Here is a 56,787-nt window from a genome sequence, read left to right as displayed (position 1 = left end):
TCCGAGCCTGGTGGCCGTCGGGTGACTTTCGGCAGTGGGAGGCGCGCATGGGTGTTAGACCGGCAGAACCTTCGGATTCTCGATCCGATGCGGGAGCAACAAGTGGTGCTGGCCGGAACCGGCTGTCTCCCCGCGCTCTCGACGCCCCTGGTGCGGTCGGGCAGGATCTCGACCCGCTGCATCAAGCGACGTTGGCGCGTGCACTCGTTTCCCTGTGAGGTCCGGTGGCACGGTGATTGGCTGGCTGTTTCGGCCCGGGACGTCCACATAGCGCTAACTAGACTGGCGAAATGATCTCGAAGGTCGCGACCCTCCTGCTCGACGACGTGTCGATGTTCGAGTTCGGTGTGGTCTGCGAAGTGTTCGGGATCGATCGGACCGTGCACGGTGTGCCCGCTTTCGATTTCCGCATCTGCGGGGTGCAGCCAGGGGAGCCGGTCGCATCGATCACTCCGGGTATCCGGCTGGCCGCGGGATACGGTCTCGACTCCGTCCGCGGCGCCGATCTCGTGGTGGCCCCGCCGCCCGGGGCGCACTCGGAGTTTCCGAACGAGGTGCTGGCCGCCGTGCGTGATGCAGCGGACGCCGGCGCCACGGTGCTGAGCCTGTGCTCCGGCGTGTTCCTTCTCGGGGAGGCCGGACTGCTGGACGGGCGCCGGTGTACCACGCACTGGGAGTACGTCGGAGAATTGGCCGCGCGTTTCCCGGAAGCGACGGTGGACCCCGATGTGCTGTTCGTCGACGAGGGCCCACTCGTGACCAGCGCCGGTACCGCGGCCGGAATCGACGCCTGCCTCCACGTCGTGCGCCGCGAACTCGGATCCGCGGTGGCGAACACGATCGCCCGGCGAATGGTCGTCCCACCCCAACGTGACGGGGGACAGCGACAGTTCATCGAGCAACCGGTGGTCGCCTGCACGTCGGACAACCTCAGCGAGACGATGACCTGGATGAGCGAAAATCTCGCGCTGCCGCATACCGTCGACGAACTGGCGGCGCGGTCGTCCATGTCGACGCGTACCTTCGCCCGCAAGTTCGCGGCCGAGACGGGAACCACCCCGGTGAAATGGCTGACGACGCAACGGGTGTTGTACGCACGACAACTCCTCGAGGGAACAAACCTGGGACTCGAAGCGATCTCTCGGCGCTGCGGCTTCGGGTCGGGTGCGCTCCTGCGCCACCACTTCAACCGGGTCGTCGGGGTCGCTCCCGCCGACTACCGCAGACGATTCGGTAATTCGGCGGCCGAGCGTGACGCGGCCCGTCGGGTCGTCACGCGATGAAGGTGCCGATCGCCGGATTCGCCTGACAGATCGGGCTGCTCCCGAAGTTGATCGAGCCGAATGCCGTCGCGATCACGTTACCCACGCCGGTGTTCACAGTGGCCGACAGGAACGGGTATACGCCACCGAGATTGACGATCCCTGACCGCCCGTTGTCGGTGTTCACCCAGGCGACCGTGATCTGCGCGGCGGCGGGAATCGGAGGGGCGGCCGGGCGCGACTCGAAACGGATGTCGCCGTCGGCGATAGGTGGTGACGCCTCCGGTCCGGACTGCCCCGTGAGCGCCGTCAACGACATCAAGCTGCCCTGATTCGGACACCCGATGGTGAGGGCGGAACCACCGAACGGATGAGGTGGGTCGGCCGCAGCGCTACCGGTGGACAGTAAGGCGGCGCAGGCGGCGACCGGGAAGGTGAGGGCGGCGATGCGGTGGACGAAACGTAGAGCGGTCATGACGACTCCTCGGAACGGGTCCTCGCGGATGGACATTCGCTTGGGGATACCCCTGGTACAACGCGTAAAACACATTCGCCGAAGTCAGCGGACTCTGGACGGGCGTCCGACTAGGCTGCGCAGATGCTGGACTCGCCGACATCCGTCCTCCCCCGCACCCGGGAGCGGGCAGCCGACTACGGCAGGTCGCTGCATCCAGTGGGGCTGACTTTCGCCTTGCTGTTCTTCGTGTGGTCGATGACGCCGTCCCTGCTTCCCCGGCCGTGGTACTTGCAGGCGGTGGCGACCGGAATCAGCCTGGCCACGGGTTACGGCATCGGATGTCTGGCCGCATGGGTGGTGCGCAGATGCGGCGTGCGACCCGGCTTCTCGCCGAAAGCCCGCCGTATCGGTTGGTGGATTCTGCTGGCCGCCGCCGTCGTCATCGTGCCGACGTTTCTCGTCCTGGGTTCCTGGTGGCAGCAGATCGTGCGTGATCTGGTCGGGGCCGAACGGGCGAACCGCTCGTACTACCTGTTGATCCTGCTGATCTCCCTCACGCTCGCCGCTGTCCTGCTTGCCATGGGGCGTGTGACCCGCAGCGGGACAAAAAGATTGGCCGTCATCGGCCGGACATATGTGCCTGCACCCGTCGCGAACCTGGCGAGTGTGGTGGTTCTGGTGGCCCTCACCGTGGTCGTCCTCAACGGTGCGCTCCACACCGGCCTTCTCGCCCTCGCCAGGACGCGGTCGACATGTGGGCCGCGATCCTGCAGCCGCCCGACTGGAGCCGCGCCGACCTCGACCGGATGCGCGCGGTGTTGGCCGACGAGTGACGCGTCAGTTCGCAGTGGGTGCCGACGTGATGTCGGGCGAGGCGAGCTTGGCCGGGTTCTGCTCTTCGAGGTCCTCGAGGCGCGGCGGAGCGGAGGCGATCGGGGGGTGTTCACGGCGGCTGATCTTGAACAGCACTGCGCCGCCTGCGATGACGGAACCGATGAGGACGCCGATCGCGAGGCGACGTCCCCGTCGCGACTTCGTCCCCGTCGCAGTCGCGTCTCCGGGGGTCAGCGATCCCACGACACCCTGGGCCGCCTTCTTCACCGGCGTGGTGCGTGCGCGGGCGTAACCCTTCTTCGCCAACGACGCGCCCTGACGGCCGAGGAACAGGCCGGCCGTCCCGGTTCCGGTGACCGCGTTGAGTGCGGCCGAACGTGCCACACGCAGGGCCTGATCGACAGCCTCTGATTTCGTCGAGTACTCCGTCGCTCGTGTCATGCCCCCACTTTGTCACAAGAACCGGGCCCGCGAACGGATCGGAAGGCGCCGGATCCCACCGCGGACGAACCGGCGGCAACCGCACAATGGCACGATGGTGGTGTGACTTCACCACATCAGACCGCAACCGCAACGCTGCACACCAACCGCGGCGACATCAAGATCGCGCTCTTCGGGAACCACGCTCCGAAGACCGTCGAGAACTTCGTCGGCCTCGCCCAGGGGTCCAAGGAGTACAGCACCGCTAACGCCGGCGGCACCGACTCCGGCCCGTTCTACGATGGCGCCGTCTTCCACCGCGTCATCGACGGCTTCATGATCCAGGGTGGCGACCCCACGGGCACCGGCGCCGGTGGCCCAGGTTACAAGTTCGGTGACGAGTTCCACCCGGAACTGCAGTTCGACCGCGCATACATCCTGGCCATGGCGAACGCAGGCCCGGGCACCAACGGTTCGCAGTTCTTCATCACCACCGGCCCGACGCCGCACCTCAACCGTCGCCACACCATCTTCGGTGAGGTCGTCGACGAGGAGTCGAAGAAGGTCGTCGACGCGATCTCGTCCACCGCCACCGACCGGTCCGACCGCCCGCTCGAGCCGGTCGTGATCAACAGCGTTTCCATCGCGTAAGGAACAGCAGACATGACCAACCCCGGCTGGGGCGGTGCTGCGAACGAGGGCACCCCGCCCCAGCCGCGGTGCGTCCGACATCCCGACCGTCCCACCGCGCTGTCCTGTAACCGGTGTAGCCGCCCGTCGTGCCCCGACTGTCTGCGTGAGGCGGCGGTCGGTTACCAGTGCGTCGACTGTGTCGCAGCCGGTCGGCGCGACATCCGGCCGGTGCGGGGAGTCGCCGGTAACGCGGTGGTGCCCGGTCGTGCGACACCGATAGTCACGTACTCGCTGATCGGCCTCAACGTTCTCGCGTTCCTCGGGACTGCGGTGCAGTCGCGCAGCATCCTGCGCAACGAGAGTCCGTCGCCCCTGTTCGCCGACTGGGCGCTCAATCCCGGGTTGGTGGCCGACGGCCAGTGGATTCGCCTTGTCGGCAGCGGATTCCTCCATTTCGGGCTGATCCACCTGGCCGTCAACATGTTCGTCCTCTACGTCCTGGGCCGCGATACCGAACTGATCCTGGGACGGGCCCGCTATACGGCGGTGTACCTCACGTCGTTGCTGGGCGGATCGGCGTCCGTGATGGCGTTTCAATCCATCATTTCTTCCGGCGGCGGATTGAGTTGGACCGCCGGTGCATCGGGCGCAATCTTCGGCCTGTTGGGCGCCCAGGCCATAATCCTGCTCCGCCTGCGCCGTAGCCCCGCCCCCATTTTGTCGGTGATCGCCATCAACGTGATCATCAGCCTGTCGATTCCTGGGATCTCGTTCTGGGGGCACCTCGGCGGCCTGGTTGCCGGCGCTCTCGCCACCGCGGGAATTCTGTACGGTCCTCAGATGCTCGGTGTCGGCAACAATCGCGAGCGCGCAGTCACCGTCGGCTGGATCTGCCTCGGCGCGGTACTGATCGCGACTCTCGGTGTGATCGCCGTGCGCATCGTGCAGCTGCGCACCGAACTCGGCTACTGACGGGGCTGCGGGCCCACCAGGCGGTGGACGGACAGCGCGTCGAACACATCTTCCGGATTGGTGCCCAGATCCCACCGCCCGAAGATCAGGAGGCGTTCGGTGCCGTCGGGTGTCCGGACATCGATCTCGAGCATCGGCACCCGGCGTCCCAGCCGCGGGTAACGCACGATTCGTGCGCGCTCGATGTCCGACCGCGCGTACGTGCGGCGACCGCTCAGGCGACTCACCACGATGCGGCCCGCTTCCCGATCCACCGCGAGCCGGGGCCGCTGGCGTCCCGCAGATGCCGCTGTCAGCAGGAGTCCGAGGGCGGCCAGCGACACCAGGAGTCGCCCCGCAGGCTCCGTCGACACCACGAGACCCGCGGCGCCCAGCGCCACGCCGCCGACCGCGAGGGCCACAACGGCGGTGAGGGGAGTCGACCACTGCAACGGCGCGTCTTCAGTCATGGCTACCCGACCTGCGGTTATCCACAGGGGTTGTCCACATTGGGGATGAATGACATCGGTGTAATTGGATGTCTCAACGCCAGCGCATCGTCATGATCAGACCGACCACCATGAAGCCGAACCCGATGAGGAAGTTGTAGGCCCCGAGATCATTCATCCAGGTGAGCTGATCGGCAGCAAGGTAGTAGACGAGCAGCCAGACCAGCCCGACGAGCATGAATCCGAGCATCACCGAGACGTACAGGGTGCTCGACGGCCCGGCCTTCACCTTCACGGGTGTGCGGCTCGCAGGGTTGATCGTGTAATCGGTCTTCTTTCGGACCTTCGACTTCGGCATGACGTCCTCGTTCGTGCGGTTCTACAGGAATGTGTGCAGGTAGATTCGAACTACCTGCGTAGCTGTACACGCTAACGTAGCCGCAATTCGCACGGCGAGGACGAGGGGACGGAAACACCGGTGACCAGGTCCAACTTGTGGCGGATCGCCGTGCTGGTGGTATGCCTGGTGGCCGGTGTGCTGGTCGCCACCACCAGGGAGGTGTCGCACGGCAACGAAATTCGCGCCGGTGACTCCACCCGACTGTCCGACCTCGTCCGCAACGCCCAGGCCGAGACGGAAGACGTGGCGCAGACCCGCGACCGGCTGGCGGCCCAGGTGGAGTCGCTGCAGCAGGAAGCCGCAGCCTCCGATACCGGAGTCGCGCAGGTGCTCGCCGACACCAAAGCGCTCGCCACGGACGCCGGGCTCACCCCGATGACCGGGCCCGGAGTCACCGTCACCCTCACCGACGCCCCCCGCGATGCGGACGGAAAATACCCGGTGGACGCAGCACCGGACGACCTCGTGGTGCACCAGCAGGACGTCCAGAGTGTGCTGAACGCCCTGTGGGTGGGAGGCGCCGAGGCCGTCGGGATGCAGGACCAGCGGATCGTCAACACCTCGGCACCACGATGCATCGGCAACACACTGTTGCTGCACGGACGCACCTACAGCCCGCCCTACGTGATGTCGGCGATCGGCGACCCGGCGCGGCTCGAGGCGGCCCTGGCCAACGAGCCGGGCATCCGGGTGTTCAAGCAGTACGCCGCGCGTTTCGGTCTCGGCTATTCGCAGACAACGTCCAGCCAGTTGACCGTGCCCGGATACGCGGGCCACTGAGGCTCACCGGTCCCCGGGTGCCGGCCGAACGGGGGTCGCAGAATACCCTGGTCCCATGAGGATTCTCGTCGTCGACAACTACGACAGCTTCGTGTTCAACCTGGTCCAGTACCTCGGGCAGCTGGGAACACGGGCCGTGGTCTGGCGCAACGACGAAACGCACCTCACCGGGCCGGGTGCGATAGCGGCCGCAGCAGCCGACTTCGACGGCATCCTGCTCAGCCCCGGGCCCGGCACACCGCAGCGGGCGGGCGCCACGATGGACCTCGTCCAGGCCTGCGCCGACGCCCGCACCCCGTTGCTCGGGGTGTGCCTCGGCCATCAGGCGATCGGGGCCGCGTTCGGTGCCACCGTGGACCGGGCACCGGAACTGTTACACGGCAAGACCAGCGTCGTTCACCACAACGGTGAAGGTGTCCTGGCCGGCCTGCCCGACCCGTTCACCGCCACGCGCTATCACTCACTCACCGTTCTCGAGGACACCATTCCGGATGAACTCGAGGTGACGGCGCACACCGACAGTGGCATCGTCATGGCCATGCGGCACCGGGAACTTCCCATCCACGGTGTGCAGTTCCACCCGGAGTCTGTGCTGACACAGGGCGGGCACCGGATGCTGGCCAACTGGCTCACCGTGTGCGGCGATGCCCCGCAGGAGTCGCTGGTCGGCACCCTCGAGGCCGAGGTCGCGGAGGCACTGGGCGCGTAGCGCCTGTGCGCCTTTTCGGTAGCTACAGCAACCAAAAAGGCGCACAGGCGGCGGAGCCGCCTATCGCGGGATACCGAGCGTGCCCACACCCACGGACACGACGGCGTCCTTCGTGATTTCCGATCCCGGCGGCTGCTGCTGGGTGAGAACCTTCCCGACCATTTCGGGGTCGAGCGTCGACGTCTGGGTCTGGGACAGCGAACTCGACGACCCGCTCCAGCCCGCGCTGCGCAGCGCCGCGAGTGCCTGCGACACCGTCTTGCCCGTGAGGTCCGGCATCTCGACGTTGTTGCCGTTGGACACCCGCATCGTGATGGTGTCGCCCTTGGCCGCAGTGGAGCCGCCGACGGGGTCCGTGGACACCACTTCGCCCTTGGGCTGACCGGAGTCGATCTGCTGGATGACGGCGGTGAATCCGGCGCCCTCGATGTTGGCCTGCGCTACTTCCACCTTCTGTCCGGTCACGTCGGGGATCCGAATCTGCTCCGGACCGGTGCCGAGGGTGATGGCCACGATGGAGTCGAGTGCGATACTCGCCCCCGAAGACGGGTTCTGATCGATCACCGTGTCGATATCTGACGGTGACGACGGTGCGCGGGCCACCGCGGTATCGAGGCGGAGCCCGACCGCGTTGAGTTCCTGCTGCGCCTCCTGCTGGCTCAGGCCGGCGAGCCGTGGCACCTTCACCTGTTCGGGACCGCTCGATACCTCGAGTGTGATGGTGCTGCCCTCGTCTACCTGGACGCCGCCGACGGGACGGGTGGTGATGACGTTGCCGGTCGCCACGACAGCGTCCGGCTTCTGCTGCCGGGCTACCCGGAAGCCGAGGTTCTGCAGGGTGGTCTCCGCCTCGTCCGCGTTCTGATTGGTCACATCCGGCATGGTTACCTGATCGGCCTCCGAACCGGGTCCGACGGACCACAGGAAGGCGCCGACGATGCCGACGACGATCAGACCGGCCAGCGCGAGTAGTGCCATCCGCAGCGCGTTGCTCTTCTTCTCCGGTTCGGCAGGCTCACTCCTGGTGGCGGGGCCCGGTACCGGTGCGGGCGGGCGGCGGTAGTTTCCGGCACCGGTGTCGACGGCACCGAGGATCGTGGTGCGATCCTCATTGCTCATGACCATCGGCGCGCTGGGACGCTGCCCGCCGAGGACCCGCACCAGGTCGCTGCGCATGTCGGCAGCCGTCTGGTAACGGTTTGCCGGATTCTTGCTCATCGCCTTGAGGATCACCGAGTCGAGCTCGCGCGGAATGTCCGGGTTGATCTCGGACGGTGTCTGCGGATCCTCCCGCACATGCTGGTACGCCACTGCGACCGGCGAATCACCCTTGAACGGCGGCTGCCCGGTCAGAATCTCGAACAGCACGCAGCCGAGCGAGTACACGTCGGAACGGGCGTCGACCTGCTCACCGCGGGCCTGCTCCGGCGACAGGTACTGGGCGGTGCCGATCACCGCGGCGGTCTGCGTCATGGGGCTCGACGCGTCGGAAATCGCCCGGGCGATACCGAAGTCCATCACCTTCACCGCGCCCGCGCGGTTGATCATCACATTGGCGGGCTTCACATCGCGGTGCACGATGCCGTTGCGATGACTGAAGTCGAGAGCGGCGCATACGTCGGAAATGATCTCCATGGCGCGCCGCGGGGCCATCGGGCCCTCGCTGCGAACGATGTCGCGCAACGTGTCGCCGTCCACGTACTCCATCACGATGTACGGCAGCGGTCCCGCTTCGGTTTCGGCCTCACCGGTGTCGTAGACGGCCACGATCGCCGGATGATTGAGCGCGGCCGCGTTCTGCGCCTCACGGCGGAACCGGAGGTAGAACGTGGGGTCGCGGGCAAGGTCGGCGCGCAGCACCTTGATCGCCACGTCACGGCTGAGTCGGACGTCGCGGGCGAGATGGACCTCGGACATGCCACCGAAGCCGAGAATCTCACCCAGCTCGTAGCGTGAGGAGAGGTTACGCGGTGTCGTCATGGCAATCCTTGTGAAGTCGAAGTAGCTGACTCCTCCGACGTGGTCGTCGTGGTCGTCGTCGGTTCGGTGGTGGTCGTGGTCGTCGTGGTGGTCGTCGGTTCGGTGGTGGTCGTGGTCGTCGTGGTGGGCGGTTCCGTCGTGGTGGTCGTCGTCTGCGGTTCCGTGGTGGTCGTGGTGGGTGGTTCGGTGGTCGTGGTTGTCGTGAAACGGGGCGTCGTCGTGATCGTGCGCAGCGAAGAGGTGGCCGCCGGAACGGTCGGATCCTTGGTGTCACCGCCGTCGAACAGAATCATTGCGAGGGCGATGATCGCTGCCAGCAGCAGGATGCCACCGGCGCCCCAGGCCACCCCCTTCTGACCATTGGTCAGGCCGCCGCGTTTCTCGTCGTCCTCGTTCGGGTCAGGAACTTGCCCGGTGACCGGGCCCATGTATGCCGCCTGCGAAGGGGGCATCATCTGCGTCGCCCCGGTCAGAGGGGGAGGCGGTAGCACGCGCGCCGTTCCACCAGCCACGGTGCCGGGCGGCGGCGGACGCCGGCCTGACCGCACAGCAGCGACCGCGTCCGCGAACTCACCGCCACTGGAATAACGGACCGTCGGGTCCTTCGCGATGGTGATCTCGATCAGCTCACGGATGTTCGGCGGCAGGTCGGCAGGGAGCGGGGCCGGCGCCTCCTGCACATGCTTCATCGCCACCGTGATGGCGCCGTCACCGACGAACGGACGCCGCCCCGAGAGGGCCTCGTAGCCGACGATGCCGAGCGAGTACACGTCACTCGCCGCAGTCGCGTCCTGTCCGAGCGCCTGCTCCGGGGCGATGTACTGGGCGGTGCCCATCACCATGCCGGTACGGGTGACCGGCGAGTTCTCGACGGCCTTGGCGATGCCGAAGTCGGTGATCTTCACCTGACCGGTGGGGGTGATCAGAATGTTGCCCGGCTTCACGTCGCGGTGCACGACTCCGGCGTCGTGCGCTACCTGGAGGGACCGCCCGGTCTGCTCGAGCATGTCCAGCGCATGCGGCACCGCGAGCCGACCCACGCGCGCCAGGACGGCATTGAGCGGTTCGCCGTTGACAAGTTCCATCACCAGGTAAGCGGTCGAGTCACCAGTGCTGTCCCGCACCTCGCCGTAGTCGTAGATGCCGGCGATACCGGAATGATTCAGCTGCGCTGTGGTCCGCGCCTCGAAGCGGAAACGCTCGAGGAACTCGGGGTCCGACGAGAACTCGGACTTGAGCACCTTCACGGCCACACGCCGGTTCAGCCGGTTGTCCGTCGCCTCCCAGACCTGTCCCATTCCGCCGGTGGCGATGAGGCGGATCAGGCGATATCGATTGGCGATCAGCGCGCCGTTGTTCAGTGCCACAATCAGCCCCCTTGTAGTCCGGCTGCGATGACGGCACGCCCGATTGGTGCAGCCACCGAGCCGCCGGTTGCGGCCAGTGCTCGATCTCCGCCGTCCTCGACGATCACCGCGATCGCCACCGTCGGGTTCTGTGCGGGCGCAAAAGCGATGTACCAGGCATGGGGCGGTGTGTTCCGCGGGTCGGTTCCGTGCTCCGCAGTTCCCGTCTTCGACGCGATCTGAACGCCGGGGATCTTGCCCGCCCCGCTGGTGTTGTTCTCGGAACCGATCATCAGATCTGTTAGAGTCGCGGCCACCTGTGGTGACATCGCCTGACCCTCGGACACCGGGTCGGTGGTTGCGAGTTCGGACAGGTCGGGTCCCTGCAGGTCCGATACCAGCTGGGGCTGCATGCGCACGCCGCCGTTGGCGACGGTAGCGGCAATCATCGCGTTCTGTAGGGGTGTCAGTGCCACGTCTCGCTGGCCGATACTGCTCTGACCGAGTGCGGCGTCGTCGGGAATCGACCCCACCGTGCTGTCCGCGACCGGGAACGGGACACCCGCCATCTGACCGCCGACACCTAGAGCCGCGGCCTGATCGGTGAGGGCGTCGGCCCCTGTCTTGATGCCGAGTTCGACGAACGCCGTGTTGCACGACCTGGCGAGTGCCTCGCGCAGCGACGCCGTCGGTGCACCACCGCAGGTGGAACCGTTGTAGTTCTCGAGCGTCGTCGCAGTGTCGGGAAGGGTGATCTGCGGAGCCGCCGTCAACTGGTCGTCCGGGGTGGCCCCGGCGCCGAGTGCAGCCGCGGTGACGACGACCTTGAATGTGGAGCCCGGTGGATAGGTCTGTGAGACAGCCCGATTGAGCAGGGGCTTGTCGGGGTCGGCGTTGAGTGCCTCCCACGCCTGAGTGGTCTCGGTGCCGTCGTGGCTCGCGAGGAGGTTCGGGTCGTAGCTCGGGGTGCTCACCATCGTCAGGATCCGGCCGGTGCTCGGCTCGATCGCGACGACGGATCCCGTATAGCCCTTCGACGTCAACTGGTCGTACGCGACTTGCTGCATCACCGGGTTGATCGTGGTGACGACGTTGCCGCCGCGCGGATCACGACCCGACACCAAATCGAAGAACCGGCGGCCGAACAAGCGGTTGTCGGAGCCGTTGAGCACCGGATCCTCGGCCCGCTCGAGTCCTGTGCTGCCGTACTGCATGGAGTAGAAGCCCGTGACGGGTGCGTTGGCCAGTGGGCTCGACGGCGCGGCCGGGTTCGGCGGGTACGTCCGCAGGTACTTGTAGCGGTCTTCGGTGGGCACGGACGCCGCGAGCACCTGTCCCGCGGCGGAAATCTGACCGCGCTGGCGGGAGTACTCGTCGAGGAGGACGCGCGAGTTCCGGGGGTCGGCCCGGAGGTCGTCCGCCTTGATGACTTGCACATAGGTGGCGTTGGCGAGGAGGGCGACCACCATTACCATCACAGCGATCGCGACGCGGCGCAAAGGTGTGTTCATGGGCGCGGCACCATCTCGGTCGGAGCGTCGGCGATAGGGGCGGGACCCTTCTTCTTCGGGACGGCCGGCTCACGGGCGGCGTCCGAGATCTTGATCAGAATGGCCAGCAAAAGGTAGTTGGCCAGCAACGACGACCCACCGTACGACATGAACGGAGTGGTCAGTCCGGTGAGGGGAATCAGCTTGGTGACGCCACCGACGACCACGAACACCTGCACCGCGATGGTGAACGACAGTCCGGCGGCGAGGAGCTTGCCGAAGCTGTCCCGAACCGCGAGCGCGGTGCGTAGGCCGCGGATGACGAGAATCAGGAACAGCATCAACACGGCGGCGAGGCCGATGAGACCCAGTTCCTCCCCGATCGTGGCCACGATGAAGTCGGTCTTCGCGAACGGCACCTGCGCGGGCCGGCCGCTGCCGAGTCCGGTTCCGGCGACGCCACCGGTCGCGAGCCCGAACAGCGACTGCGAGATCTGGTATCCGGTGTTGTTGTAGTCGGCCAGCGGGTCGAGCCACGTGCTGACCCGCACCCGGACGTGACCGAAGAGGTGGTACGCAAAGAAGAAGCCGATCGCGAGGAGCCCGCCGCCGATGAGTAGCCAGCCGACGCGTTCGGTGGCGATGTAGAGCATCACCAAAATGGTGCTGAACAGCAACAGCGACGTCCCGAGGTCTTTCTCGAACACCAGCACACCCACCGACACCATCCAGGCGAGGAGGATCGGGCCGAGGTCTCGGGCGCGGGGCAGGTCCATACCGAAGATGTGCTTGCCGGCAGTGGTGAACAGGTCACGCTTCGCGACCAGGACGGACGCGAAGAAGATGATGAGCAGGATCTTGGCGAACTCACCGGGCTGAATGCTGAAGCCGGGAAGCCGGATCCAAATTTTCGCGCCGTTCACCTCGGAGAAGCTCGACGGCAGGACGGCGGGAATCGCGAGGAAGACCAGTCCGGCCAGACCCAGCGTGTAGCTGTAGCGGGCCAGGAGTCGATAGTCCTTGAGTAACACCAGAACCGCCACGAATCCCGCGATGGCCAGGGTCGTCCACAGCACCTGCTGGTTGGCGTCGGGCGACGGGACGGGCAGCCCGAAGTACTGGGCCGACTGGGCGTCGGCCAGATCGAGACGGTGAATCAACACCAGCCCGAGGCCGTTGAGCAACGCGACGATCGGAAGAATCAGCGGGTCCGCATACGGCGCGAACCGCCGGACCGCGAGGTGCGCGATGAGAAACAGTGCTGCGTACGCGGCGGCGTACTTGCCGAGATCCCAGGTGATGCTCTGCTCCTGGCTGGCCTCGACCAACACCAGCGACAGCGTCGTGATCAGAATCGCGAGACCGATGAGGATCAACTCGGTGTTTCGACGCGTCGATTGAACGGGGGCTGGTGCGAACCCGCCCGGTGGACTGGGAAACTGCGCCCCCGGTGATGCACTTGCGACGGACATCAGCTAGCCGTCCTGCAGTTCTGACCGGGGACCTGGGTCGCGGTCGGCGTCGGTGTGGCGGTGGGAGTCGGCGTGACAGCCGTCTCTGGAGTGGGCGCCGGCGGAGCAGGCGTCGCAGGCGAAGGCTCCGGAGTAGGTGACGGAACGGGCGCAGGGGTTGTGGTGGTCGTCGTGGCCGGCTGCGACTCGCAGACGGGCAGCAGATCGTTGTCGGCCAGCCGTGTCATCTGGTCCCGGACGTCGTCGAGTTTGCCCGAGGGCAATCCGGCGCGAACCTGTTCACGGGCGGACGGCTGAAGGTCGTCCACCTGGAGAATGGTGCAACCGTTCGGGGAGTCGGTGGGCGACATCAGCGTCAGGGAACCGGTGTCGGTGACACAACCGACGAGGTTGGCCTCTTGCAGCGAGTAGCCCAGCACCGAACCCGGAACACCACGGAGCACGGTCACACGTTCGCCGTCGGCGCCGACGTAGTAGTTGTTGCGGACCAATGCCCGCCCTACGAAGGCAGCGACGGCGACCACGACGATCAGACCGAGCGCCAGTGCCGCCCACCACATGCGGTGGCGCTTCTTCTTCGTCGGTGCTTCCTCGGCCTGGGGGACGACGCGTTTGGGCGTCGCGCGGGGCGGCCTCATCGCTGCGGCACGGCCTGCGGCAGTGTTGGGCGGTGGGGCGTCCTCGTCGTCGTCGGCGGATGCGGCCCCGGCCACGATCGGGTGGCTCTGCCCGTAGTCGAGGTCGATGACGTCGGCGACCACGACCGTCACGTTGTCGGGACCACCGCTGCGCAACGCGAGTTCGATGAGCCGGTCGGCGCACTCGTCCTGACTGCCCTCACGCATCGTGTTCTCGATGGTCTCGTCACTCACCACATCCGAGAGACCGTCGGAGCACAGCAGATAACGGTCACCGGCGCGGGCCTCGCGGACGGTGAGTGTCGGCTCGATCTCGTTGCCCGTGAGCGCCCGCATGATGAGCGAACGCTGCGGGTGGGTGTGTGCCTGTTCCGCCGTGATCCGTCCCTCGTCGACGAGGGACTGCACGAACGTGTCATCGCGCGTGATCTGGGTCAGGGTGTTGTCGCGCAGGAGGTACGCGCGCGAGTCGCCGATGTGAACCAGTCCGAGTTTGCTCCCGGAGAAGAGGATTGCGGTGAGCGTCGTGCCCATGCCGTCGAGTTCCGGATCTTCCTCGACGTGGTCGGCGATGGAGTCGTTGCCCTCACGCGTGGCGGCCTCCAACTTGCCCAGGAGGTCTTCACCGGGCTCGTCGTCATCGAGATGTGCAAGCGCCGCAATCATCAACTGCGAGGCGACCTCACCTGCCGCATGACCACCCATACCGTCCGCCAGCGCCAGCAGCCGAGCACCGGCGTACACCGAGTCTTCGTTGTTGGATCGGACGAGGCCACGGTCGCTGCGGGCGGCATAACGGAGTACGAGGGTCACGGGCGCAACTCGATTACCGTCTTGCCGACGCGTACGGGAGTACCGAGCGGCACGCGGACAGATGTGGTGACCTTGGCACGGTCGAGGTAGGTGCCGTTGGTGGAGCCGAGGTCTTCGACATACCAGTCGGCACCCCGCGGAGAGAGCCGGGCGTGCCGGGTGGAGGCGTAGTCGTCGGTGAGTACGAGAGTGGAGTCGTCGGCCCGGCCGATCAGAACCGGCTGGGTACCCAGGGTGATGCGAGTGCCCGCCAAGCCACCCTGCGTGACCACCAGATACTTTGCCGTCTTCGTCTTACCCAGGGAAGGGAGGACGTTGCCGGTGCGGGAGTATCGGGGCGGAACCCGAACGCCGGAACCTGCATAGATATCGCCTCGGAGTGCTCTCAGCACGGACCACACGAAGAGCCACAGCAGAAGCAGAAAGCCTGCTCGCGTGAGTTGCAGAATCAAACCTTGCACGGCAGTCCACCTCCTTCTGTTACCGGAACGGTCGAGTCTCCGGCGTCTTTTTCTCGCAGCATCATAGGGGCAATCCGCACCCTGCGATCAGGATACGGACAGCCCCCAACGATACGGAGTCGCCACCGTGTTACCTCCGACACGGCCTCCGACGCGGTGTCGGTCGAGTATCGAACCCGTCTCGGAAGGGTATCGGCAAGCGGTCCGGATAAGTTGTGTCGGCTTCGTCTCAGGGCAGTCGGTCGACTTCGCCTCGGGAAGTCCGGTCGGCTTCGCCTCAGAGGATTCGAACCAGGATCTCCGAGTGCCCCGCCCGGATGATGTCGCCGTCGGCGAGCTGCCAATCCTGGACAGGAGCACCGTTGACTGTGGTCCCGTTGGTGGACCCCAGGTCGGACAGCATTGCGACCTGGCCGTCCCAGCGGATGTCGATGTGGCGACGGGACACTCCGGTGTCGGGCAGGCGGAACTGCGCCTCCTGGCCGCGACCGATGATGTTGTTGCCTTCGCGCAGCTGGAAGTGGCGTCCACTACCGTCTTCGAGCTGCAGCGTCGCGGTGTACGTGTGCCCCTCGGGTGGGTAGGCCTGCTGGTTGTAGCCGCCCTGGTCGTAGTCCGAGTAGCCCTGGTCGTAGGCCTGCTGGTCGTACCCGCCCTGCTGGTACCCGCCGCGGTCGTAACCCTGCGGTTGCTGGTAGCCGGCTTCGGCGTAGGTGCCGTCCGGGTAGCGCGCGGGAGCGGCCTGGTCGTAGCCACCCTGGTAGTCCTGGGCGTAACCGGCCTCGCGGTAGTCGTAGCCCTCGTCGGCGGGCTGCTCGTACCCGGGCGCCTGCGGTGCCTGCTCGTAAGCCTGACCGTAGGCCTGCTCCTGCGGGTAGCCGCCACGCGGCGCCTCGGGGTAAGGCTGCTGCTGGTCGTATCCGCCCTGCGGGTAGCCGCCCCGGTCGTAACCGTTCTGGTAGCCAGGCGGATATCCCTGATCCTGGCCCGCATGGGCGTGACCGTTGCGCGCGTACTGCGGGTCGGGCTTACGGTTGCCCGCTGGTTCGCGGCTGGGGTCGTAGCCTGAGTTCTGCGTCATGGGGCCAGCTCCTGGGTTCGACGTGACGGGTACAAACGGTGCCTGTGGTCGCGGTGCGGGACCGCGCGGCGGTTCGGGTCGCCCCGGTGGGGTCGCTCCTGGGCGACCTGCATCCGGATCCACCGAACCCCGGGTGCGGAACTGCCCGGTGTGCAGTGAAGGCGATGGTTCGAACGCGACATGAATGGGACCATACGTCTGCCAGCCCTGGTCGCGAATGAAGTCTTCGAGGTGACGGGAGAAGGCTTTGACCGTCAGGTCTCTGTCGGCGGCAAGCTCTTCGTGGTCCGAGTTGTTGATGGCAATGACGTAGCTGTTGGGAGCGAGCAGATGGCCACCCTCCAACTCCTGGATGCGATCGGCGGCCTCCTGCTGGAGTGCCGCTTCCACTTCCTGCGGCACCACGCCACCGCCGAAGACCCGAGCGAACGCGTCACCCACTGCGCCCTGGAGCTTCCGCTCGAAGCGTTGCACTATCCCCATCGGAACCTCCCTACGGTGTCTCGCTCGTCGGCCTGCGACCTGTTCGACGCGGTGTCGGTTGTGCCGTGACCAGGTCCGTGTCGCGACACTTCCATGCGTATATCCCACGGTACTGTCATTGTGTCGAGTCACCGCACGGGTCTACGCACTAGCATGATATCGGTCTTTGTCCGGACGAGTGTTTTTGTGGGGATTTCCGGGCTTGACCAGTACGAATCGCGATTTTCGACGGCCCCGTGATAATGTTCTCCAGTCGCTCGGGCGAGTGGCGGAATGGCAGACGCGCTGGCTTCAGGTGCCAGTGTCCTTCGGGACGTGGGGGTTCAAGTCCCCCTTCGCCCACCACAGCGGTTTTCGAACCGCGACAACAAGAGCCACGAACTCGGACGAGTTCGTGGCTCTTGTCGTTTCCGATGTGAAGTCGATCCCGTCCGCAGCCTGTTCGGCGCCGAATACCTGATGAGACGAACCCGCTGGCGGGTTCCGACCCCGCTCAGCAGTGCAGCGGGTAACTGAAGGCGCAGATGCACGAATCCGCCGGCCACTACGCCGCCGGATTCGTCGAAGGTGGGGGTCGAATCATGAACGGAGCGCTCCGGCCTGCCGGTGCCGACAATGTTGTCGAGTACATCCGGTCCGTTGCTGCGACGGTGGAAGCGGACACGGTCGAGTGGTGGCAGGGCCCCGCCTTCGACGCGGTCCTCACGCTGTCCTCGGAAATTCCCTGCTACCGGGGCCGGAAGGTCGTTCTCGCCTGGAACCGCCACTTCGGGTGGTCAGTCGGTGTTCACGGCCTCACGGGCGGGAACGTGGTGATCATCGAGGGCCTCGGGATCGGACGGGCACCCGAGCCCACCCGATGTGCAGACCGGGTTGTCGAAGCGGTTGCGGATCTGGGCGACTGGGTGCCCGGAGCGTCCGCCGGCCCCGTGGTCGGTGATATCCGTCTGCGAGCGCTCGAGGAGCTTCACCACGGGGTGCAGCCTGAACCGAGAGTCGTGCGGGGAGGCTTCGGCAGGTAGTCCGAGTCGTACCCACTTACCTAGCATGAGCGTATGTACTCGGAGCGGAGTTCCGCCTTCGCCGGCGCCGTGGTGTGGGAGAAGACCGCGGTGGAAGGCGACGGCGCAGTCCTTCCCGACGGTTGCATGGACCTCATCTGGATGGACGGTGATGTGGTCGTGGCGGGTCCGGATTCTCGGGCATACATCGCACGCACTCGCCCTGGTGATCGGCTGGTGGGAATGAGATTTTCGCCCGGCACTCTGCCACGCCTGTTAGGGACGCCGGCGGACGAGCTGGCGAACGCGCGGGTGCCCCTCGCAGACCTGCTGGGGAACGACGACACCGCGCGGCTCCTGTCCGCGATCGCCGATCACCCCGACCCGGCCACACAACTCGAGGAGTTCGCTGCCGCCCGCCGTCGGTTCGCTTCGAGGTCGGACGGCAGAATCCCGGTGATCGTGAACTTGCTCGCGCGTCAGTGCCCGATAAGGGAGGTGGCGGACCGTGTCGGTGTCAGCGAACGCCAGCTGCACCGGCTGTGTCGTCGCGAGTTCGGGTACGGACCGAAGGTGCTTGCGCGCATTCTCAGGCTGCAGTGGGCGATGGAGTTGGCGGGTTCGGTGTCAGCCGCGGAGGCGGCAAGCTTGGCCGGTTTCGCCGATCAAGCCCACCTCATCCGCGAGTCCCACGAGTTGACCGGCCGCCCCTTCGGCCGACTCGTCATGTCGTCGTGAGTGGGGCGAACAGGTCGACGGGATTACCGTCCGGGTCGTCGATCGTGGCGTAACGCTGACCCCACGGCGCGTCCCACGGCGTATGGCGGCCGCGGTACCCGGCATCGGTCAGTTCATCGAATACCTTGTCCACGTCCTTCGGGCCGCCGCAGTCGAATCCGAGTGATACCCGATGCCCACCTTCGGGTTTCGACCAGTCCGGCGCGAACGATCGGATCGTCTCGATGGTGTCCCACAACAGTCGGATACCGCCCGGAAATTCGAACTCGACGTGCGGCGCCTCGTCGGACTCGGCGGGGATGTCGAGGCCGAGGCGGCGGTAGAACGCCAACGACGCGGCGAGGTCGTGGACTGCCAGTTCGATGGCGGAGAAGGAGGGATTCGTCATGTCGCAAAGGTAGCTTCGGAAGACGTCGGTGGAATAGAAGGTTTCAGACATCTTCGCCGACGCGCCCGGGTCCGATTCCTTCAATCACGTCGGGCGGCGCACAGGGATGCTGGGAGGTATGACCTGCGAATCGACCCATGTCAGTGTGTTCATTTCCCGCACCGCCGCCGACGTCTACGCCTATGCGAGCGACCCCGCCAACCTCCCTGCCTGGGCCGCTGGGTTGAGCAGCACCATTACTCGTGAAGGTGATCACTGGGTTGCCGATTCGCCGATGGGGCAAGTATCCGTCGCTTTCGCGCCGACCAATGACTTCGGAGTGCTCGACCACAACGTCACCCTCCCGGGCGGTGACACCGTCTACAACCCGGTTCGCGTCATCCCCGACGGCGAACACAGCGAAGTCGTCTTCACCCTCCGGCGACGAGACGGCATGGGCGCCGACGAGTTCACCGCCGACGCCTCGGCCGTCACCGCCGACCTGCAGCGGTTGAAGGGGTTGCTCGAGGCGTAAATCGGTCCTTGCCTATATTGGCAGTAACCGATATAAAGAACAGGTGCACGCGTTTGACGTTCTCGGCGACCCCGTCCGGCGGCGGATTCTGGAACTCCTTTCAGAAGGAGAGCGCTCGGCCGGTCAGGTGACCGAAGTCGCGGCAGCAGAATTCGGGATTTCGCAGCCGACGGTGTCCGGACACCTGCGGGTGCTTCGGGAGAACGGGTTCGCCACGGTCCGGCGCGAAGGCACCAGGCGTCTCTACGCGGTCGAGCCGGCGCCGCTGCAGGAAGTGGATCAATGGCTCGAAGGCTTCCGGCGGTTCTGGAGCGGGCCGCTCGACGCTTTGGCCACCGAACTCGCTCGCGGGAACCGTCGGGACCGCCAACCGAGCCGATCGTCACATCCCGACTCATCGAATGAAGGAGACCGACAGTGAACGAGATCGCCAGCCAGGACACCAGCCTGACGGCAGTGCAGCGGACGATGGGCAACCGAGAAATCGCCGAGGGTTCAGCGCGAACGGCAGTGCTGAAGCGCCGTTACGAAGCGCCGGTCAATGATGTGTGGGATGCCGTCACCACCCCGGACCGTGTCAACCGCTTCTTCCTCCCCGTCAGTGGCGACCTGCGCGAAGGCGGTTCCTATGCGCTGCAGGGGCAAGCCAGTGGGAAGATCCTGGTCTGCGACCCCCCGCATCTGCTCCGGCTGCAGTGGACACCGCCCGACGACCGTGGTTACAGCGACCAGGTCGAGGTCCGGCTGACTCCCGATGGCCCGGACGCCACTTGGCTGGAGTTGGAGCACGCTTCGATCGCCGACGTGTTCCGTAACGACCCGGATACCGGCTGCTACGGCGTCGGAACGGGTTGGGAAGGTCCACTGCACTACCTCGGGGAGTACCTGCGAGGTGTTCTGCCGGACCGCCCCAGCACCGAGTGGTACACCTTCGACGAAGCCGAAGAGTTGCGCCTCGCCAACTTCCGCGGCAGGGAATGGGCAAAAGTCGAGGCACAGCACGCGGGCGGCACCGACAACGGGTGATACGGGGGCGCGGGGCTGCGGGGCAACTCACCAGGTGGTTGTTTGCACACGAATTAGTTCGTTGCACAGGCATTTTCGTGCGCAAATGGCGAATACGTGTGCATCTGTTGCGTGGGTGTTCCGTCAGGTGGGTGTTCCAGGCTCGAGAATGAGTCGGGCATGGTGTTCACCGCATACTGCAACGCGGGCGTGGGGCCGACTACTCTTCGTTGTGGGGTGGCGCCCCCGCAAGTGGCTGTTTGCAGACGGATCAGTTCTTTGCAGGGTAATCTCGCGCGCAAGCGGCGATCTACTGCGCAACTGTGAGATCGCTGGGTGGGAGTCGGGCCGATTGGAACGTGGATCCTCTCGGACTTTGCTTCCCCGTTCGCCACCGGAACTGCCCGAGACAAACGAACGGGAGTTATGGGTGGGTCGCTGACTGAAATGTGTTGCTGATCAGTCTTCATTCCTGATCGAACTCCATTTTGGGCTTTTGACGCGACTGAAGGGAACACAGTTCCTTCAAAAGAAGGAAGCCCATTTTCCCACTTCTCGAAATGCAGATCGAGGAGAGCGGTGAATCGCCTGAAACTCTTCCAATCACGACGAGTGCGGTATTTCCTATATCGAGCTGCAGTGCCGTTCTGAGCTCGAGCAACGTGCCGACGATTGAGCTTGAAGCACAGTGGCGGACACCCGCGAACGCGCATTCCTGCAGCAAGCATCGAGCCGCAACGGCTCCCAGTCGGTAGATCAGACCGGACTCTGGACAAAGCAAATTGGCCGATGGCCGCGATGGATACGCTACGCGGGAAGCTCAGTCTCCAACTTCGATCGAACCCACATTCCGGGCCTTAGCCACGATTGATTCGAACGTCGCGACAGCTTCGCGGTCGTCATCAAAATATCGTTCCCAGAATCCGGCGCCAGCAAAATCGGGATACGTTAGCAGTAGCGAGTTGTCAGGGCGCTCGTAAAGCCTCCACGCGTCGGGAGTGGAGTTGTCATTCGTCTCGAACATGGACGACGGCCAGATAGATGCCCGGCCGTTGGCATCTATGATTCGGTAGGACGTTTCCCCGTTCTTGTTGAGATATATTTCCAATACGTGGGAAACGCCATCACTGAGTATCGGAAGGGATGTGCGCATTCCTCGATCAATATTCGCTGCGTCACTCTTTAGTGAAACAATCATGGTCCCCGGTACACCAACTTTGTCTTGTAGTCGAGCTCATACATAATTTCTGCAGTATTCCTGTTCATGTAGAAATGTGTTTCACCACTCCAGCGTCCGACTCGGAAATGCTCGGTTGAGAATTTACCCCAATCGGTCACCGACTCTCCCCGCTGCAGAACCGCCTCGCGGAATCTGGGATTGTTGATGTCCTGTCCGGGTATCAACTCGTCTGCGCGTCTTGCTGTCTCGGGGTGCAGTGTCCCGTCGGCTGCGCTCAAGCTCGACATCTGACGGTGTGTCAGATCATTGTGTAGACGCACTGCATCGGCCGCGTTGTGGGCTGAGGGCGAAGGACTGACTTCCTCACACGCCGTCGGCACCAACCCCAACGGATCGGTCCATCCGGTGGGGTTGTGGGGGTAGGTGTTCGGGTTGGGTGAGGGCGCGAGTCCGAGTGGGTCCTGGGTGAGGTAACGGGCGGTTTCGGGGTTGTAGTACCGGTGCAGGTTGTAGTGGAGGCCGGTTTCGGGGTCGTGGTACTGGCCGGGGAAGCGGAGTGGCGTGTGGGTGGCACCGTGCCAGGTGGTGTTTCCCCAGAGGTCGGTGGTGGAGTGGGCGACGCCGTCGGCGGTGCGGGGGTCGACAAGTTCGACGGGTGTGCCGACGAGGTCGGTGATGATCGCGTAGAACTCGGTGTCGATCGCATGCTGGTCGGCGGACGCTGCATCTGGGGGATCGGTGGCGTCCCTGCTCACCGACTGTGTGATCGGTGCGTAGCTGCCGTGTTGGTAGTTCCAGCGGGTGGTGGTGTCGCCGGTGGTTTGTTCGAGTAGGTGCGTTCCGTCCCAGGTGTAGCGGGTGTGTTCGGTGACGTTGCCGTCGTTGTTGATTCGTTGCTTGGTGGTGCGGCGGCTGAGCGCGTCGTAGGTGTACCGCCACCGGATGCCGTCCGGGGTGGTGACGTCGGTGAGTTGGTCGAAGGCGTTGTAGCGGTAGTGCCAGGTGTCCGCAGGGCGGGACAGTCGGGTGGTGGACTTCCGGATCAAACGACCCGCGGCGTCATAGTGGAACCGAGTGCGACCGTCTCGGATCAGAAGGTTCCCGAAATACTCGCGACGGTCCGTGCCGGAATCGGTGATGTTGCCGAGCCGGTCGTAGGCATACCGCTCGGTGGGGTGACCGTCCTGCAGGACGGCAGTGATCCGCCCCACCAGGTCGAGATCGAAGCTGCGCCGGACGGTGTCGGACGCGCTCCGTGCGGTGGTGTGGTCGGCCAGATACCCATCCGGGCGGTACGCGTAGCTGTCGCGTCTGAGAGTTTTCGGCTCGACCTTCGGCGTGGGATCCACACCCAAGTTGAGCGTGGAGACCGGATGGGCTATCACGTCCTGCGCGGCGATCTGGCCGCGTGCGGTGTGATCGCGGTTGACCGCGACCTCACCGACACGCCAAGTGGTGAGTTGCCCGATGGAGTCGTGCGTGAAGGACAGATGGTGACCGTCGGTGGTGAGACCCAGCAGCCGGCCTGCGGGATCCCATTGCCAAACCGTGCCACTGCCGGTCGGGGTGCGCTGTCTGGTCCGGCGACCGACCGCGTCGTAGTCGAAACTCAGTTCCGCGCCGCGATCGAGCGTCTCATTGAGCAGTTGCCCAGTCGGCGAGTACGCGAACTCCAGTGAATGGACCATTCCGTCACCGGTCCCGGTGGAGGCCGCGACGACTCGACCTGCGAGGTCGTGCTTGTAGTGGAGATACTCGCCGGAGTCGGCACGGACATCGGTGACGCGACCGAGGATGTCGTAGGTGTGTCGTCGAGGGATGCCGGTTGCCGGGGTGACCGTGGCAACGCGACCAACGCCGTCATAGGTGTAAGTGGTTGTGGCACCGATGAAATCGGTCTCAGCGCTGAGCCTGCCCGCCGCGTCGTATCGGTACGTCCACGTAGCGCCCAACGAATTGGTGACCGAAGTAAGTCTTCGTTCGGTGTCCCAACCGTAGGTGGTGGTGCTGCCGTCGGGATCGGTGCGGGATGCGAGGAGATCGAAGGCTCCGTACTCGTACCGGGTGGCGGCACCCAGGGCGTCTGTGTGGACGAGGAGATTGCCCTCGCCGTCGTATGCCCACGCTTCACGCGTGCCGTCGGAGTGGGTGCGTTCGACGAGCTGACCATCCGCCGACCATCGGTAATGCGTGCTCTGTCCGGCGGGATCGGTGACTGCGACAGGGCGGCCGAAACAGTCTCGGACGATGCGGGTGACTGCGCCGAGAGGGTCGGTGACAGCGACGGGTAAACCTGCAGAATCGCATTCGATGAAAGTGCGCGCACCTCCCGGATCGGTGATCGCACGCACGCTGCCCGCGGAGTCGTACGTGTACTCGGTGCGTGCCCCCGCGGGGTCGACGACAGCGACAAGGTTCCCGTCCTCATCCCATTCTTGGCGGGTAATCGTCCCCTCCGGCTGCCGAATCGATGTCGGCCGCCGGGGGCCGGCGTAGTCGAGAGCGACAGCCCGCCCGTCCGGCCGCGTGATCCGAGCTACGTCTCCGTCCGCGGTGTAGCGGTAGCTGGTCGTCGCACCGTCGGGCCCGACCACCCGCAACGGTTCACGACGTGCGTTGTAATCGGTGTGCGTGCGGAGGCCGGCGGCGTCGACCAGATCGCGCAACCGGAGGTCGGAGTCGAAGCCGTGGACGGTGGCCGCACCGGTGGAGTCGGTGACGACGGTGACCGAGCCGGGCGAGCCGGGGTTGGTGCGGTAGTCGAACGTGGAGTCGAGGACACCGGCCGTGCCGTTCTGCCGGACGACCCGCCCCTCCGCGTCGTAGGTATTCACCATGCGGTTGCCGTTGCCGTCGAGCCACGACAGCATGCGACCTTCCGCGTCGTAGGTGTAACGGGTCGATCCACCGCCGAGTCGGACGATCGCGGTCAGTTCTCCTGCGGCGTACTCGAAGTCGCGGACCGCGGTCGCGGTATCGCCGTCGGCGACTGACAACGACACGATCCGCCCGGCCCGTGTCTCCACGAGAACCCGGTAACCACCCGAGTGCGAGACCTCGACCGGAGCACCGGAAGTGTCGTAACGGAAGAGGATGCGATTGCGGTGGCGGTCGGTGATTGCACTGATTGCGATGTTGCCCAGCGCGGAGTCGAGAGCGTCCAGTTCCGGCTTGGGTGCGAAATGCCAGGTGAGTCCGCGGTCGGGATCGTGAACCTGGTAGCCACCGGTTTCGGTCCGCGACAACGGCCAGCGCTGCCCCGACTCCGGCATCACTGGGGTGCCCACCTCCGGATGTGGGTAGGCGAGCATCACGCCGTCTTCGGCCAGCAGCGTGACCCCGGCCTCTTCGATCACCACACGCATGTCCACGGTGGAGGACCAGCTCGGGCCGAACCACCGTCCGAACCGGTATCCGGAGCGATGTCGACGACCGATTACCAACGGCAATACACCCGGAAGGGTGAGATCGACCTCGGGGAGGAGGAACTCACCCGTCGCGACGTCGACGGGGTCGCGACCGGAACAAGTTTGACGACCTGTACGATCTGCGCGAACGCCCGACTCTTGCGCAGACGCATACGCTCCAAGGTCGGCAACGGCCTGATCTTGTTGCACGCGACTCGATTGGGCTGCATAACCGGACGCGAGGGCGAGCGGTATCAGTCGATCAGCGGCGAAATGCGCGCTGTGGTCCCCACCGCTGCTCGCCATTACTGACGGGGATTCCGTTCGATATACCTCTGAGTGAACAGGCCCAGAAGATATGTGCAGGCTACTTTTTCGGAATCGAAGCTGACGTCGTCCCACCGCGAACCCCGCTCGGAAAAGAACACGATCCATCGATCGTCCTCTTGGACTAGGCAGATCTTGTCTTCTTCATCGCGGCCGATTGCGTAGTCGCGCTCGCTGAACCCGAGAGACGTAAGATAACTTGTCATAAGTGCCACTGACATTCTCATTATTAACCCACTTCCCGTAAATATCCGCCGGATATCAACTCTTCGACTGTGTGCGACGAAAGATACTGCAGTCCACCTCCGGGCATACCTTGGGCTGGTGCTGCCTGTCCTACCCATACGGGGATCTCCCTCAAAACCTCGTATCTGTGGTATCCGCGTTCCAAGTTCGAAGGTGGAAGTGCGCGTTCGTGATATGGAACACCTTCTGGGGAGACGAACCGGCCGTTGGGGTCGCCGAATCGATCGATGCGAGCGCCAGGCTCGAGTACTGCAGGATGGCGATCGGTTGGGCTTGAGAACCCGTCGGGGTACTGCTTGCTGTCGGGCCATTTCAAATCCTCGGGGTCTACTTCACCGCGTTCGAGGAATTCACGGCTGAGGGCTACTACTTCGGGAGAGTCCGAACTCAGACCAGGCAGCGTGTCGTCGGGACTGAGGACGTTTGTGTCGATTCTGGCGTCGTCAATAAGGTCTCGAGCGGGATGTTCGAGATACCTTGTTTGTACTGTTTCGCCGTCTTCGTCGACATACCCAATTGCTTCTTCGTCGAGATACCGGATGCCTCTTTCGTAGGGATCCGGGCTGCCGTCGACGTCCCGTTGGACTTCGGAAGCCTGTTCAGAGTCGTTGCCATGAATAGGCGAATCGTCGCCTTGTGTCCCGGGCTGGGGGTCCGGACTTGATGGGGAGCCGGTGTCCGAGCGGTCGGTGTCGCGGAACTCCGGTAAGTGGGTTTCTGCACTCGTCGGATGCGTATCTGCGTGCTGAGTCGGCGAGTCGACGTGAGGGGTGTCGGGCTTGGGGATGTGGCCGACGTCCGCGACGTCGTCGAGTAGCCGCGCGCCGCTGCCGAAGTCTCCGGCTTCGTCGACGAGACGCACTGCCGTGCGGGCGCCGGCGACTCCGGCGCCGGCGCCTCCGGTCGCGGCGGTGAGGAGGGCGTCGCCGGTGAGGCTTCCGGCGAACTCGAAGGGGTTCTTCCGGATGTCGCTGACCACCCCGGACACCATCGCGCCGGGGTCGGCCGCTGCGACCACGAGCCCGGTGGCGAGGTTGGACATGCTCGCTTGATACTCGGCCGGATGCGTCATGTTGTAGGTCTCGTACGGGTTGACCTGTCGTACGAACTGGACGATCCCGGTGAGCCCGGTCCCGAGTCCGGAGTAGAAGTTCGCGACGGCGAGATGCGTACCGTCGATGGCGTCGGTAGCGTTGTGCATCCACCGCTCCGTGAAGGATGGTGCGGCGGGTGCCGACGAGGTGGCCGCATCGAGTGCGCCGGAGACTTGACCGGCGACCCCGTCGCGTTCGGCTCGCGCGCCCCGAAGAATATCGCGGGCTTCTTCGCGCAACGCGGTCCATGTGTCGACGAGGGGGCTCGCGGCCTGTTCGTCTCCGCTGAGTGCGTTGAACGCCGTCTTCTTCGCCCGTTCCTCCGCCTCGGCTTGCTTCCACTTCGCCACTGCGTCGGTTGCGCGGGCCTGGGCCGCCTCCACGGTGTGACTCCACGACGTCAACGTCTGCGCGGCCGCGGTCATCGCATCGGCGGCGTCGTGCCACAGTCCCGGTTGCTTGTCGAAGACTTCGTTGAATCCGTCTGCCGCACTGCCCGTCCAGTCGGCAGCATCGACGGTGCGGAGGGCGTCACCGGTCGATCCGATGCTGGTCGCCAAATCGGTGAGCGTGTTGGTGGCCTCGGTGATCGCTGACGGTTCGCCGCGGATCAGTTCCTTCGGCTCTTCCGTCTGCCCCAGGTCCAGTTCGTCGACAGCTCCACCGGTCGCACTGGCGATCTCGTCACCGAGATCGGTGAGAGCATCGGACAAGCCGCCGGCGCCCACCCTGTCTGCGAGCCCAGCTGCGGCGTCGAGTCCCGAATCCAGTGTCTGCCCGACATTTTCGACGGTGCTTTCGATGGTTTCCTCCGCCGCGTCCCCGACGTCGTCGACCATGCCCTTCGCGTCTTCCCAGGTATCGCTGAGCCAACTCACGACGGCCCGCCCGCCGACATGATCGCGGCGGCCTGCTCGGCGCCGTCCGTGTTCCAGCCGGCAGTCGATTCCGAGTCCAGCATGTCTCCCAGCGGGGAGACATTAGCCAGCGCCTGCGGGCCTACGGCGGATAACACCTGGTTGTTGGTGGCGATGGTCTGATCGGCCGCCGCGAACGACTCGAGACTGTAATCGGGGTTGAGGGTTTGGTTGACCGGGTTGTCGGCGAGCGTCTCGCCCCACGTCCGATCGTCGATCTCGTCACCACTGAGGTGGGGATTGCCGACGGTGTTGGTCCACATCGTTTTCAGCGCGTCCGAGTAGGCCTGTTCGGTGGCATGGTAGCGGCCTGCAGCCAGGTCGAGGGTCCGGGCGATCTCGTTGGCCGCCTGAACGAGGTAGCGCACACCCCAGGACCACCGCTGCGCGAACTCTTCCAGGCTCGATTGGACTTCCTGCTTCCCAGCCTCCATGGGTGACAGGGCGAGAAGGGAGAATCCCCGCCCGACGGCTGCAGTCTCGCCGATGCCCAATCCGGACAGCGACCCGGTGATCGCATTGATTCCCTGCGCGGCCGCGGCGAGCACTGCGGGATCGACCTCGAGATGTTCCCCCATTTACGCGGCCTCGTCGAGCGAGGGCGGAAATGCCATCGGGACGACTCCGGCGACGTCGATCACGATTCCGGTCGGCCTGTCCAGGGCTGGGATGAGAATGTCCATCAGACGCCATCCGAACACTGTGTGGAAACGACAGGGCCCTGCGTGTTCGTCGCGCACGAGCACGTACCGGGCATACTCCTGCTCGCTGGTGAACGCGCAGAACCAGTCGAGGCCACCGAATGTGCTGATGAGCACTCGGTCGTCTTCGGTGATCGGGATGAGCACCGTCGCCGAGCGAAGTGCTACGGACAATCTCGCCGGATGCCCGAACCCTTGCCGGAACGCGTCTATTTCGGCGAGCAGCGCGCTGCAGTTGCCGACCGATTCCCCCATGATCCCCCCGGATGTCGAATTGCCCTCCCCGTGCGGGGACAGTACTGGATTACACCGACACCGGCACGGGCACCGGTTCGCGACGCCCGTCGGCGACCGCCGACGCGATGGCGAGGAGCCGCAAGTATGCCGCACGGGTGTCGGCGGCGAGGTGATCGTGGCTGATGACGATTCCCATGCCGAGGTGTTCGTCGTACGGGATGGTCTCGACGCCCCAGACCTGACCGCCGAGGTACTCGCGCAGCAGGTCGACGTCCACCTGCCAGCCGGTGTTGTCCTGGTTCGACACGGTGACGACTGTCCGGGACAGACCGGGTTCACCGAGGATGTCGCCAATCGACTGCAGTGCCGCGCGTAGGCGATTGAATGCGTCGGCGCGGCAGGGCGCGACGAGGATGATCGGGGTCGGTGCGGCCAACAGCGGTGCCAGGTAGGCGGCCCGCAATCGGTGACCCAGGTCGTACACGCAGCTCGCACCGCGGGTGCGCAGAGAATCGGCGAGGGAGGACATTTCGCTGGGTGTGGCCGTCTCACTGCCGAGCCGATTCACAATCCGGGCGCCCGCCGTCGTGCGTGAACAGTGCCCGTCGAAGACGTCGTCCGTGACGGCGCCGGACGCTGCTGCCGACACCACGTGTTCGAGTCCGCTCACGGAGAGCACGGCGTCCGCGCCGCGCTCCGCGATGTCGCCGCCCGCCGGGGTTGCGTCGACTGCGATCACTGCACTCCCGCGCGCAGCCGCGGTGTTGGCGAGTCCGAGTGCTGTCGTCGTTGCGCCCGCACCTCCGCACGCACCCAGAACGAGTGCGGAAGGGGCTGTGGTCGAACCGGTTCGGTGTGTCACTGGGCGTCTCCGATGGATGTGATGTAGGTACGGCCGTCGTGGTCGGTGGTGGTCACGACCTGCTGGTATTGGTGGGTCGACCCGTCCGGTCGCTGTTCCGTGAGTGTGACGGCATAGCGGCCGGGCTCGGTGGAGGTGATTGCGAGGCAATGTTCGGTGCCCTCGGGCAGCGAGTCGATGCCCCGCTGGATCGCCTCTGCCGATCCCATCGGCGCATCGGCGGTCACCACTTCGCGGGCCTTCGCGCCGCTTCGCTCCACGTAGTAGGCGTGGTCGAACGCCAAAATCGTCTCGGTACCGTCCGACGTGCCGCCGGGACCGTTGCCCGTAACCGTTCCGCCGTTTCGGGATTCGGTGCACCAACCCGGATCGGCGGCCGCGACAGGAGTTCCGGTCTCATTCGAGGTTTCCGAGGTGAGTACGGCAACGACACCGACGAGCACTGCTCCGAGTGCCGAGGCGGCGCCGGCGAAAGCAAGTTTCTGTTTTACGCGTCCCTCGCGGACGACGGGAGTGGTGTCACGATCGTCGCTCGGTGCCAGCCAGGTGGGGGCGGGCGGCGGCGCAAGCTCGGGCTGCGAGTCCGCAACGACTTCCGTGGGTTCCGCAGCACTCGCAGACGCGGTGGTCGCGGCGGCCGGAGCGAAGGGCGGGAACCAGTGTGCGAAGCGATCGAGGGGAGCGCTGTCGTCGTTCCTGCGGGGCGGTTCTGTCACAGGTGAATCCTCCACACCTCATTCCGCCGGGTGGAGCCGACCCTGCAGCCGGCTCCACCCGGAGGATTTCGGATCACACGTGCAGCGTTGCCTGGCTGCGTAGGTTGACGCCACCGATCGTGACGGCGCTCGGACCATTGTCGGTGGACTGCAGCTGCGGGAGCTGCGGTGCCGGGAGGGCCGCGATCGCGTCGACGACCTGGCCGAAGGCTGGGTACCGGTCTGCTGCATCCGAGACGGCGGCGGCGATCGGGGTGACGTCCACCGGCGCCGACCAGTTGGTCGGGTGCTCGGCGTTGGAATCCGCCACGAACGCGGATACGGCTGCGGCCGTGGGTGACGAAGGGTCGACCGCGATGCCCGCGGTTCCGGTGGCGTCACCGATTCGCCAGCCGATGGTGCCGACGTATCCCTCGGGGTTGCCGTACTGGCGACCGTTGACGGCCAGCGGAAGCGCACCGATGAGGGTGTCGGCGGCAGCGTTCACCTCGACCACGGGCTTGGGCACGGGAAGCGCGGGGGCGACGGGTGCCTGGTGGGCCTTCGGCATGTCGTCGGGATCGATCCATACCGCAGCCGGCTGGGCTGGGGCTGCCTCGCCGGCTCCTGCGGTGGCGGGCGGCATCGGTGTGGCACCGCTTCCTGCCTGCTCGGGGACGACTGCGGCAGCACCCGGTACGGCCAGGGGCGCTTGTGGGGGAGCGGGCGCGGTCGGGGCCGGAGCCGAGGGTTCCGTGACGCCCGGCTGGGACGTCGTGGGCGGAGTCGACGGGTCCGTCACACCCGGCTGGGACGTGGTGGGCGGAGTCGATGGGTCGGTGACCCCGGGCTGCGACGTCGACGGCGCGGTGGTCGGCGCGGCGTGTGCCGTCGCGGCACCGAGCGCAGCGGCTGCGGACACCGAAAGCGCAGCTGCCAGTGCGTGCATGCGGATTCTCAAGTGGTTACTCCTGATGTCGAGTGGAAGTGAATGCAGACTGGTGCCGCACTCGAGGAAGGAAGGTCGATGCAGATCAGGGGTATCGCGAATGGAGAAGGTGCGCGCAGGCGGCCGGACAGCACGCTGCCGCTGCAGTGAAGAGTGTCACCACCGACAAGGTGGATCTGATGTTCCCCCGATGAAAAAATCCGGTTCTGCCGACCGCATCACTGCAGCCGTCGTCCACCGCCCCCATGACCGCCCCCGGTTCGTCTCGTCCCCCTACCGCGGGAAAGTACCAGACGGGTTGGCGTTCCTGCGCACCCGGATTGTCGTCAGGCCAGGCCCGCGGCCAGTTTCATCGTCAGATCGCGGGCGGAACGCAGATGCCCGGTCATCGAGATCGACGCCATGGCACGTGATCCGAGGACCAGTCGCCGCGTCACCCGGCGGCGAGCACGGTCGTACTTACGTAGCGACACACGAATGTCATTGTCCGAGAGCAGGAATCGGCCGAGGGTGACCGCATCGACGAGGGCCTCGCAGGCGCCACGCCCGAGATTGGGTGCCATCGCGTGGGCGGCGTCACCGATCAGTGCCGTGTTTCCCGCCACGTATGACGGTAGAGCCGGCGAATCGTAGAGGTCGTGGTGGAGCAGGGCGTCGGGGGTGATCGCGTCGAGAACGGCTCGGACGTCGGCGTGCCAGTCCCCGAACCGCGACCGTAGGTAGTCGAGCCCGTCCTCGGACCCAGTGTCGGTGCGGACGCACGCGAACCAGTTGACAAGGTTCCCCTCGCGCGGTGTGATTCCGAAAAGGGCTCCGGTGTCCCAGGTTTCGCTCACGGTGTCGCGGCGGCCGGGTACCCAGCCGCGCCACGCGGTGGCGCCCGTGTAGACGGGCTCGAATTCGTCACCGAACAAGCGACGGCGTGTGCCGCTGCGCAGGCCGTCCGCGCCGATCACGACGTCGTACTCGGACAACGCGTCCACCGGGGGCGCGGGGGTGTCGAACGAGATCATCCCCTCGGGCAGCGCCCCGGCCAATTCGGCGAGCAGGGACGGCCGCGACAGCAGGTATGCGGTGCGCGCGGTGCTGTCGACCGTGCCGATGACGGACCCGTCCGGCCGCAGGAACGACCCTCGGTGCTGCGGCGTTCCAAGGGTACGGACCCGATCGCCGAGTCCGATCGCGTCGAGCGCGCCGAGGGCCTGGGGCCACATGCCGAGGGCGGTGCCCGACGTGGGCAAACTCTCGGAACGTTCGAAAACCTCGACGTGCCAGCCGGCGCGGAACAGGAAACGGGCGACAGCCAGGCCGCCGATACCGCCACCGAGGACTGCTGCCGAGTGCGCCATGCCTTTCACGCTACTACGTCTGTAGTGAAAAGACTACGGCTGTAGTGTCTCGTGTATGACTGGCAGACGAGAGCAGGTGCTCGACGCGGCGATCGACCTGCTCGGCCGGAAGGGGGTGCGCGCCCTCACACATCGAGCGGTCGACGAATCGGCGGGAATGCCGCAGGGCTCTACCTCCAATTACTTCCGTACCCGCGACGCCCTGCTCGAGGGGATGGTCAACCGACTGGCGGTACGTGACGTACATGACTGGGAGAAATTTGCGGACCTCCGGCCCGAGGGGAGGGAAGCGCTGGTGGAGGCCCTGGCTGGGTTCACCCGCTTCGCCACCGGGCCCGACCGGACGCGCTCGAGCGCCCGCTACGCCCTCTTTGTGGAGGCCTCGGCGGTACCGGCCCTCGGAAAGCTGATCGGCTCCGCTCGGGCAGGACTCGTAGAATGGGGCGCGAGCATGCTGGACCTCGCCGGATCGAGGAATCCAGCCGCCGACGCAGTGGTTGTCACCGACTATCTGGATGGAGTGATCCTGCATCAGCTGACTGTTCCCGACCCCGATTTCGACCCGACTTCCGGAATCAGAGCGGTCCTCCGTGCACTCGCTTAACATGGACTCAGCGTTTTCGGCCGAGGTCTGCCCTCGAGAAAGACCTGTTCAGGCACTGAATAGGCCAACCTAAGTTGTGATTCTTCGGGGGGTCTGAATTATCGTTTTCGTTACACGTTGGACCCACGAAAGTCCGACCCGACCGAAAAGCCACGTCGCCTGGTGCGAGGACCACACCCAGCGTGCTGCAAAGGGCGATAGCCGATCGGTGGTGCCGATCACATCCTGACGGTACTTGCATTGCAAGTTGATGGCCATCAGCGCTGCTGGTCGTCGGTGCATCTTTTGGCATACGAAGGCTAGGTATGAAGCAACTTCCAGGCCCCCAGGGGCTGTATCACCCGGCGAACGAGCACGACTCCTGTGGCGTCGCGTTCGTCGTGGACATGAAGGGCCGCCGCAGCAGGGACATCGTCGAGAAGGCGATCACCGCTCTGGTCAACCTCGAGCACCGTGGTGCCGCGGGCTCCGAACCCAACACGGGTGACGGCGCCGGCATCCTGATTCAGGTTCCGGACGCGTTCTTCCGTGCTGTCGTGGACTTCCCGCTGCCCGCCGCGGGCACCTACGCCACGGGCATCGCGTTCCTGCCGCAGAGCAAGGCCGACGCACAGCGTGCTTCCGACGCCGTCGAGAAGATCGTCGAGAGCGAGGGCCTGAAGGTCCTCGGCTGGCGCGAGGTCGCGACCGACGACTCGTCGCTCGGCGCTCTGGCGCGCGACGCGATGCCGACGTTCCGGCAGATCTTCATCGGCAGCGAAGGCGACGCCCTCACCGGCCTCGACCTCGAGCGCCGGGCCTACGTGGTCCGTAAGCGCACCGAGCATGAACTGGGCAGTGAAGGCGCAGGCAAGGACGGACCGGGTCGCGAGACCGTCTACTTCCCCAGCCTGTCGAGCCAGACCTTCGTCTACAAGGGCATGCTCACCACCCCCCAGCTCAAGGGTTTCTACCTCGACCTGCAGGACGAGCGCGTCGAGTCGGCCCTCGGGCTTGTCCACTCGCGCTTCTCCACCAACACCTTCCCGTCATGGCCGCTGGCTCACCCGTTCCGGCGCGTCGCGCACAACGGTGAGATCAACACCGTCACCGGCAACGAGAACTGGATGCGTGCCCGCGAGGCGCTGATCGACAGCGACGTCTTCGGCGGCCGCGAGAACCTCGAGAAGATCTTCCCGGTCTGCACCAACGGGGCCAGCGACACCGCGCGTTTCGACGAGGTGCTCGAGATGCTCCACCTCGGTGGTCGCAGCCTCCCGCACGCGGTCCTGATGATGATCCCCGAGGCGTGGGAGCATCACGAGAGCATGGATCCCGCACGTCGGGCGTTCTACCAGTACCACTCCACGCTCATGGAGCCGTGGGATGGACCGGCGTCCGTCTGCTTCACCGACGGAACCGTCATCGGGGCGGTCCTCGACCGCAACGGTCTGCGCCCCTCCCGGCTGTGGGTCACCGAAGACGGCCTGGTCGTCATGGCCTCCGAGGTCGGCGTTCTGCCGATCGACCCGGCTACGGTCGTGAAGAAGATCCGGCTCCAGCCCGGCCGCATGTTCCTGGTCGACACCGACCAGGGTCGCATCATCAGCGACGACGAGATCAAGTCGGAGCTTGCCGCCCAGCACCCGTACCAGGAGTGGCTCGACCAGGGTCTGACTCACATGGACGACCTGCCGGACCGCCCGTACACCTACATGTCGCATGAGCGTGTGGTGCTGCGTCAGCAGATGTTCGGGTTCACCAACGAAGAGGTCAACGTCCTCGTCAGGCCCATGGCGGCCTCCGGTGCGGAAGCACTCGGCTCGATGGGTACGGACACCCCGATCGCGGTGCTGTCCTCACGCTCGCGCATGTTGTTCGACTACTTCTCGCAACTCTTCGCGCAGGTCACCAACCCGCCGCTCGACGCCATCCGCGAGGAGGTCGTCACCAGCCTGGGCGGAACGATCGGTCCCGAACACGACCTGCTGCACCCCACCGCGGAGTCCTGCCGGCAGATCTTCCTGCCGCAGCCGATCCTGCACAACGATGACCTGTCGAAGCTCATCCACGTCAACGACGACGGCGGATTCCCGAACTTCCGCAGCGTCATCGTCCGCGGCCTGTACCCGGTGGCCGAGGGGGGCGCGGGTCTGCGCAAGGCCCTCGACGACGTTCGCTACCAGGTCTCCGAGGCCATTGCCGGTGGTGCGCGCATCATCGTCCTGTCCGACCGGGAGTCGAACGAGACGTACGCGCCCATCCCGTCGCTGCTGCTGACGTCGGCCGTGCACCACCACTTGGTGCGGGAGAAGACCCGCACCAAGGTCGGTCTCGTCGTGGAGTCCGGTGACGCCCGCGAGGTGCACCACATGGCGCTCCTGATCGGTTTCGGTGCGGCCGCAGTCAACCCGTACATGGCGTTCGAGACGGTCGACGAGCTGTTCCGCAACAACGAACTGCAGGGACTGAGCCTCGACAAGGCCATCCAGAACTACATCAAGGCCGCGGGCAAGGGTGTGCTCAAGGTGATGTCCAAGATGGGCATCTCGACCCTCGCCTCGTACACCGGTGCTCAGCTGTTCCAGGTGATCGGCCTGTCGCAGGAACTGGTGGACGAGTACTTCACCGGCCTGCAGTCGAGCCTCGGCGGGATCGGTCTCGACGAGATCGCTGCCGACGTCGCGGTCCGCCACTCCAATGCGTACCTGGACCGTCCCGAGGAGCGCGCGCACCGTGAGCTCGAGGTGGGCGGCGAGTACCAGTGGCGTCGTGAGGGCGAATACCACCTGTTCAACCCGGACACGGTGTTCAAGCTGCAGCACTCCACGCGCACCGGGCAGTACGAGGTGTTCAAGGAGTACACGAAGCTGGTCGACGACCAGTCCGAGCGACTCGCAGCGCTGCGCGGTCTCTTCGAGTTCAAGAAGGGCGTGCGCGAGCCCGTCCCGCTGGACGAGGTCGAGCCCGCCACCGAGATCGTCAAGCGCTTCTCGACGGGTGCGATGAGCTACGGCTCCATCTCCGCCGAGGCGCACGAGACCCTCGCCATCGCCATGAACCGCCTCGGCGGTCGTTCCAACTCGGGTGAGGGCGGAGAGCATCCGTCGCGCTTCGAGCCGGACGAGAACGGTGACTGGCGTCGGTCCGCGATCAAGCAGGTCGCGTCGGGACGCTTCGGTGTCACGTCGCACTACCTGACCAACTGCACCGACATCCAGATCAAGATGGCGCAGGGGGCGAAGCCCGGTGAGGGCGGCCAGCTGCCTGCCCACAAGGTGTACCCGTGGGTGGCCGAGGTCCGGCACTCCACACCCGGCGTCGGCCTCATCTCCCCGCCCCCGCACCACGACATCTACTCGATCGAGGATCTCGCACAGCTGATCCACGACCTGAAGAACGCGAACCCGCAGGCTCGGGTTCACGTCAAGCTGGTGTCCGAGGTGGGTGTCGGCACGGTCGCCGCGGGTGTCTCCAAGGCTCACGCGGATGTCGTGCTGATCTCCGGTCACGACGGTGGCACCGGTGCCACCCCACTGACCTCCGTGAAGCACGCCGGCGCTCCCTGGGAGCTCGGCCTCGCCGAGACGCAGCAGACGTTGCTGCTCAACGGCCTGCGCGACCGCATCGTGGTGCAGGTCGACGGACAGCTCAAGACCGGGCGCGACGTCATGGTTGCCGCGCTCCTCGGCGGCGAGGAGTTCGGTTTCGCAACCGCTCCGCTGGTGGTGTCGGGCTGCATCATGATGCGGGTCTGCCACCTCGACACCTGCCCTGTCGGTGTCGCGACGCAGAACCCGGTGCTGCGCAAGCGGTTCACCGGCAAGCCGGAGTTCGTGGAGAATTTCTTCCTCTTCATCGCAGAAGAGGTTCGCGAGCTCATGGCCGAGCTCGGCTTCCGGACTCTCGACGAGGCCGTCGGCCAGGTCGACGTCCTCGACACCACCAAGGCGCTCGAGCACTGGAAGGGCAGCAAGGCCGGCAATCTCGACCTGTCGCCGATCCTGCATCAGGCCGAGTCCGCGTTCATGGATCAGGACCTGTACTGCACCGGCACTCAGGACCACGGGCTCGACAAGGCGCTCGACCAGCAGCTGATCGCGCAGAGTCGTGACGCTTTGGACAAGGGCGCGAAGGTTGCGTTCGAGTCGCCGATCACCAACGTCAACCGGACCGTCGGCACCATGCTCGGCCACGAGGTGACCAAGGCGTACGGCGGCGAGGGCCTGCCCGACAACACGATCGACATCACGTTCACCGGCTCGGCCGGTAACAGCTTCGGTGCATTCGTACCCAAGGGCATGACCCTGCGCCTGCACGGCGACGCCAACGACTTCGTCGGCAAGGGTCTGTCGGGTGGACGCATCGTGGTGCGCCCGCCTCTGGAGACCGCCGCCGGCTTCGTCGCCGAAGACAACATCATCGGCGGAAACGTGATTCTGTTCGGTGCCACCGGCGGTGAGGCTCTGCTGCGCGGCGTTGTGGGCGAGCGGTTCGCGGTACGTAACTCCGGTGCCACCGCGGTGGTCGAGGGAGTCGGCGACCACGGCTGCGAGTACATGACGGGCGGCAAGGTCGTCATCCTCGGTGCGACGGGACGGAACTTCGGTGCCGGCATGTCGGGTGGCGTGGCCTACGTCTTCAACCCCGACAAGGCGTTCGAAGACAACCTCAACACCGAGCTGGTGGATCTCGAGGATCTGACGGGTGACGACTTCACCTGGCTGAAGGCCGCCATCGAGCGTCACCGCGACGAAACCGGTTCGGAGGTTGCCGCGCGCATCCTGTCCGACTGGTCCCAGCAGGTCAATCACTTCGCGAAGGTGATGCCCCGCGATTACAAGAAGGTGCTCTTGGCCATCGAGGCCGCGAAGAAGGATGGAAAGAACGTGGACGAGGCAGTAATGGAGGCAGCTCGTGGCTGATCCAAGCGGCTTTCTGAAGCACCCGTCACGCGAACTGCCCGTTCGCCGTCCGGTGCCGTTGCGTCTGCTCGACTGGAACGAGGTGTACGAGGAGTTCCCGAAGGACACCCTCCGCACCCAGGCCAGCCGGTGCATGGACTGCGGTATTCCGTTCTGCCACAACGGTTGCCCTCTCGGGAACTTGATTCCCGAGTGGAACGACCTGGTGTACCGGGACCGGTGGCACGACGGCATCGAGCGTCTGCACGCCACCAACAACTTCCCGGAGTTCACCGGACGGCTGTGCCCCGCACCCTGTGAGGCGTCGTGCGTCCTGGGCATCAACCAGGACCCTGTCACCATCAAGCAGGTCGAGGTCGAGCTCATCGACCGCGCCTTCGACGAGGGCTGGGTCAAGCCGGTGCACCCGACCCGTTCGACGGGCAAGAAGGTCGCCGTCGTCGGTTCCGGTCCGGCGGGTCTCGCTGCAGCGCAGCAGCTGACGCGCGCCGGGCACATGGTGACCGTGTTCGAGCGGGCCGACCGCATCGGCGGTCTTCTCCGTTACGGCATCCCCGAGTTCAAGATGGAAAAGCGCCACATCGACCGCCGTCTCGACCAGATGGAGGCCGAGGGCACCGTCTTCAAGACGAATGTCGACGTGGGCGTCGACATCACCGCCGACGAGCTGCGCGAGCAGTTCGACGCGGTGGTGCTGGCGGGCGGTGCCACCGCGGCTCGTGACCTGCCGATTCCCGGCCGCGACCTGGACGGCATTCACCAGGCGATGGAGTACCTGCCGATCGCTAACCGTGTGCAGCTGGGCGACCTCGACGAGCCCACCATCACCGCGGAGGGCAAGAAGGTCGTCATCATCGGCGGCGGCGACACCGGCGCGGACTGCCTGGGCACTTCACACCGTCAGGGTGCGGTCAGTGTTCACCAGTTCGAGATCATGCCGCGCCCTCCCGAGACCAGGGCCGAGCAGACCCCGTGGCCGACGTACCCGCTGATGTACCGGGTGGCGTCCGCGCACGAGGAGGGCGGCGAGCGTCTGTTCTCCGTCAACACCGAGAAGTTCGTCGGTGTCGACGGCAAGGTGTCCGCGCTGCACGCCCACGAGGTCGAGATGAAGTCGGGCCGGTTCGAGAAGGTGGAGGGCTCGGATTTCGAGCTCGAGGCCGATCTCGTGCTGCTGGCCATGGGCTTCGTCGGCCCCGAAAAGCCGGGACTGCTCACCGATCTCGGTGTCGACCTCAACGAGCGCGGCAATGTCGCCCGCTCCGCGAAGTGGGCCACCAGCGTCGACGGCGTTTTCGTGGCCGGCGACATGGGACGCGGACAATCGCTCATCGTGTGGGCCATCGCCGAGGGTCGCTCCGCGGCCGCAGCGGTCGATGCCTATCTCGAGGGTGAGACGGCACTGCCGTCTCCGGTCGAGACCACCAGCGCTCCCCAGCGCTAGTTCAGAACGTTATCTACCCGCACCCCGGCGTTATTTTGTGCCGGGGTGCGGGTTTTTGGTGCACGGTTAAGTTTCGCTCGGTAACGTTCATTTACCGATCGTGCATCTTCAGGTCACGTTGGCCTGGCAGCATCGCGTCTGCAGGTCGATGTAGGGGAGAAGAAGAGTTGAGGGCCATGGCATTGAAACGGGTTATCGCATTTTTGACTGCAACGGCTGCAGCGGTAGCCATCCCGGTGGTCTCGGGTGTGGTCGGTACCAGCGCGGTAGCGAACGCAGACCCCTGCCCGAGCCTGTACGTGGTGGCAATTCCAGGAACGTGGGAGACGTCCACCAAGGACAACGTCCGGCCCACGCCGGGGCTGCTGTCGGCGGTAACGAACGGGTTACCGTCGAATATCCGCACCGACTACGTGACCTACGCCGCCACGGCATTCCCGTGGGAGGGGGATGTGTACGGGCGCTCGAAGGCTCAGGCGGTAGAGAACGCTCGCGGAATGCTCGTCAACATGTCTCAGCAGTGCGCCGGAACCAAGCTTGCGCTCATCGGGTACAGCCAGGGCGCCGATGCCGCGGGTGATCTCGCGGCCGAGATCGGTACGGGCCTCGGCCCCGTGCCTGCCGACAAGATCGCTGCGGTCGGGCTCGTGTCCGATCCGCGCCGTTCGCCCACCGATGCTCTTGTCGGGCCTCCGGTTGCCGGCGGCGGCGCCGGCGGACCCCGCATCGGTGGCTTCGGCTGGGTCAGCCAGAACACCCGGACTTTCTGCGCGTACGGCGACCTGTACTGCTCCACCCCGAAGGAAGACTTCGTGACTCGGCTCGCCGGGTTCCTCGCGCAGACGTCGGACCCGTCGCCGTCCCTGTACGGCCGGTACCAGGCGGAGGCCGAGGCGATCTGGCGTGACCTCCTCGCCGCCGGTGGTGTCCCCACGCTGATGTCTCAGTTGGACGAGTCGGCCAACCAGAGGCGGATCGACGAACTCGAGCAGTTCTACAAGTCGCAGGCGCACCAGGACTACACCCGGTACGCGGTCGACGGTGCAGGTACGTCGGCCACCACCTGGCTCCGGAACTGGTTGCGCGACGTAGCGTAGATCGAGTCGGCGGGCGGCAGGGGAAGATCATCCGATGACCGATACCCCTGCCGCGCCTGGCTACGACGCATTCGTGCCCGTTCGGTGGTCCGATATGGACGCCTTCCAGCACATCAACCACGCCCGAATGGTGACGTTGCTCGAAGAGGCGAGAATCGACTGGTTGCTCAGCGAGGGTGCCGAGAACTCGTCGCTCATCACCAGTGCGTTCATCGCTGACATCCACGTGAAGTATCGGGCTCAGCTGACGCATTCCGACAGTCCTCTGCGGATCACCATGTGGATCGCGAAGCACCGGGCCGTCGACTTCACCATCGGCTACGAGGTCAGGGGTGCGCGCGCCGGTCGCACCGATCCGCCCGCCGTCACCGCCACCACACAGATGGCCGTCGCGGATGTCGATGCTCGGCGGCTCCGCCGCATCACCGCCGCGGAGCGCGAGTACCTCACCCGCTGGTCCCGTGCCTGAGTGCGAAAGGCGCTCCCACAGGTCTCCCGACTTACCTGCGGAGGTCGTCGGGGGCCGGTAGGGGACTGTCGGGGTCCAGTATCGTGCCGTGCCGTCGCATCGTGGTGTCGACCAGAGCCCACGCCCAATCGGCCAGCTGTTCGGTGAGTGCGCCGGCATCGGTGTCGCCCGGTCGTTCGATCCATTCCGCGGATACGGATTCGACGACCCCGATCAGTGCGTTGGCCAGCGGTGTCGCGGTCGCGGGGGCGCCGAGGGCGTCCAGGTAGGGGTGCAGCATGTCGGAGACCGACGTGGTGATCGCCCGCCGCACCTCGTCGGCGGCCGGGGAGAACGACATCAGGTACCGGTACAGGTTGGCGTGTTCGGTGAGCCAGGTGAGGTGGGCCCGTGCGGCGCGGGTGAGGATGGCGTGCGGTGCGCCGTCGGTGGTGATGACGGGCGCGTATTCGAGGAGCATCATGGCGGCGACCCGCCGCGCGACGGCGTTCTTGAGGTCGGTGCTGTCGTCGAAGTGCCGGTAGATGCGGGTCCGCGCAACCGCGGCGTAGACGGCCATCGTCGCGACCGAGACGTCGGGCCCTTCCTCCTTGATCGCGACGAGTGCCCGGTCGACGAATTCCGAACGACGCTTCTCGCGTTGACCGCGCCAACGGGCAGCGCGCCCGTCACCGGCGTCTTGCTGGGGTTTCGTCATCGAATCGCATCGTAGTCTTCCCTCTCGTGGCGTTTCCGTATACCGTCGACATTATGGGGTACATCGATGTACCACACACTCTCCGCCTCGGACGTCGACACGTTGGGATTTCCGTTTTGTCCATACAGCTCTGCCTGTCCGACCCCCGCAGCTCCGGGCATTCGATGATCCGGTTGCGCAGCACCACGGTGATCGTCGTTCCGCCCCCGATGGCCTTCGAGTACCTCGGTGATCCGGAAACCGTGCTCGGTTCGATAACACTGCCGTCGCGCGCCCGGGTCGCTTCGTCGGAGCCGGGTCGCCGACTCGTCGTGGACGCCGATCACGGCGTGCACGGATCGGTCTGGACATTCGATGCGCTGAGCCCCGACGAAACGGAACTCACCGTCGACTTCCGCTACCACTCTCCCGGCCGACGGACCGGACAGCTGTTCGGTGGTGTGGCTGCACCGGTGGTGTGGCAGGCGCTGCGACGCGCACAGGTCACGTTGAAGGACCGGATCGAAACCCTCTACCACGAGCCCGCCGACCCCGCCTGAACACCGCGACCATCAGCCGAGGTCGAAACGCGCGCCGAGCCGCATGCTGCCGGGCGCCAGCCGGCTCAACGCGCGACCGAACTTGGCCTCGGGTGTCACCGGTACGACGGCCTTGTTGGACCTGACGGCTCTCACGATGTGTGTGGCCACCCGATCGGGGGTGAATCCACGCTTGCGGTAGAACCTGTCGGCTCTCGCCCGCATCTTTTCCTGTTCTTCGGGGGTGGTCGCGGCGAAGTCGGTGGACTTGACGATGTTGGTATGGACGATCCCGGGGCAGATGGTGCTGACGCCGATGCCGTGGTCCACCAATTCGGCGCGGAGACAGTCCGACAACATGTAGACGGCCGCTTTGCTGGTGGCGTATGCGGTGAGTCGTTTCTGCGGTGTGAAGGCCGCCGCCGAGGACAGATTCACGATGTGCCCACCCGTTCCGCGTTCGATCATCTGCTGCGCGAAGACACGGCAGCCGTACACGACTCCCCAGAAGTTGACGTCCATGACGCGCTCGAATTCGCGCTGCTGGGTCGCGGTGAAGGTGCCCGAGTATCCGATTCCGGCATTGTTGACCACCACGTCGGGGGTGCCGTGTTGCGTTTGCACCTCCTCGGCGAACCGTCGCATCTCGTCTTCCACTGCCACATTCACCTGGTAGGCATGGGAGCCACCGCCGAAGATGGCGACAGCGCCGCCTCCTTTCATCTGCGCCGAGTTGATGAGGTCCGCTGTGTGCTGCGCCGACTCGAGGTCGAGGTCACCGACCACGACGACGGCACCTTGGGCGGCGAACGCGAGGGCGGTTTCGCGGCCGATTCCGCTGCCGCCACCCGTGACGACGACGAGTATGCCGTCGAGATCACGCAGTCGGCGGTGCTTGCGCGAACCGATTCGCCATCCTTTGACCTCACTCAGAAGATTCATGGAACCATCTTGTCCGAGTACCGTCGATCGTGTGCTGATCTGGTACGTCAGTTATGGGTCGAACATGGCGACGACTCGTCTCGCCTGTTACTTGCGCGGTGGATGCCCACCCGGCGGCAACCACTTCCATCTGGGTGCGCGGGATGCCAGCGAACCACGCGAATCGATTCCGGTGGTGATTCCCGGCTCGGTGTTCTTCGCGGGGGAGTCGCGGATCTGGGGCGGCGGGCGCGCTTTCTACGATCCGGACGCACCCGGCACGGTCGCGGCCCGTGCCTTCCTCGTGACGCAGGAACAGTTCGAGGACATCCACGCCCAGGAGCCGGCCTGTTACGACCGGCTGGTTCCCCTCGGTTCGCGGGACGGCGTCGTCATGTGCACGTTCACCACCCGCGCCCGCGGCGACGTGGTCACCCGGAACCCGCCCGCCCCCGCCTATCTCGCGACCATCGCGGACGGCCTTCGGGAGGGTCACGGCTGGGACGATCCGCGCGTCGAGGACTATTTGACGCGGCTACGGGTTTCCTAGGTACCGCAAGTGTGCTTACGTGAGACAGGCCACATCCGGTGGCCGTCACGAAAGGGAGTCGATGTCCGATCTGTATGTCGTAGCGACCATTCCTGCCAAGCCCGGCTCCGAGGACACGGTGCGCGAGGGTCTGTCTTCGCTGGCGGCGGAGAGCCGTAAGGAGGAGGGCTGTGTGTCCTACGAGTTGTTCGAGTCGGCCGCGCAACCCGGAACCTTCGTCACCGTCGAGGTGTGGGCGAACCAGGAGGCCGTCGACGCGCACATGAAGTCGCCGCACTTCCAGTCCGCTGTCGCTGTTTTCGGTGAACATCTCGCCGGCGCACCCGCGATTCATCCGCTGAAGCCGGTGTCCTAGAGTCTGTTCCGTGGCCACAGCCCTGACCAGGGTTGTTCCCGTATTCGTGGGGGCGTCATCGTGAGCGCGATTCCACTGCGACGACCGCCCCGCCGTGTACAACGAGGCGGCCGCCGGGGAGCCGTGGTCACGGACTGTGGACTGGTTCGACACCCACCTGCGGGTCAGCAGCGGCGGTAACGGCTGACCGCGGCCCCGCTCGGGTACCACTTCCGGTCGGCGAGCTCGAAGGCGGTCGGTTCGAAGCCCGTGTCGAACATGGGCGTTCCGTGCCCGGCTACCACGGGGTAGTGCTTGATCACCAGTTCGTCGATCTCCGGGAGCAGAGCGCCCGCGAGTTTTCCGCCTCCTGCGAGCCAGATGCCGAACGTGCTGTCCTCGGCCTTGAGTTGCCGGACCTTCGCGATTGGTTCGGTAATCACCTCGACGGCGGGGTCGGGACTGCCGCCGAGCGTCCGGGAGACGACGTACTGACGCAGGTGCGCGTACGGACTGGTGATCCCGGCTGCGAGCGCCGGCTCGTACGTCGAGCGGCCCTGAATCACCGTGTCGAAGTGCTTGTTGGCCGCGTCGACTGCGAACTGCTCCCGTAGGTGTGTCGGGATCGTTTCCGGGTAATCCTGCGCCATGAAACCGAGGATGTCATCGAGCATCGGAAATAAGCTGACGTCGCCGTCCGGGGCCGCGATGAAGCCGTCGATGGTGATGCCGACGAAATAGGTGAGTGCGCGCATCGTGTCCTTACTGCGATAGCTGTCGAGGGGCGGTCACATGGTAGTTCCGAACATCCCTGCCCGGATCCGTTGTGCGGTCGATCGGTTGAGGGTGAATCCGTCCGATCGGATCCTAGAGGTGGGATGTGGACCCGGCGTGGCAGTTTCGCTCGTGGCCGAGAAACTGGTCGACGGGCGGATCACGGCAATCGACCGGTCCGACACCGCGATAGCACGGGCCGAGCAGCGTAACGACACCTATTCGGGGAATCGCAGCGTGGAATTTCAGAATACCGAACTGGCCGGGTTTCGCTGTGCCGATGCGTCGTTCGACAAGGCGTTCGCCGTCAACGTCAATGTCTTCTGGACGCGCGACGCGACAGCGGAAGTTCGCATTCTGTGGGAGGCACTGCGCCCCGGCGGCGTCTTGCATCTCGTCTACGAGGGCACCGAATCGGTCCACGACGAAGCGAAGTCGCAACGCATCGTAGACGCAGTGACACAGGCATTGCGCCGGGAGGGTTTCGAGGTAGACGTGGATGCGGGAAATGCGCTGTGCATCACAGGGGTGAAGCCGACCTGACCTGCGAACCTCCCTCTACCTCAGCGCAGCTCGTGACCGAACCGTTATAGTCGGTCCCATGACTTCGGTTCTGGGTGTGTCGGTGGGTGCCAGCGCTGTGCGCTTTGCGTGCCGCGACGCAGCCGACTCGGCCGACGCGACCGGGCCGATCTTCCGGTCGACGTCGGTGGTCGCGACCCTCGAACGCCCCGAGGACGTGGCCGCCGAGTCCATCGGATCGGCGTTGGGAGACGGCGAGGACCTGGGACAGGTACAGGCCATCGGTGTCGCCTACCAGGACGAGGCCCAGGCCGACGCCGTGGAGGCGGCCATGGCCCGGGAGCACATCGGCAACGTCCATCTCGTGCCTGAAGTGACCGCTGCGCTCGAGATGCTCGAAGTGTTCGGAGACCTCGGGGATCACTCGACGCTGGTGTTCTACGACCTCGGCAGTTCCGGCCTCACGGTCACAGTCGTCGAACGCTCCACGGGGACGGTGCTCGACAGTGCCCGCACCGACGAGATCAGCGGCGACCTCGTCGACCGCCTGATTCGCGACCAGCAACTGGAACTGCAGCGGATCGCGCAGCCCGCCGACGAGGCTGCTGCGCTGGAACTCGACGCCCGGTGCCGCCACGCGAAGGAGCAGCTCTCCAGCTCGGGCGCGGTGTGCGTGCCTGGTGACGGTGGCCTGCTGCTGCTGTCGCAGGACACATTCGAGTCGCTCATCCAGGGACCTGTCGAGACATCCGCTCGGATCACTCGCGATGTGATCCGCCGGTCCGGGCGTGCGCCCGACGCCGCGGTCCTCATCGGCGGCGGCGCGCACATTCCGCTCGTCACCTCGGTGATGGAGTCGTGGCTCGACATTCCGGTAGTCGTCCCCGCACAGCCCGAACTTGTGGCGGCCGAGGGCGCGGCCTTGTTGGCCCAGCAGGTGCCCGCCGAGGCGGTCGCGGTGGCCGAGCCCCCGAAGTCCCGCCGTCGCGGCGCCGTCCTCGCAGGCGGAGCCCTCGCCGCGGTGGCCGCACTCGGGCTCGTCCTCGGGGTGGGCGGCGACGTTCTGGAGGGGTCGGAGGAGGATCCGCAGCCGGAAGCGACCGAGCCCGAGATTCCGGCGCCGGTCACCGAGAACGCGGCACCACCGGCATCACCGCCGGCCACCGCCGCCGACCATCCCTCGCCCGTCCCGCCGCAGGCGGAAACGCAGGCGCCTACGGCAGGTGTTGCCGAAACCGAGGCCTACACCCCGTATGTGCGGCCGTCGACCACCGCACAGGCCGAAGGCGGGACTCAAACGGATGTGAGCAGGAACGAGCCGGCGCCGCCCCCGTCCCCGCCGCCGCTCATCCCCGGTCTCCCGCAGATTCAGCTGCCTGTTCTCCCGCCGCCCGCCCCGTTACCCGAGCTACCGCGAATTCCGGGTCTCTAGTTCCTCACCGGCCGTGACTAGCGGCGCAACATGTCCCGGACGTGGCCCGTTTCGTTCACCGATGCCACCCGTCGCTCACCGCTACGCGAGACGAGTACCCGTGTCACCGACACGTACTCGATGGGGAACACGAGGGGACGGCCCAGGCCCAGCAGCTCCTGCAGGTACACGTTGATGACGCCGCCGTGGGCGAATACCGCGACTGTGTCGCGGGAGTCGGACTCCTCGACGACCCGGCCGAGCGCATCGAACACCCGCGTGCGGAAGGCGTCGGCGTCGATCCCAGCGGGAAGTTCGCCCGCCCGGATGCGGGCGAACGCCTCGGGGGCCCGCGCCTCGGCTTCATGGAACGGGATGTAGTGGTCGAGGTCGTAGTCGTACTCGGCCAGCCCCTGGTCCCGCGTGACGGGAAGGTTGAGCGCCTCGGCGAGCGGCGCCGCCGTCTCCAGCGCGCGGCGCTGCGGGCTGCTCACGATCCGGGCGATGCGGTATGGGCCCAGCGCGGCGGGCAACCGCTTGGCCTGCGCCTGCCCGTCTTCGGTCAGGGCAGGATCGGCCCGACCCCCGGACGTCGTCACGAGCTCCGGTAGCGCATGGCGGATCAACAGCAGTTGCACGACTATCAGCTTGCCAGTTCCCTGATCAGTGCCGCGACCTGACCCGGTTGGTCGATCATGGCGTGGTGACGGGCGGGTTGCACGACGCGGAAGGAGGCGCCGAGACGCTCGGCGAAATGTCGTTGGCGCCGAACCCACTCCCACCCCCACGGCGTCCGATGACCGGTGTGTGCGGCGGCCACGAGGATGGGGACCGGCATCGTGACGGCGGCGCGCAAAGCTGCAATTTCCTCGGCGAGGGCCGGATACGACGCGTTCTCGACCAGCGACGACTCCAGGTACACGGGTTCTCGGTAGATCCGGGCCACCCACCGGCGAGTCTCGGGCGTTATCCCACCCGGTGGCGTCGACTGGTTCAGCACTGCTCGAACGGTCGGACCCAGCAGTCGCTGAAGCCCGAGCCGGCTCAACGCTCGAGCCACCCGCCGACCGGTTGCCACCCGCCAGCGGGTCGGAAGCAGGCGGTGGGGGCGAAGCGTGATCGTCGCGTCGAGCAGAATTGCACCCCGCGTGCGCTGCGGAAACAGCCGAGCGAATGCTTCGACGTAGATGCCACCGAGCGAGTGCCCCACCACGACGGCCGGTGCAATGCAGCCGAGCGCGTCGAGTACCGCGACGATCCTTTCCGCTTCACCGCGGGCCGTGGGTGGTGCGGCGGAGGCGGGGCTGAGTCCGTACCCGGGTCGGTCGATCCGGACGACGAGGCAAGAATCGGACAGCAGTTCGACGACGTGATCCCAGTCGAACCAGTTGCCACCGAGACCGCCGTAGAGCACGACGGGCGGCCCGGCGCCGTCCACGACGACGTGCACTCCCGCGAGTATTTCCCCAGGACGTTTCACGTGGAACCATCACTTTTCGCCGTGACGTGAATCACGCTGAGCGCCACGAAAATCAGCCATCCGCAAAAGGCGAGCAACTGGACGCGCTGGCCGAGTCCGAGCCAGGCGTCCTGTTCGCCGCGCAGCCCGGCGGCGGTCAGCGTCCATATCGTGCCCCCGACGAACGCCGTCGCCACGGCCACGCCGGCTATTTTCAACCAGGTCGGCCAGCCGTAGCGGAACGCGGCCAACACGAACGCGAGGGACGACACCACGCCTCCCGTCGAAGCGGACGCGCTGGTCACGGCGTGCAGATCATGGGTGAGCGGCAGGTGTCCGGCGGCTTCACGCGCGGCGCAGACGGGGTCGTTGGTGGCCGCGCAACTCATCGGCAGGCGCGAATCCGCGATGGTCGCGAGCGCGAACATGATCAGCGCGAGCCACCCGACCGTCGTCACCCAGCCCTGCGAGTACCTCGCCGACCCGAGCACCCCGGCCACGGCGACGACGCATCCGGTCACCAGGTCGCCGGTCCGGAACCAGAATCCGTACGGCTGGTCCGCGGCCGCGAGTTCACTCGCGAAACCGCGCAGCGGATCGATGCCGGTGTCCACGACGAATTCCAGCAGCCATGAGGCGTAGCCCACCGCTCCGAGGATCAGGAGCGCTGCGACAGCCACGCGGCCACCGGAAGTCACTGCTTCGGCTTGGCCAACGGAAACGCGAGGGTTTCCCGGATGCTGCCGCCGGTGATGAGCATGACCACGCGGTCGACGCCCACGCCGAGTCCACCGGTCGGGGGCATGGCGTGTTCGAGCGCCTGCAGGAAGTCCTCGTCGAGTTCCATGGCCTCCTCGTCGCCACCGGCCGCGAGCATCGACTGCTCGGTGAGGCGGTTCCGCTGGTCGACCGGGTCGGTGAGTTCGCTGTATGCGGTGCCGAGTTCAACACCCCAGGCCACCAGGTCCCACTTGGCCGCGACTCCGGGAATGGTGGGATGCGGACGCGTGAGCGGCGACATCGACGTGGGGAAGTTGGTGTAGAAGGTGGGGAACTCGGTGTAATCCTCCACGAGATGCTCGTACATCTCCTGGGCCACGGCGCCGGCATCCCACGTCGACTGGTACGGAATGTCGTGGTCGTCGCACAACCGTTGCAGATCCACGAGCGGGGTCTCGGGGGAGACGTCGACACCGAGTTTCTCGGCCACGGCCTGATGCATCGTCTTCACGGGCCATTCCCCGGAGATGTCAATCTCCACCATGGTGCCGTCGGGACCCGGGCGCATGATGACTTCCCGTCCGTGGGCCGCGATCGCCGCCGTCTGGATGAGCTGGCGGCACAGCACCATCATCTTCTCGTAGTCGCTGTGTGCCTCGTACGCCTCGAGGATGGTGAATTCGGGATTGTGCTTGAAGTCGACGCCCTCGTTGCGGAAGACGCGGCCTATTTCGAAGACCTTCTCCATTCCTGCGACGCAGAGCCGCTTGAGGTAGAGCTCCGGGGCGATCCGCAGGTACAGATCCAGGTTGTAGGCGTTGATGTGCGTGAGGAAGGGCGCAGCGTTGGCGCCGCCGTGCACCTGCTGGAGGATGGGCGTCTCCACCTCGAGAAAGCCACGCTCACCGAACGAATCACGTAGCGATTTGACGACGGCGCTGCGGGCCTCGAGAAGCCTCCGGGCGTCGGTGTTGATCGTCAGATCCACGTATCGCTGGCGCACCCGGGTTTCCGGATCCGACAGGCCTTTCCACTTGTCAGGGAGTGGGTGCAGGCATTTGCCGGTCATCCGCCAGTCGGCGGCCAGCAATGAGAGCTGGCCCTTACGGCTGCGGCCGATCACGCCGCTGACCTCGATGAGATCGCCGAGGTCGAACTCGGCCGCGAACGCCCGGATTCGCTCGGCGCCCACCCGATCCTCGTCGACGAGAACCTGGAGATCTCCGGACCAGTCCCGGACCGAGGCGAACACCACACCGCCGTAGTCACGAAGGCGGAGTACGCGACCGGCGATGCGGACGGTCGTTCCTTCGGGGGATTCTGCCGCGGCGGTCACCGTGTGGGTGGGCGGATAGGCGACCGGGTAGGGGTCGATGCCCTCCTGAGCGAGCGTCGACAACTTGTCGAGTCGGACCCGAACCTGTTCGGGGCGTTTCGGTCCGATACTCGCCGCCGCAATACCGTTACCGGGGGCGCTGCCGTCCGCATGCAACCCTTCGGCCGCGACCAGACCCGCGGGCACGGCCTCGTGTGTTCCGGTGTGCTTGACGGCGTCGCCCGCTTTGGAACGCCCGAATCTCGGCAACGTGACGAAGCCTTCGGCGACCCCCGACGCGAATCCGACGCGCAGCAATTCCCGGTTGTCCTCGAAGCACAGGTAGCGCGGGACCCATTCGGGTTGGTACTTCACGTTGGAGCGGTACAGGGCCTCGAGTTGCCACCACCGGGAGAAGAACACGAGGATCGACCGCCAGATCCGCAGGATCGGCCCGGCACCGATGCGTGATCCCTCCTCGAATACCGACCGGAACACGGCAAAGTTCAGCGACACCTTGGTGACGCCGAATTGGTCGGAGTTGGTGGCCAATTCGGTCACCATCAACTCCACGACTCCGTTGGGAGAGGTGGGTTTGCGACGCATCAGGTCGAGCGAGACTCCGGTCGGACCCCACGGAACGAGGGACAGAATTCCGACGATGTCGTCGTCCGCGTCGATCGCCTGCACGAGAAGGCAGTCACCGTCGAGGCGGTCACCGAGCCGTCCGAGGGCCATCGAGAAGCCGCGCTCCGTTTCGGTGTCGCGCCAGGCGTCGGCGAGCCGGATCGTTTCGGCCATCTCCTCGGCGGAAACGTCTCGGTGTCTGCGAATGTGGACCGTGACGCCTTGGCGCCGCACACGGGTGACGGCCTGGCGTACCTGTCGCATGTCGCGTCCGCTGAGGTTGAACTCGCGGGTGCGGAGAATGGCCTCGTCGCCGAGTTGCAGCACGGTGAGCCCGGCCTTGGCGTAGGCGGTCGCGCCGGTCTCGCTGGCTCCCATGACGGCGGTGGCCCAACCGTATCGGGACGCGAGCGCTTGCCACGACTCGATCGCATGGGGCCAGGCCTCGGGGTCGCCGATGGGGTCGCCGCTGGCGAGACAGACACCGATTTCGACACGGTAGGTGACGGCCGCCTTGCCGCTGGGAGCGAACACCACAGCCTTGTCGCGGCGGGTGGCGAAGTAGCCGAGGGAGTCGTCGGCGCCGTACTGCAGCAAAAGCCCGCGCAGTGCCGACTCGTCGTTTCCGGTGAGCGCATTGTGGGAGCGCTGGGCGCGAAACAGGGTCACCACGGCGGCCAGCAGGGCGGCGGCCCCGAACAAGCCGAGAAGTGTGTTGACGAAACCGTGTGGCCTGCCGGTGAACTGCTCGTTGTCGACGGCCGCCAGCGCGGTGACCCGGTTGAGGGACCACAGGAAGCGTTCCCCGGGTGGGAGGGTGCCGGGGAAGAGTTCGACCAGCCCCCAGCCGACGAGTGTGCCCACGGTGAGGCCGACGAGCAGCACGCCCAGGGCTTTCCACCCGGCGCCGCGGCGGACGCGGGTGTAGAACTCCGAACGGGCAGCGACCAGAATCCCGATCACTGCGAGTTGCACGGCGGCCGCGACTCCGGCGTTCCAATTGCGGTCGGTGATCGCGACCACGATGTTCGCCACCATGAACAGGCCGAGGTACAGCGTGAGCAACCACCAGGCGATGCGCTTGCGGCTGGCGAGCGCGGCGGCAAGTAAACCCACCACCAGGGCCCACGACAGACTCGTGTCGGGGGCATCGAAGTAGTAGCTGTCGACGTACTCGCGTGGCACGTGCACGTAGTAGCGCAGGACCGGCGAGAGACTCCAGAGGAACACCAGCACCGAGAAGACACCCAGAATCAGGCCCGCAAGGTGCGGAACCTGATGCAGGCGGCGGTTCCCGGAGCCCGGGGCGGGACGGGCCCGCGGTGGAGCGGGGACAACCTCGGACGTGGTCTCGGTGCTAGCTGACATCGAGCGATCCTTCCCGGCACGAGATGCGTACTGATCACTGCGCACAGGTGTGCTGTGTCCTAGTGTGATGCGTCGGACCGCGGTTCGTGGTGAAGAGGGAAGATAGAGGCATGTCCGACATTCACGAAGCCGTGCCGATCCGCGACGAGTCCATACGTCTCGGCCAGTTCCTCAAGCTCGCCAACCTCATCGAGTCGGGGGCCGAGGCCAAAGAGGTGATCGCTGACGGTCTGGTGTCGGTGAACGGCGAAGTCGAGGTGCGCCGCGGCCGGCAGCTCCGCGACGGTGACGTCGTCGAAATCGGGGGGATGACGGCGCAGGTGAGTTCTCAGGCCTGAAGCCGTGCGGAGTCGGCCGCGAACCGCTGCAGGAAGGTCGCTTCGGCGACGGCAAGCTTCTCGATCTCGCCCGGATCGACGCTTTCGTCGGGCGCGTGGATGTGGCTCCGTGGTTCCTCCACACCGATCAGGGCGATCTCGGCGTTCGGGATCATGTCGGCGAAGACGTTGCACAAGGGAATCGAGCCGCCTTGTCCGACGGATCCCATCGGCTTGGCGAAAGCCTCTTCCATCGCCTCGCGGAGGGCAACGTAGCCGGGGCCGTCGGTCGTTGCCCGGAACGGTGAGCCCACCGCTTCCCGTTCCACCGTCACTCGCGCACCCCACGGCGCAGCGTTCTCGAGGTGCGTGACCAGCGCATCCTGCGCTTCGAGGGGATCCATTCCGGGCGGCACCCGCAGGTTCAGCCGGGCCGACGCCCGGGGCGCGATGGCTGCGGCCGAACCGACCACGGGTGGGCAGTCGATGCCGAGCACGGTGAGCGCGGGTCTCGCCCACACCGCGTCGGCGACCGAGCCCGTGCCCGCGAGGCCGACCCCGTCCAGGACGCCGGCGTCGGTACGGAACCGCTCGGCAGGGTAGTCCACACCCGTCCAGGTCTGGTCGGACACCAACCCGTCGACCACGGTGTTTCCGTCCCGGTCGCGCAGCGTCGACAGCATCTGCACGAGAGCCGCTACCGCGTCGGGGGCGGGACCGCCGAACATCCCCGAATGCACCTCACCGGCCAGCGTCTCCACGTGCACGACGACGTTCGCGATTCCCCGCAGGGTGGTGGTGACGGTGGGATTCCCGGCTTCGGAGTTGCCCGTGTCGGCGATGAGGATCATGTCGGCGTCGAACAATTCCGGTTGCGCTGCGACGAGGTTCTCCAGCCCACCGGTGCCCATTTCCTCGGAGCCTTCGGCAACGATGCGGATGCCGACCGGGAAGGGACTGCCGAGTGCCCGCAGCGCCAGCAGGTGCATGACGAGGTTTCCCTTGCAATCCGCGGCGCCGCGCCCGTACCAGCGGCCACCACGTTCGGTGAGTGTGAACGGGTCACTGTGCCAGAGCGTCTCGTCGCCGGGCGGCTGAACATCGTAGTGGCAGTACAGCAGTACGGTGGGGGCGCCCGGAGGTGCCGGCTCGTGGCCCACCACGGCGAGGGATCCGTCGGAGGTTTCCAGGAGGTCGACGGACCCCACCGCGGCCTCGAGGAACGCGTCCCTCACCCATTCGGCCGCGCGGCGGCACTCCTCGGGTGGAAACTGTCGTGGATCGGCTACCGAACGTAGGGCGACGAGCGCCGCGAGCTCGTTCCTGGCCGTGGGCATCAGTTCCGCGACCTTGGTACGAATGTCGTCCGACATCAACGCCTCCTCGGGGACGGGTCTCTACGTCAGGGCCGGCCACTCGCGCGACCAGCGGCCGGTCAGCGTACGACGACACCGTCCTGATCGCTGTACACCGTCTCGCCGGGGTTGAACGTCACTCCGCCGATTTCGAGAGGAACGTTCTTCTCGCCGGAGCCGGTCTGCGTGCTCTTGCGGGGATTGGTGCCCAGCGCCTTGACGCCGATGTCGAGGGTCTTCAGGATGGCCGAGTCGCGGACCGCTCCATTGACGATCACCCCGGCCCAGCCGTTGTCGACGCCGCGGCTGGCGATGATGTCGCCGACCAGTGCCGTGTGAATGCTGGCAGCGCCGTCGACGACCAGCACTCCACCGTTGCCCGGCTCGCTCAGCGTCTGCTTGACCAGCAGGTTGTCCTGGAAGCACTTGATGGTGGTGATGGGGCCGGAGAACACTTCACGGCCGCCGAACTGGATGAACTGCGTGTCGCAGCTCCGGATGTCGGGTCCGATCTCGTCTGCCAGGTCTGCGGTTGCCACGGGTTCAGTCATAGGCGTCAGGATAGTGGGACACCCCTGAGACAATGCGTGCCATGACCATCGCAGTGACAGGCGCCACCGGCTCCATCGGCGGCAACGTACTTCAGAGGCTCGGAGGCGGTGCCGGTGTCCGGCTGATCGGGCGGAACGCACAGCGACTCGAACCCCTGGCCGAGCATTTCGACTCGGCGTTCGCGGTCGCCACGTATGCCGACGGTCCGGCGATGACGGCCGCGCTGGACGGCGTCCGGTTGCTGTTCTTCGTCTCGGGTCACGAGAGCGCCACCAGGCGCGAGGAGCACCGCACCGCCGTGGACGCCGCCCGTGCCGCCGGGGTGGAGCGGATCGTCTACCTGTCGTTTCTGGGCGCGGCGCCCGAGTGCACGTTCACGTTCGGGCGCGACCACTACTTCACGGAGCAGCACATCCGGGAGAGCGGGCTGAAGTACACGTTCCTGCAGGACAGCTGGTATCAGTCGATGATTCCGCTGATGGCCGACGACCAGGGCGTCATCCGGGGTCCCGCTGAGGACGGCCGGGTGAGCGCGGTGGCGCCCGACGACGTCGCCGACGCCGTGACGGCGGTACTCACCACCGGCAACGGCGACCACGACGGCGCCACCTACCGGCTGACCGGACCGGAAGCGTTCACCCTCACGGAGGCCGCGGAGACGATCACGACGGTGACCGGACGTTCGGTGCGCTTCCAGAACGAGACTCTCGACGAGGCCTACGCCTCCCGCGCTCACTACGGAGCACCGCAGTTCGAGGTCGACGGATGGGTCACCTCGTACGCGGCAATCGCCGCGGGCGAATTGGCCGTGGTGACGGGGGACGTCGAGACGCTCACCGGGCGGCCGGCGCAGACCTTCGCAGACTATCTGAACAGCTACACTTGACCCGTCCTGGCATAGCGAGCGGTAGATAGGTCTCTGATGGTCAGCTCATCCAAGGGTGCGACGCCCACCGTAGTCGGCAACGCAGCAGACTGGCGCCGCCTCGAACCCACGAAGTTGACGCCCATACTCAGCGCCTCCCTCGACGCGTTCTACGAACACGGTTTCCACGGCACCTCGGTGCGCGACATCGCCCGCCGAGTCGGTGTCACGGTACCCGCTCTCTATTACCACCACGAGAACAAGGAAGCCGTCCTCCTCGCGCTCCTGGAACTTTCCACCAGCGACGTTCTGGAGCGGGCGCACGCCGCGAGTGCCGACGGCGGCGACGATCCCGTGCAGCGACTCGCCAATGTCATCGAGGCGATCGTGCTGCGGATGACCATGCGATCCCGTCTGGCGGCGCTCGAGAGCGAGGTGCGATACCTGAGCCCGGAGAACCGGCAGCGTTACCGCACGGTCCGCAAGGGTGTCGAGGAATTGGTTCTCGAGATCGTCAAGGATGGCAAGAAGCGGGAGCTGTTCGACGTGGCGGACGCCGCTGAGACGACGCGGGCGCTACTCGGCATGTGCCAGTCTATTCCGCGCTGGTATCACGCCGAGGGCAAACTGACCCCGGACGCCGTGGCCCGCAAGTATGTCGAGATCGCCATGAAGACTGTCGGATCCACCGTGGCGCCCGCCAAACCGAAGCGCAGGCGCACCGCCGGAGTGTGACCGGCGGTGCCCCCGGCTTCGGGGCGGAACCGGTTATGAACCCAGACTCGGGCCTTCGACGACGTCGAACTCCGTTGTCGTGGTCGCCGGGTCGCCGTTCGGCGGGTCGAAGGTGAATTCGGCGACGTAACGGCCGGCCTCGTGGACGCGGGTTGCGATCGTGGCGCCGCCGAGCGTGAGGGGAAGCGTTCTGGGCGTCACGTCACCGTCCGGTTCCGTGAGTTCGAGTAGGACCGGTGTGGTGCCGTCCTCGCCGGCCGGTGTCGGCGTCACCAGCACGCCGAGTGTCACCAGGTTGTTCGCGTAGACGGTACCGATCGGAGGCAGAACACGAATCTGATAGGTGGTGGCGGCGGTTGCTGTGGGAGCCAGCGCCAGCGAAGCTGCTCCGGCCAATGCGGCGATGGTCAAGGTCCCTCGCGAGAAGTTCATGCACGATCCCTTCCTGTCGACGGCGTCTACGACGAGTCGACGGAAGAAATGCCGGGCTCCGCGAATCTCGTTCGTGGTGACAACCGTTCATTCGTGGGCGGCCGAGGTCGGCCGATGCCTGACGTCGAGTGGCTCAGACGGCAGTCACGTTACGGCAGGGAGGCGGTGAGTCGGCGGAACCTCCATCGCGTGTTCGAGAACAGTTCGACCCCAGGGGTTTCCGGTCCGACGCCCTCGAAAACTGTTGCAGATGCGGTGGTGTCCGCACTCTTTAGACTCGAAGTGCGCCGCACTGGGTCCGTTTCGGGGGCAGGGCCCATTTTCTCGCCCTCGAACCCGCTCGGGTTCCTGCGGAAGGTGCGAAGCCCGCGGACGGCGGCCGTTGTTCACGGCCGCCGTCCGTACTCACAGCTATTTGAGTTCGGCGAGGACGGTGCCTTGGGTGATGGCGGCGCCGGGTTCGACGGCCAGGCCGGTGACGGTGCCGGCTTTGTGGGCGTTGACGGGGTTTTCCATTTTCATGGCCTC

At 65.9% G+C, this 56,787-nt stretch carries 54 protein-coding genes, 1 tRNA gene and 1 pseudogene; 25 read left to right on the top strand and 31 right to left on the bottom strand.

What is annotated here, in order from left to right; all coding sequences use genetic code 11:
* The first annotated feature begins 290 nt into the window (after positions 1–290).
* Positions 291–1,283: a helix-turn-helix domain-containing protein gene (locus tag NOF53_RS10050; protein WP_255967834.1), complete on the top strand. Its 993-nt coding sequence runs from the start codon at positions 291–293 to the stop codon at positions 1,281–1,283.
* Here the strand turns inward: NOF53_RS10050 and NOF53_RS10045 are convergent.
* Positions 1,273–1,737, bottom strand: a complete 465-nt coding sequence (locus tag NOF53_RS10045; protein ID WP_255967832.1) for a hypothetical protein — start codon at positions 1,735–1,737, stop codon at positions 1,273–1,275. The two genes, NOF53_RS10050 and NOF53_RS10045, sit on opposite strands and share 11 nt — an antisense overlap.
* A gap of 123 nt (positions 1,738–1,860) precedes the next feature.
* On the opposite strand from NOF53_RS10045, the pseudogene NOF53_RS10040 reads away from it, so the two are divergent.
* Positions 1,861–2,451: pseudogene (locus tag NOF53_RS10040) on the top strand (alpha/beta-hydrolase N-terminal domain-containing protein); the annotation flags it as partial.
* A 105-nt stretch (positions 2,452–2,556) separates the two neighbouring features.
* Here NOF53_RS10040 and NOF53_RS10035 read toward each other — a convergent pair.
* Entirely contained in the window at positions 2,557–2,994 is a 438-nt protein-coding gene (locus NOF53_RS10035; RefSeq protein ID WP_255967830.1) for a hypothetical protein, read from the bottom strand.
* A 102-nt stretch (positions 2,995–3,096) separates the two neighbouring features.
* On the opposite strand from NOF53_RS10035, the gene NOF53_RS10030 reads away from it, so the two are divergent.
* Both NOF53_RS10030 and NOF53_RS10025 read left to right on the top strand, forming a co-directional pair.
* A complete protein-coding gene (locus NOF53_RS10030; protein WP_255967828.1) occupies positions 3,097–3,624 on the top strand; it encodes a peptidylprolyl isomerase in 528 nt (175 codons plus the stop codon).
* A 12-nt stretch (positions 3,625–3,636) separates the two neighbouring features.
* Complete coding sequence (locus NOF53_RS10025) at positions 3,637–4,578, top strand: rhomboid family intramembrane serine protease (protein WP_255967826.1); 942 nt, start codon at positions 3,637–3,639, stop codon at positions 4,576–4,578.
* Here the strand turns inward: NOF53_RS10025 and NOF53_RS10020 are convergent.
* Both NOF53_RS10020 and crgA read right to left on the bottom strand, forming a co-directional pair.
* A complete protein-coding gene (locus tag NOF53_RS10020) occupies positions 4,572–5,027 on the bottom strand; it encodes a PH domain-containing protein (protein ID WP_255967824.1) in 456 nt (151 codons plus the stop codon). The genes NOF53_RS10025 and NOF53_RS10020 overlap by 7 nt on opposite strands.
* 73 nt (positions 5,028–5,100) lie before the next feature.
* The gene (crgA, locus tag NOF53_RS10015) at positions 5,101–5,364 is read right to left on the bottom strand and encodes a cell division protein CrgA (protein ID WP_109325346.1); all 264 of its coding nucleotides are present in this window, start codon (positions 5,362–5,364) and stop codon (positions 5,101–5,103) included.
* A 120-nt stretch (positions 5,365–5,484) separates the two neighbouring features.
* Here crgA and NOF53_RS10010 point away from each other — a divergent pair, with 120 nt between their 5' ends.
* Together NOF53_RS10010 and NOF53_RS10005 are read left to right on the top strand one after the other, a co-directional pair.
* Positions 5,485–6,186, top strand: a complete 702-nt coding sequence (locus tag NOF53_RS10010) for a DUF881 domain-containing protein (protein ID WP_255967822.1) — start codon at positions 5,485–5,487, stop codon at positions 6,184–6,186.
* Positions 6,187–6,241: 55 nt separating this feature from the next.
* Positions 6,242–6,895 carry an aminodeoxychorismate/anthranilate synthase component II gene (locus NOF53_RS10005; RefSeq protein ID WP_255967820.1) on the top strand — a complete coding sequence of 218 codons (654 nt, stop codon included), beginning with the start codon at positions 6,242–6,244 and terminating at the stop codon, positions 6,893–6,895.
* 60 nt (positions 6,896–6,955) lie between these two features.
* Here the strand turns inward: NOF53_RS10005 and pknB are convergent, their stop codons facing one another.
* The 7 genes from pknB to NOF53_RS09970 all read right to left on the bottom strand — a co-directional run bounded on the left by pknB (position 6,956) and on the right by NOF53_RS09970 (position 16,659).
* Positions 6,956–8,875, bottom strand: a complete 1,920-nt coding sequence (pknB, locus tag NOF53_RS10000; RefSeq protein WP_255967818.1) for a Stk1 family PASTA domain-containing Ser/Thr kinase — start codon at positions 8,873–8,875, stop codon at positions 6,956–6,958.
* Positions 8,872–10,242, bottom strand: coding sequence for a protein kinase domain-containing protein (locus NOF53_RS09995; RefSeq protein WP_255967816.1), 1,371 nt, complete (start codon positions 10,240–10,242; stop codon positions 8,872–8,874). The genes pknB and NOF53_RS09995 overlap by 4 nt, the downstream gene beginning before the upstream one ends.
* Before the next feature lie 2 nt (positions 10,243–10,244).
* Complete coding sequence (locus NOF53_RS09990) at positions 10,245–11,732, bottom strand: penicillin-binding transpeptidase domain-containing protein (RefSeq protein ID WP_255967814.1); 1,488 nt, start codon at positions 11,730–11,732, stop codon at positions 10,245–10,247.
* Positions 11,729–13,183 (bottom strand): FtsW/RodA/SpoVE family cell cycle protein, encoded by a 1,455-nt coding sequence (locus tag NOF53_RS09985; RefSeq protein ID WP_255967812.1) that lies wholly within the window; start codon positions 13,181–13,183, stop codon positions 11,729–11,731. The genes NOF53_RS09990 and NOF53_RS09985 overlap by 4 nt, the downstream gene beginning before the upstream one ends.
* Positions 13,183–14,634: a PP2C family protein-serine/threonine phosphatase gene (locus NOF53_RS09980; protein WP_255967810.1), complete on the bottom strand. Its 1,452-nt coding sequence runs from the start codon at positions 14,632–14,634 to the stop codon at positions 13,183–13,185. The genes NOF53_RS09985 and NOF53_RS09980 overlap by 1 nt, the downstream gene beginning before the upstream one ends.
* Positions 14,631–15,095 (bottom strand): FHA domain-containing protein FhaB/FipA, encoded by a 465-nt coding sequence (locus NOF53_RS09975; protein WP_109325356.1) that lies wholly within the window; start codon positions 15,093–15,095, stop codon positions 14,631–14,633. Before NOF53_RS09975 ends, NOF53_RS09980 begins: the two co-directional genes overlap by 4 nt.
* 277 nt (positions 15,096–15,372) lie before the next feature.
* Positions 15,373–16,659 (bottom strand): FhaA domain-containing protein, encoded by a 1,287-nt coding sequence (locus NOF53_RS09970; RefSeq protein WP_255967807.1) that lies wholly within the window; start codon positions 16,657–16,659, stop codon positions 15,373–15,375.
* A gap of 259 nt (positions 16,660–16,918) precedes the next feature.
* Between NOF53_RS09970 and NOF53_RS09965 the strand changes: the two genes are divergently transcribed.
* From NOF53_RS09965 to NOF53_RS09955, 3 genes are all read left to right on the top strand, one after another.
* Positions 16,919–17,004: transfer RNA gene (locus NOF53_RS09965), tRNA-Leu, on the top strand.
* Between the two features lie 179 nt (positions 17,005–17,183).
* A complete protein-coding gene (locus NOF53_RS09960; protein ID WP_255967806.1) occupies positions 17,184–17,681 on the top strand; it encodes a DUF6292 family protein in 498 nt (165 codons plus the stop codon).
* Between the two features lie 33 nt (positions 17,682–17,714).
* Positions 17,715–18,398 (top strand): helix-turn-helix domain-containing protein, encoded by a 684-nt coding sequence (locus tag NOF53_RS09955; protein WP_255967805.1) that lies wholly within the window; start codon positions 17,715–17,717, stop codon positions 18,396–18,398.
* Here the strand turns inward: NOF53_RS09955 and NOF53_RS09950 are convergent.
* On the bottom strand, positions 18,385–18,786 hold the full coding sequence (locus tag NOF53_RS09950; RefSeq protein ID WP_255967804.1) for a VOC family protein: 402 nt from the start codon (positions 18,784–18,786) through the stop codon (positions 18,385–18,387). The genes NOF53_RS09955 and NOF53_RS09950 overlap by 14 nt on opposite strands.
* A gap of 118 nt (positions 18,787–18,904) precedes the next feature.
* On the opposite strand from NOF53_RS09950, the gene NOF53_RS09945 reads away from it, so the two are divergent.
* The 3 genes from NOF53_RS09945 to NOF53_RS09935 are packed head-to-tail and all read left to right on the top strand — an operon-like array spanning position 18,905 to position 20,326.
* Complete coding sequence (locus NOF53_RS09945) at positions 18,905–19,300, top strand: SRPBCC family protein (RefSeq protein ID WP_255967803.1); 396 nt, start codon at positions 18,905–18,907, stop codon at positions 19,298–19,300.
* Between the two features lie 43 nt (positions 19,301–19,343).
* The gene (locus NOF53_RS09940) at positions 19,344–19,721 is read left to right on the top strand and encodes an ArsR/SmtB family transcription factor (RefSeq protein ID WP_255967802.1); all 378 of its coding nucleotides are present in this window, start codon (positions 19,344–19,346) and stop codon (positions 19,719–19,721) included.
* Positions 19,718–20,326: an SRPBCC family protein gene (locus tag NOF53_RS09935; RefSeq protein WP_255967801.1), complete on the top strand. Its 609-nt coding sequence runs from the start codon at positions 19,718–19,720 to the stop codon at positions 20,324–20,326. Before NOF53_RS09940 ends, NOF53_RS09935 begins: the two co-directional genes overlap by 4 nt.
* 1,173 nt (positions 20,327–21,499) lie before the next feature.
* Here NOF53_RS09935 and NOF53_RS09930 read toward each other — a convergent pair.
* From NOF53_RS09930 to NOF53_RS09895, 8 genes are all read right to left on the bottom strand, one after another.
* Positions 21,500–25,198 (bottom strand): RHS repeat-associated core domain-containing protein, encoded by a 3,699-nt coding sequence (locus tag NOF53_RS09930; RefSeq protein WP_255967799.1) that lies wholly within the window; start codon positions 25,196–25,198, stop codon positions 21,500–21,502.
* A gap of 250 nt (positions 25,199–25,448) precedes the next feature.
* Positions 25,449–27,437: a TNT domain-containing protein gene (locus NOF53_RS27695; RefSeq protein ID WP_255967797.1), complete on the bottom strand. Its 1,989-nt coding sequence runs from the start codon at positions 27,435–27,437 to the stop codon at positions 25,449–25,451.
* On the bottom strand, positions 27,434–28,054 hold the full coding sequence (locus NOF53_RS09920) for a hypothetical protein (RefSeq protein WP_255967795.1): 621 nt from the start codon (positions 28,052–28,054) through the stop codon (positions 27,434–27,436). Before NOF53_RS09920 ends, NOF53_RS27695 begins: the two co-directional genes overlap by 4 nt.
* On the bottom strand, positions 28,055–28,432 hold the full coding sequence (locus tag NOF53_RS09915; protein WP_255967793.1) for an SseB family protein: 378 nt from the start codon (positions 28,430–28,432) through the stop codon (positions 28,055–28,057). It lies immediately after the preceding gene.
* 49 nt (positions 28,433–28,481) lie between these two features.
* A complete protein-coding gene (locus NOF53_RS09910; RefSeq protein ID WP_255967791.1) occupies positions 28,482–29,276 on the bottom strand; it encodes an MDR/zinc-dependent alcohol dehydrogenase-like family protein in 795 nt (264 codons plus the stop codon).
* On the bottom strand, positions 29,273–29,992 hold the full coding sequence (locus NOF53_RS09905; RefSeq protein ID WP_255967789.1) for a DUF8176 domain-containing protein: 720 nt from the start codon (positions 29,990–29,992) through the stop codon (positions 29,273–29,275). Before NOF53_RS09905 ends, NOF53_RS09910 begins: the two co-directional genes overlap by 4 nt.
* A 73-nt stretch (positions 29,993–30,065) precedes the next feature.
* Positions 30,066–30,920, bottom strand: coding sequence for a glycoprotein (locus NOF53_RS09900; protein ID WP_255967787.1), 855 nt, complete (start codon positions 30,918–30,920; stop codon positions 30,066–30,068).
* A 326-nt stretch (positions 30,921–31,246) separates the two neighbouring features.
* Entirely contained in the window at positions 31,247–32,269 is a 1,023-nt protein-coding gene (locus NOF53_RS09895) for an FAD-dependent monooxygenase (RefSeq protein ID WP_255967785.1), read from the bottom strand.
* A gap of 55 nt (positions 32,270–32,324) precedes the next feature.
* Here NOF53_RS09895 and NOF53_RS09890 point away from each other — a divergent pair, with 55 nt between their 5' ends.
* The 5 genes from NOF53_RS09890 (at position 32,325) to NOF53_RS09870 (ending at position 40,787) form a co-directional block, all read left to right on the top strand.
* The gene (locus tag NOF53_RS09890; protein ID WP_255967783.1) at positions 32,325–32,873 is read left to right on the top strand and encodes a TetR/AcrR family transcriptional regulator; all 549 of its coding nucleotides are present in this window, start codon (positions 32,325–32,327) and stop codon (positions 32,871–32,873) included.
* A 305-nt stretch (positions 32,874–33,178) separates the two neighbouring features.
* Entirely contained in the window at positions 33,179–37,777 is a 4,599-nt protein-coding gene (gene gltB, locus NOF53_RS09885) for a glutamate synthase large subunit (RefSeq protein ID WP_255967781.1), read from the top strand.
* Positions 37,770–39,221, top strand: coding sequence for a glutamate synthase subunit beta (locus NOF53_RS09880; protein ID WP_255967779.1), 1,452 nt, complete (start codon positions 37,770–37,772; stop codon positions 39,219–39,221). Before gltB ends, NOF53_RS09880 begins: the two co-directional genes overlap by 8 nt.
* Before the next feature lie 182 nt (positions 39,222–39,403).
* Positions 39,404–40,318: a cutinase family protein gene (locus tag NOF53_RS09875; RefSeq protein WP_255968150.1), complete on the top strand. Its 915-nt coding sequence runs from the start codon at positions 39,404–39,406 to the stop codon at positions 40,316–40,318.
* A gap of 34 nt (positions 40,319–40,352) precedes the next feature.
* Positions 40,353–40,787, top strand: coding sequence for an acyl-CoA thioesterase (locus tag NOF53_RS09870; protein WP_255967777.1), 435 nt, complete (start codon positions 40,353–40,355; stop codon positions 40,785–40,787).
* A gap of 31 nt (positions 40,788–40,818) precedes the next feature.
* On the opposite strand, the gene NOF53_RS09865 is transcribed toward NOF53_RS09870, so the two are convergent.
* The gene (locus NOF53_RS09865; protein WP_255967775.1) at positions 40,819–41,484 is read right to left on the bottom strand and encodes a TetR/AcrR family transcriptional regulator; all 666 of its coding nucleotides are present in this window, start codon (positions 41,482–41,484) and stop codon (positions 40,819–40,821) included.
* A gap of 116 nt (positions 41,485–41,600) precedes the next feature.
* Between NOF53_RS09865 and NOF53_RS09860 the strand changes: the two genes are divergently transcribed.
* Positions 41,601–42,023 carry an SRPBCC family protein gene (locus NOF53_RS09860; protein ID WP_255967773.1) on the top strand — a complete coding sequence of 141 codons (423 nt, stop codon included), beginning with the start codon at positions 41,601–41,603 and terminating at the stop codon, positions 42,021–42,023.
* Positions 42,024–42,035: 12 nt separating this feature from the next.
* On the opposite strand, the gene NOF53_RS09855 is transcribed toward NOF53_RS09860, so the two are convergent.
* Entirely contained in the window at positions 42,036–42,944 is a 909-nt protein-coding gene (locus NOF53_RS09855; protein WP_255967771.1) for an SDR family NAD(P)-dependent oxidoreductase, read from the bottom strand.
* 31 nt (positions 42,945–42,975) lie between these two features.
* Between NOF53_RS09855 and NOF53_RS09850 the strand changes: the two genes are divergently transcribed.
* Both NOF53_RS09850 and NOF53_RS09845 read left to right on the top strand, forming a co-directional pair.
* Complete coding sequence (locus NOF53_RS09850) at positions 42,976–43,473, top strand: hypothetical protein (protein WP_255967769.1); 498 nt, start codon at positions 42,976–42,978, stop codon at positions 43,471–43,473.
* A gap of 61 nt (positions 43,474–43,534) precedes the next feature.
* On the top strand, positions 43,535–43,828 hold the full coding sequence (locus tag NOF53_RS09845; RefSeq protein ID WP_255967768.1) for a putative quinol monooxygenase: 294 nt from the start codon (positions 43,535–43,537) through the stop codon (positions 43,826–43,828).
* A 164-nt stretch (positions 43,829–43,992) separates the two neighbouring features.
* On the opposite strand, the gene NOF53_RS09840 is transcribed toward NOF53_RS09845, so the two are convergent.
* Positions 43,993–44,562 carry a dihydrofolate reductase family protein gene (locus NOF53_RS09840; RefSeq protein ID WP_255967766.1) on the bottom strand — a complete coding sequence of 190 codons (570 nt, stop codon included), beginning with the start codon at positions 44,560–44,562 and terminating at the stop codon, positions 43,993–43,995.
* 37 nt (positions 44,563–44,599) lie between these two features.
* Here NOF53_RS09840 and NOF53_RS09835 point away from each other — a divergent pair, with 37 nt between their 5' ends.
* Both NOF53_RS09835 and NOF53_RS09830 read left to right on the top strand, forming a co-directional pair.
* Positions 44,600–45,124 carry a class I SAM-dependent methyltransferase gene (locus NOF53_RS09835; protein ID WP_255967765.1) on the top strand — a complete coding sequence of 175 codons (525 nt, stop codon included), beginning with the start codon at positions 44,600–44,602 and terminating at the stop codon, positions 45,122–45,124.
* Between the two features lie 58 nt (positions 45,125–45,182).
* The gene (locus NOF53_RS09830) at positions 45,183–46,535 is read left to right on the top strand and encodes a DUF7159 family protein (protein ID WP_255967764.1); all 1,353 of its coding nucleotides are present in this window, start codon (positions 45,183–45,185) and stop codon (positions 46,533–46,535) included.
* A gap of 17 nt (positions 46,536–46,552) precedes the next feature.
* Here NOF53_RS09830 and NOF53_RS09825 read toward each other — a convergent pair whose 3' ends face one another.
* Genes NOF53_RS09825 through lysX form a run of 4 tightly spaced genes read right to left on the bottom strand, consistent with a single transcriptional unit; the run spans position 46,553 to position 52,003 of the window.
* Positions 46,553–47,152 carry a histidine phosphatase family protein gene (locus tag NOF53_RS09825; RefSeq protein WP_255967763.1) on the bottom strand — a complete coding sequence of 200 codons (600 nt, stop codon included), beginning with the start codon at positions 47,150–47,152 and terminating at the stop codon, positions 46,553–46,555.
* A 5-nt stretch (positions 47,153–47,157) separates the two neighbouring features.
* The gene (locus NOF53_RS09820; RefSeq protein ID WP_308213802.1) at positions 47,158–47,976 is read right to left on the bottom strand and encodes an alpha/beta fold hydrolase; all 819 of its coding nucleotides are present in this window, start codon (positions 47,974–47,976) and stop codon (positions 47,158–47,160) included.
* A 14-nt stretch (positions 47,977–47,990) separates the two neighbouring features.
* Entirely contained in the window at positions 47,991–48,671 is a 681-nt protein-coding gene (locus tag NOF53_RS09815; RefSeq protein ID WP_308213797.1) for a DUF998 domain-containing protein, read from the bottom strand.
* Positions 48,668–52,003, bottom strand: coding sequence for a bifunctional lysylphosphatidylglycerol synthetase/lysine--tRNA ligase LysX (gene lysX, locus NOF53_RS09810; RefSeq protein ID WP_255967758.1), 3,336 nt, complete (start codon positions 52,001–52,003; stop codon positions 48,668–48,670). Before lysX ends, NOF53_RS09815 begins: the two co-directional genes overlap by 4 nt.
* Before the next feature lie 110 nt (positions 52,004–52,113).
* On the opposite strand from lysX, the gene NOF53_RS09805 reads away from it, so the two are divergent.
* On the top strand, positions 52,114–52,341 hold the full coding sequence (locus NOF53_RS09805) for an RNA-binding S4 domain-containing protein (RefSeq protein ID WP_159918489.1): 228 nt from the start codon (positions 52,114–52,116) through the stop codon (positions 52,339–52,341).
* Here NOF53_RS09805 and NOF53_RS09800 read toward each other — a convergent pair.
* Together NOF53_RS09800 and rraA are read right to left on the bottom strand one after the other, a co-directional pair.
* Complete coding sequence (locus NOF53_RS09800; RefSeq protein ID WP_255967755.1) at positions 52,332–53,693, bottom strand: dipeptidase; 1,362 nt, start codon at positions 53,691–53,693, stop codon at positions 52,332–52,334. The two genes, NOF53_RS09805 and NOF53_RS09800, sit on opposite strands and share 10 nt — an antisense overlap.
* A 62-nt stretch (positions 53,694–53,755) precedes the next feature.
* Positions 53,756–54,226 carry a ribonuclease E activity regulator RraA gene (gene rraA, locus NOF53_RS09795; protein ID WP_255967753.1) on the bottom strand — a complete coding sequence of 157 codons (471 nt, stop codon included), beginning with the start codon at positions 54,224–54,226 and terminating at the stop codon, positions 53,756–53,758.
* A gap of 41 nt (positions 54,227–54,267) precedes the next feature.
* On the opposite strand from rraA, the gene NOF53_RS09790 reads away from it, so the two are divergent.
* Both NOF53_RS09790 and NOF53_RS09785 read left to right on the top strand, forming a co-directional pair.
* Positions 54,268–55,113 carry an SDR family oxidoreductase gene (locus tag NOF53_RS09790; RefSeq protein ID WP_255967751.1) on the top strand — a complete coding sequence of 282 codons (846 nt, stop codon included), beginning with the start codon at positions 54,268–54,270 and terminating at the stop codon, positions 55,111–55,113.
* Between the two features lie 36 nt (positions 55,114–55,149).
* On the top strand, positions 55,150–55,827 hold the full coding sequence (locus tag NOF53_RS09785; protein WP_255967749.1) for a TetR/AcrR family transcriptional regulator: 678 nt from the start codon (positions 55,150–55,152) through the stop codon (positions 55,825–55,827).
* Between the two features lie 33 nt (positions 55,828–55,860).
* Here the strand turns inward: NOF53_RS09785 and NOF53_RS09780 are convergent, their stop codons facing one another.
* Together NOF53_RS09780 and NOF53_RS09775 are read right to left on the bottom strand one after the other, a co-directional pair.
* Positions 55,861–56,259 (bottom strand): hypothetical protein, encoded by a 399-nt coding sequence (locus NOF53_RS09780; protein ID WP_255967747.1) that lies wholly within the window; start codon positions 56,257–56,259, stop codon positions 55,861–55,863.
* Positions 56,260–56,670: 411 nt separating this feature from the next.
* Positions 56,671–56,787: acyl-CoA carboxylase biotin carboxyl carrier protein subunit (locus NOF53_RS09775; RefSeq protein WP_255968149.1), on the bottom strand; the 117-nt coding region annotated here is incomplete at its 5' end.

Origin of the sequence: Rhodococcus tibetensis (assembly GCF_024438035.1) — a bacterium.
Lineage (GTDB): Bacteria > Actinomycetota > Actinomycetes > Mycobacteriales > Mycobacteriaceae > Rhodococcus_F > Rhodococcus_F tibetensis.
This window is presented reverse-complemented; position numbering and strand designations above follow the sequence as displayed.

Bases quoted from the DNA above. Each gene is read 5' to 3' on its own strand.
- NOF53_RS09930 (WP_255967799.1), bottom strand. From the start codon at position 25,198: ATGGCGAGCAGCGGTGGGGACCACAGCGCGCATTTCGCCGCTGATCGA.
- NOF53_RS09920 (WP_255967795.1), bottom strand. From the start codon at position 28,054: ATGGGGGAACATCTCGAGGTCGATCCCGCAGTGCTCGCCGCGGCCGCG.
- NOF53_RS09835 (WP_255967765.1), top strand. From the start codon at position 44,600: ATGGTAGTTCCGAACATCCCTGCCCGGATCCGTTGTGCGGTCGATCGG.
- NOF53_RS09970 (WP_255967807.1), bottom strand. From the start codon at position 16,659: ATGGGGATAGTGCAACGCTTCGAGCGGAAGCTCCAGGGCGCAGTGGGT.
- NOF53_RS09865 (WP_255967775.1), bottom strand. From the start codon at position 41,484: ATGACGAAACCCCAGCAAGACGCCGGTGACGGGCGCGCTGCCCGTTGG.
- gltB (WP_255967781.1), top strand. From the start codon at position 33,179: ATGAAGCAACTTCCAGGCCCCCAGGGGCTGTATCACCCGGCGAACGAG.
- pknB (WP_255967818.1), bottom strand. From the start codon at position 8,875: ATGACGACACCGCGTAACCTCTCCTCACGCTACGAGCTGGGTGAGATT.
- NOF53_RS09785 (WP_255967749.1), top strand. From the start codon at position 55,150: ATGGTCAGCTCATCCAAGGGTGCGACGCCCACCGTAGTCGGCAACGCA.
- NOF53_RS10035 (WP_255967830.1), bottom strand. From the start codon at position 2,994: ATGACACGAGCGACGGAGTACTCGACGAAATCAGAGGCTGTCGATCAG.
- NOF53_RS09945 (WP_255967803.1), top strand. From the start codon at position 18,905: ATGACCTGCGAATCGACCCATGTCAGTGTGTTCATTTCCCGCACCGCC.
- NOF53_RS09900 (WP_255967787.1), bottom strand. From the start codon at position 30,920: ATGCACGCACTGGCAGCTGCGCTTTCGGTGTCCGCAGCCGCTGCGCTC.
- NOF53_RS09890 (WP_255967783.1), top strand. From the start codon at position 32,325: ATGACTGGCAGACGAGAGCAGGTGCTCGACGCGGCGATCGACCTGCTC.
- NOF53_RS09990 (WP_255967814.1), bottom strand. From the start codon at position 11,732: ATGAACACACCTTTGCGCCGCGTCGCGATCGCTGTGATGGTAATGGTG.
- NOF53_RS09955 (WP_255967805.1), top strand. From the start codon at position 17,715: ATGTACTCGGAGCGGAGTTCCGCCTTCGCCGGCGCCGTGGTGTGGGAG.
- NOF53_RS09790 (WP_255967751.1), top strand. From the start codon at position 54,268: ATGACCATCGCAGTGACAGGCGCCACCGGCTCCATCGGCGGCAACGTA.
- NOF53_RS09845 (WP_255967768.1), top strand. From the start codon at position 43,535: ATGTCCGATCTGTATGTCGTAGCGACCATTCCTGCCAAGCCCGGCTCC.
- NOF53_RS09985 (WP_255967812.1), bottom strand. From the start codon at position 13,183: ATGTCCGTCGCAAGTGCATCACCGGGGGCGCAGTTTCCCAGTCCACCG.
- NOF53_RS09780 (WP_255967747.1), bottom strand. From the start codon at position 56,259: ATGAACTTCTCGCGAGGGACCTTGACCATCGCCGCATTGGCCGGAGCA.
- NOF53_RS09840 (WP_255967766.1), bottom strand. From the start codon at position 44,562: ATGCGCGCACTCACCTATTTCGTCGGCATCACCATCGACGGCTTCATC.
- NOF53_RS09800 (WP_255967755.1), bottom strand. From the start codon at position 53,693: ATGTCGGACGACATTCGTACCAAGGTCGCGGAACTGATGCCCACGGCC.
- NOF53_RS10050 (WP_255967834.1), top strand. From the start codon at position 291: ATGATCTCGAAGGTCGCGACCCTCCTGCTCGACGACGTGTCGATGTTC.
- NOF53_RS09950 (WP_255967804.1), bottom strand. From the start codon at position 18,786: ATGACGAATCCCTCCTTCTCCGCCATCGAACTGGCAGTCCACGACCTC.
- NOF53_RS09830 (WP_255967764.1), top strand. From the start codon at position 45,183: ATGACTTCGGTTCTGGGTGTGTCGGTGGGTGCCAGCGCTGTGCGCTTT.
- NOF53_RS09855 (WP_255967771.1), bottom strand. From the start codon at position 42,944: ATGAATCTTCTGAGTGAGGTCAAAGGATGGCGAATCGGTTCGCGCAAG.
- NOF53_RS10045 (WP_255967832.1), bottom strand. From the start codon at position 1,737: ATGACCGCTCTACGTTTCGTCCACCGCATCGCCGCCCTCACCTTCCCG.
- rraA (WP_255967753.1), bottom strand. From the start codon at position 54,226: ATGACTGAACCCGTGGCAACCGCAGACCTGGCAGACGAGATCGGACCC.
- NOF53_RS09915 (WP_255967793.1), bottom strand. From the start codon at position 28,432: ATGGGGGAATCGGTCGGCAACTGCAGCGCGCTGCTCGCCGAAATAGAC.
- NOF53_RS09805 (WP_159918489.1), top strand. From the start codon at position 52,114: ATGTCCGACATTCACGAAGCCGTGCCGATCCGCGACGAGTCCATACGT.
- NOF53_RS10005 (WP_255967820.1), top strand. From the start codon at position 6,242: ATGAGGATTCTCGTCGTCGACAACTACGACAGCTTCGTGTTCAACCTG.
- lysX (WP_255967758.1), bottom strand. From the start codon at position 52,003: ATGTCAGCTAGCACCGAGACCACGTCCGAGGTTGTCCCCGCTCCACCG.
- NOF53_RS09895 (WP_255967785.1), bottom strand. From the start codon at position 32,269: ATGGCGCACTCGGCAGCAGTCCTCGGTGGCGGTATCGGCGGCCTGGCT.
- crgA (WP_109325346.1), bottom strand. From the start codon at position 5,364: ATGCCGAAGTCGAAGGTCCGAAAGAAGACCGATTACACGATCAACCCT.
- NOF53_RS09960 (WP_255967806.1), top strand. From the start codon at position 17,184: ATGCACGAATCCGCCGGCCACTACGCCGCCGGATTCGTCGAAGGTGGG.
- NOF53_RS09870 (WP_255967777.1), top strand. From the start codon at position 40,353: ATGACCGATACCCCTGCCGCGCCTGGCTACGACGCATTCGTGCCCGTT.
- NOF53_RS10020 (WP_255967824.1), bottom strand. From the start codon at position 5,027: ATGACTGAAGACGCGCCGTTGCAGTGGTCGACTCCCCTCACCGCCGTT.
- NOF53_RS10025 (WP_255967826.1), top strand. From the start codon at position 3,637: ATGACCAACCCCGGCTGGGGCGGTGCTGCGAACGAGGGCACCCCGCCC.